This is a genomic window from Terribacillus jepli (genome assembly GCF_047228925.1).
GTDB lineage: Bacteria > Bacillota > Bacilli > Bacillales > Amphibacillaceae > Terribacillus.
In genome coordinates this window covers 225,564-283,234 of record NZ_JBFEGH010000003.1, presented here as the reverse complement: position 1 = coordinate 283,234, position 57,671 = coordinate 225,564, and the positions used below count along the sequence as shown (strand labels likewise).

Here is a 57,671-nt window from a genome sequence, read left to right as displayed (position 1 = left end):
ATTCGGTATGCGGTTTTAACAAATAAATCATTTCCTTTTCTATTTCAAGCCATGTATCCATCGAAGCTTCGTTATGCTGCAGCTGCGCTTCCAGCTTATCCAGGGCGTTCGCTATTTTTGCTTCGAATGTTTCTTTTGCTTCGAATTCGAGCCAAAGTGCCTGCAGTTCATTCCCCGGCCCCTCTGCCAGAATCGATTTGATATTATCCATTGCATTTTCCTCTGCCAGACGCTTCTGTTCTTTTCTTTTTGCGTCGTAAAGCGTATCGAATGCGGGGATGTCTTTTGCCTCTGCTTCGACAAGGTCGTGGATCATGATCATCTTCAGCAATTTTGCCATATCGAATTTTTCTTCTATGTATGGTTCCAATAGCACAGCCATCAAACCTACACGCCATGTATGCTCTGCAACACTCTCCTGTCTGCCATTGGACAGCCAGCTGTGCCTCATCTCAATTTTAAGCTTCTCGGCAAGCTTCAAAACTTGCATGATTCCTTTCAAATTTCCCATTGATATCGCCCCCTTCCTCCATATTACCATAATTTTCATGTGAAACATGTCGTTTTTTTCCTTAGGTAAATTTATTTTCCCAAATGATTATCTTTTGTAGATATGCACTTGACTTTCCCACGCACATACTATAATTTTGCACTAAGGAAAAACATATGCATATGACTAAAGATTTGAATTTACCGAAAAGGAGTGTCTTACGTGAAAAAGCTGTTTTCTTTCGTTTCTCCCTTGTTGGTCGTGTTTTTGCTTGCTGGGTGTGGTGCTTCCGATTCTGCTTCTGGTTCCGGTGCTGAGGAAGATAAATTACAAGTGACAACGACAATCGCTCAAATTGCGGATGCTGCGATGCAGATTGGCGGCGATCACGTGAAAGTTGAAAGTCTGATGGGGCCGGGAATCGATCCTCATTTGTACGAAGCAACACAGAGTGATATTAAAAAACTGCAGGACGCTGATGTGATCCTCTACAACGGGCTGCACTTGGAGGGGCAGATGCTTGAGGTCTTTGAAAATATGCAAAAAGAAACCCCTACGGTAGCAATCGGTGACGCTATTGATAGTGCGCTTCTTTTATCGGATGCTGAGGATGCCAGCCTTTCAGACCCTCATATTTGGTTTGATATTGCCATCTGGAAAGATGCAATCAGTAATATTACGGATACTTTCATAAAAGAGGATCCAGATAATAAAGCAGATTACGAAGCGAATGAAGCTGCTTATTTCGAGGAGCTGGATGAGTTGAAGAGCTATGCTGAGGAGCAAATGACTTCCATTCCAGAAGAACGGCGCGTCCTTGTGACAGCACATGATGCCTTTAACTACTTCGGCGAGGCTTATGATATGGAAGTAATGGGATTGCAAGGATTATCAACCGACTCTGAATTCGGTTTGGCAGACATTCAAAGATTGGTTGATACGTTGACGGAGCGAAAAATCGGTGCTGTGTTTGTAGAGTCGAGTGTATCCGAAAAATCGATCAATGCTGTGATTGATGGCGCCAAGGAAGCTGGCCATGATGTCAAAATCGGCGGCGAACTCTATTCTGATGCCATGGGAGAGGAAGGAACAGAAGAAGGTACCTATATCGGTATGTACCGACACAATGTCGACACCATTGTAGAAGCTTTGAAATAGGGGGATGACAAATGGATGCACTGGAAGTAAGGAATCTACATGTCGCTTATGATAGGAAAGCTGTACTGGAACAGGTTGAGATGGCCATTCCCAAGGAAAGCCTGACGGCCATTGTCGGTCCGAACGGTGCTGGTAAATCAACATTGATCAAAGCTGTACTCGGTATGCTGAAACGTTCTTCCGGAGAGATCTCTATACTCGGAAAGCCTTATAATCCGAAAAATCGGATTGTAGGCTATGTTCCACAGCGAGGATCGGTCGATTGGGACTTTCCCACGAATGCCCTGGATGTCATCTTGATGGGTCGGTATGGCCACATCGGCTGGTTCAGGCGGCCATCCAAGCAAGATATCGCCTTGGCAAAAGAAGCGCTGCAAAAGCTTGGCATGGAGGAATATGCGGACAGACAGATCCGGCAGCTTTCAGGTGGGCAGCAGCAGCGCGTATTCCTGGCGCGGGCTCTCGTCCAGGATGCGGAAGTTTATTTCATGGATGAACCATTCGTCGGAGTGGATGCCAAGACCGAAAAAGCAATTATTGATTTGCTGCGGGAATTGAAGAAAAAAGGCAAGACTGTCATTGTCGTCCACCACGATCTCCAAACCGTTCCGGAATACTTCGACCACACACTTCTTCTAAATCGGACCGTCATTGCGAACGGCCCGACCGAAGAAGTTTTTACCAAAGAATTGCTGCAAAAAACATATGGCGGTACGCTGGCATTCTTCACAGCACCCGGCGAACAGAGAAGCGGGTGATGACATGATACAGGAAATGTGGAATAGTCTGCTGCATCAGCCGAATACCCAGTGGGTCGTCCTCAGCACGATGTTGCTCGGGATTGCCAGCGGCGTCCTTGGAAGCTTTGCCCTGCTAAAAAAACAAAGCCTGATTGGTGACGCAGTAGCGCATGCAGCACTGCCTGGTATCTGTATCGCTTATCTTTTCATAGGCGAAAAGCAGCTGCTGTTCCTCTTGATAGGTGCTACGGCTACTGGTCTTTTGGCAACTTATTTGATTCAGTTGATCACCTCAACGACGCGGATAAAAAAAGATGCGGCCATTTGTATGGTACTGAGTGTTTTCTTCGGGATGGGCATTGTCCTGCTGACCCGGATCACTCGGCAGGCAGATGGCAATAAGAGCGGTCTGGATAATTTCATATTCGGTCAGGCAGCTGCCATGACAAGAAATGATGTCTATACGATGGCTGGTGTGGCGGGAGCCTTGATCCTTATTGCATTCCTTCTATTCAAAGAATGGAAGCTGCTGATTTTCGATCCCGACTTTGCTAAAAATAGCGGATTGCCAGTCGGTTTGCTCGAGACGCTCTTTTCCACCCTGCTTGTCATAACAGTCGTGATCGGCATCCAGGCAGTCGGTGTGATCCTCATGGCTGCTTTGCTCATCATTCCAGCGATCAGTGCCAGGTACTGGACAGATCGACTTAGCTTGATGGTGATCATTGCCGGTGGAATCGGAGCTTGCTCAGGCATTGCCGGGGCTCTGATCAGTACGATCAGCACAGGCTTGGCAACTGGTCCGCTTATCGTTGTAACCGCAGCCGGCTGTTTTGTCGTATCTTTCACTTTTGGCATGAAGCGCGGACTCATCCAAAAACTGACAGCACATCGCATTCGCACGGAACGCTTAAAGGAGGAAGGTGTATGACTTACGAAGGCTGGATTTTGCTGACTGCCTGTCTTGTCGGCATCAGCTGCGGCATGGTCGGCTGCTTCCTTATTGTCCGTCGGATGACGATGCTTGCCGATGCGATCAGTCATAGTGTACTGCTTGGAATAGTGCTCGCTTTCCTTATCGCCAACAGTCTCAACGGTATGTACATGCTGATTGGTGCAACAGTCATCGGTTTCGTCACAACATTCGCCGTCCAATCCCTCCATAACGCCGGGGTCCAGGAAGATGCCAGTATCGGGATCGTGTTCACGACCTTCTTTGCTATCGGCGTCATCCTTATATCATTATTTGCAAGGGATGTCCATTTGGATGTCGAGCATGCGCTCATGGGAGAGATTGCCTTCATTCCTTGGAATACACAAAACATACTAGGTTTCGAGATACCGAAAGCGACAGCAATGTTACTATGCATCACTATCTTTGCTTTGCTCATCATCCTGCTTTTCTATAAGGAATTGAAACTTACTTCCTTCGATGCAGCACTTGCATTGACGCTCGGCCTGCCGGTCACCTTGATTCATTACTTGTTGATGGGACTTGTTTCCATCACAGCCGTCGGTTCATTTGACGCTGTCGGCGCCATCCTTGTCGTCAGTATGCTCGTGGTGCCAGGCTCTTGCGCTTACTTGCTGACCGATCGCTTGTCGATGATGCTTCTTTACAGCTGCTTGTTCGGGATATCAAGTGCCATAATAGGTTATTATGGAGCGCTCTTGCTCGATGTTTCGATTGCCGGCTCCATGAGTACAGCAAGCGGTATACTGTTTTTGCTGACATGGATTTTTTCTCCGCGTTATGGTTTATTGCGTCGATTCCTTGTTACTCCCTCATAAGCAAATGGCTGCTGCCATTTGCTTTTTTTCTTCCGCTTCCTTCCATTCATGTTAAAATGACATCACAACCCTTTCAAAAAGCGAGGTTCAGCAGATGAAACGAAATGGTAAGATGGAAAGTGCCATGATCGACAGCATTTATTTGGATGAGAGCCTGGAATTGCGCTGGTATAAGCCAGAGTCCTTCTCTCCCCTGTATAAATACCAGTTATGCATCATGCAGGATGGAAACGACTATTTCCAAATGGGGCGGATAGCGACATTAAGTGATCAGCTGCATAGTGACGATCAGATAAAAAATACGGTTTTTGCTGGAATTCACTACCGCGATCGCTATGACCGGATTGATAAATATCATCCTGACGGAAAGAAACATGAAGCGTTTCTGCAGTTCTTATTGCATGAAGTACTGCCGGTGCTTGAGGATGATCTGCCGACATTACATATGGGTGCGACCAGGACATTGATGGGCGATTCTCTCGCCGGCACACTCTCTCTGGTTGCCGCCCTTCGTTTTCCCCATACTTTTGGCGGCGTTGTGATGCAGTCTCCATTGGTGGATGAAGCTGTCATGCGCGAAGTACGTAATGCCAAGCAGCTGGATAGCCTGTCCATTTATCACACGATTGGAACGAACGAGACTTCTGTTCCTACTTCCTTCGGCAAAGAGATGGACTTTGTGGAACCAAATCGCAGCTTACAGGAATACTTCCATTCAAAGACTGTGGACTATACGTACCGTGAATTGGAGGATGCGGACCATACGTGGAAGTATTGGCAGCGTGATATGAAACGGGTATTGACAGACGCTTTCGGCTGATATGTCGAGCGCATACAGATAGCGCTATCTCTGGTATAATAAGGGACAGAAAGCAAACGATACGCATGCTATTCATTCTTAATTGGAGGTACTGTAGATGAACTACACGATAGCAATTTTCCCATCTGATCAAGTTCAGCAAGAGGCCAATTCGTACCGCAAAAGATTCGATTCCGCATACGCACTCATCAAACCGCATATGAAGGTGAGACAGCCATTTACAATGCCTGAAGAAGATCTGATCGACGCAGTGAGTGAGCTGAAACGGATTGCACGTGAAACGGCTCCTTTCTCTTACAAAATAGAGAAAGTAAGTACGTTTGCACCTGCTCACAATACACTTTACTTCAAGGTGTCTCCTTCCGAGCAGCTTAAAACATTGCACGAGAAGTTATACCATGGGTTTTTCGATGGTGAAAAAGAATATGCATTCATACCCCATATTACGATTGCGCAGAATCTTTCAAATGGGGAATACGCTGACTTGTATGGAACGTTGAAGCTGAAGCAATTCCAATATGAAGAACAAGCTGCACAATTTCATTTGCTCGAGCAGCAAGAAGACGAGAAATGGATTGTGAAAGAAACTTTTACGTTAGGCGAGGAATGAAGATGGACATAATCGTAGCAGAAAACAGCATCCAACAACAGGATGCTTTCCAAGTAAGAACTCTAGTATTCGTTGACGAACAAAAAGTACCCGCAGACCTTGAAATTGATGAGCTGGAAAACGAGAGCATCCACTTCGTCGGATATGAAGGCGATATACCTGGAGCGGCAGCTAGAATGCGCCTGGTTGACGGTTACGCTAAAATGGAACGCATCTGTATCTTGAAGGAATTCCGCGGCAAGCATTACGGTAATAAGCTGATGTGGGGCATGGAAGAAGAAGCGAAAAAACGCGGCATTCAGAAGGCGAAACTGAACGCGCAGACACACGCTATTCCTTTCTACGAACGATTGGGTTATACAGTCGTTTCCGATGCGTTCATGGATGCCGGTATTCCGCATAAGACAATGATAAAACAACTATGAGGCTCCCTTGATGGGAGTCTTTTTCGTATAGGTCGCCCAACCTTGGGCATGCTTCTTTTGAAGGGGTGTGAACGAACGTGGGAGTTTATTTAGAGATAGTTTTAGAAGTGATTTTTGGTTTTGTTGGCCTTTTCGTATTGACGAAAATACTTGGAAAGACACAAATGAACCAAATTACGCCATTCGATTTCATCGCTGCAGTTGCAGCAGGTGAACTGTTCGGGAATGCATTGTTCGATCCTGAAGCCGGTATCCCTCACATTGCTGTTGCCATCATTACATGGGGAATCCTCATGCTGGTCATTGAAAAATTGACTCAAAGGTTCAAACGAACACGCGGACTTCTGGAAGGTAAGCCAACTGTCATCATTTCACAAGGTGAAATTCAATATAAGGACATGAAAGTGAATAAGATGGACTTTAACCAATTGATGCATCAGCTTCGAGCCAATAATGTCTTTTCCCTATCAGAAGTTGATTATGCCATCATCGAAGCGGACGGCAGTTTGAGCGTTTTGAAGAAAAGCGCCTATCAGACACCGACGCGGGATGATCTGAAGCTGCAGGACCAGTCCAATCCGCTTCCTGTATCCTTTATCCTTGATGGAGAAATCATTGAAGATAACGTCATCAATAGCGGGAAAACACTTGATTGGCTGAAACAGGAAATCCAAAAACAAGGATTCGATGCCACAGCAGATGTTGCATATGCAGAATGGACACCCTCAAAAGGATTGTTTACCAGAGCTTATCATTGAAAACTAACACAGAATATCTATATAACGCCCTTTTCCGGTCAGGAGACTGAATGTATGTCTATCAAAGGGCGTTCTTTCCCCTGCTTGTTTACTTTCCTGATCCGGCAACGAAGCTTGATAATCAATTCGGTCCTGGACTCGCTGCTCGAATGTATCTTGTTTCCTGTCCAACACTAGCGGATTTGTCTTCTCTACCGTGTATCTGTTCCTGTTCAATCCGGTGACTCTGTTTTGATAGTCCATATATTGATAAGCGGGTACAGGTGTTATCCAGCTCATGCTCTCTCCTCCTTTTATATCCTTATTCTTTCCTTCCCCTTTTTTATCCTTTTTTAACCATATAAAAAAGCAGCCGAAGCTGCTTTGATCAGAACCAGAAATTCCGGCGCCCTTGGCCCTTATCTCCATCATGTTTGTCATCATGTTTATCATCATCATGTTTGTCATCATGTTTGTCATCATGGTGTTTATCATCATGGTCATCATTTCTCTTGCGGCGAGGACCGAAGATCGGATCGAAATCAAAGTCACGATCTTTTTTTCTGCCATGATCATGCTTATCTTTTTCTATATCGTCAGTATCCAATATTACTTTGTCAGCTTTGATGATGAGGTTTTTAACATGGATAACCTTTTTTTCTTCTGACACAATATCACTCCTTTTTCATAAACTCAATTCTGAGATAGTTTATGTTCCATTAATGTTATGGTGTTCAGCTTTTGCCTATATTGAATTTTTTTCCTTCCACATACACCCACGAATTATTCTTTAAAGATGTAAATCGCCCACACACAACATAGGGCATCTCATATCTTATTAAAGACGATACGTCATCACTTTATCAATTCGAGAGGGGTTAAACATCATGAGCTGTGGATGTGAAAAAGGCACAGGCTGCGTCAAGGACATCCTTAAAGAAATTGCTAATGCGCAAAAGGATATCTACACGGAATGCTGTGCCACAAGCGCGGAACAATCCATCAATGATCTTCTTGGCAACTGGGGAGGATCCACTGGTTTCGATACAGTACCTTTCATTATCTATACCGAGAACGGTACACCTTTCAGAGGATTAGGAGTTGTACCGGGAGCTACTCCAGGAACTCTTGGACCGCTTGCAGCAAGCTTCTATTTCCGCGTAAAGACTGTATATGAAGACGATTGTGCGGTTCTGGAATTGCTACGTGATCCAGCGGATTTAAACTTGACACCAGATAGCATCGATGTTCAAGCTGTGGCAAACTTAACTGCAACCGGGCTTTGCTTCACTGTCGATTTACACTGCTTCTGCCATATCACAACGCTTCCTGCCATCTCTGCTTTTAACGGAACTACCGGCACACCAGGAGCTCCAACTATCTAAAAAAAGAAGTTCAATCTTGGAAAACAAGATTGAACTTTTTTTTTAGAATCCAAGTAACTTAATATCCTTAACACTGGATAACTTAATTTCCCGTTTAAATGGCCGTCTGATAGATTTGAACTGTATCACATCATCTTCTATCCCTGATATAGTTCCAATAAAGCTATTTTCCTCCGTAATTACCTCACATTTCATTCGAGGAATTTGAGATGGAAGATTTAACAAGTAACTAGTCTTTTCTGTAATGCTAAGATCCTTGAAATCCCCTTTTTTGGATTTCCTGATACCTTCTTCCACTACCATTTCTTCAACAGATACACCAGCCGGCTTTGGTTTAACATCACCTGTTTTTATCTCTTCCTTTTTATCCCTTGTCGTACGAAAAGCCTGTTGCATTTCTGCTTTTGGCAGATCAAGCTTCGGCTGGGCGATGAACAGCAGCGGCTGCTGGCGCCGTACCTTTTCTTTGGACATGCGACGTCCTCCTCTGCATAGGTTTCTTACCCAGTATATGCAGACAGCCGATGAGCGTGCCCAAGATGCATAAAGAAAAAAGACTGTCCGCAGACAGCCTTCATTCCAGCAACTCCCGTAAATCCCCGACATATTCCCCTGATCCGGTCACGATGAGTAGATCATCCATACGCAAAACTGTATCACCATGCGGGACAATGGAATCTTTGCCGCGGAAAATCCGTACGATGATCAAATCACCATGGAAGGGAAACTGTCGTAACGATACGCCTTCATATGCAGAATTCTGCATCGATACTTGATATAGGGCATTATCTTGATTCGTCAGGATATTCATCACACTCGGTGCTTCTATAAGAGCTTTCAGCAACGCATTGGTAGACAGGATAACAGAGAATGCTTCCACGCCTTTATCCTTTAATTCATCGCTTAAAGCAGGCTGTTCAATACGAGCGATGACACGCTCGACTCCCAATTCCTTCGCATAAAGAGCAATTTCTTTATTTTGGGCTTCATCGCCGGTGGATACGACGAGTATATCTACATCAAATACACCCAGCACTTCCAGCTGAGCAGGTTCATAATTATCCAGTTCCTGGATATCGAATTCCGAGTGCGAAAGACTTTCATCGATTTTGTCCTGCCTTGTATGATACAGATGCGTCCGATAATAGCGCCCGTCCAAGTTCCGCACGGCCGGCATCGTCAGCTGGTTTGCACCAATGAAGCCAACATCGTACTTCCGGTCTGTATCTGCATAACGTACATAGAACCGCTTAAAGAACCAAGGGGTAATGATACAGCTGATAACTGCGACAAGGATCAATGCTCCCTCCATTTTGGCATCGATGACACCGATGCGCTCCCCGATAGCAGCTGCTGCAATGACCAATGAAAGCGTAGATGTCAGGATGGTCCCTGCACTGATCACAGAACGCCAGTCATACCATCTGCGCAAGTAGAGAATTGGAACAAGCTTCGAAATAAGCAATGCAACCAAAAGTAACGGTATAAGGGTCAGAATTTGCGGATCTGTCAGCAATGAGCGCAAATCCATTTCCACCCCTACCATCACGAAGAAGATGGGAATGAGGAAACCATAGCCGAAGCTGTCCAGCTGATGAACAAGCTCCTGATTCGGTGACAGCAGTGAAACAAGTGTCCCAGCCAGGAACGCTCCCAGGATATTCTCCGCTCCGACAGACTCAGATACGGCGACAAGGACAATGATGAGCGTGAAGACTGCTCGCGTACCTATCTGGACTGTCCCTTTCGACATTGTTTCGATGAAGGAGCGCTTTTGGAATACCTTGCCGACGAAGTACAAAAGAACACCGACTCCAAATAGTATGAGCAAAAGCCACATATTGCCGCCTTCATCACCATAAATGGAAGCAAACACTGCCAAGAGAATCATCGTTGCCAAATCGGCAATGACTGCGATCATAAGGATGGTTTGTCCAAATGTCGACTTCATCATTTGTGCTTCCTTTAACGTCGGCACAACTACCCCCAATGAAATGGTAGAGATGATCAGCGTCATGAGGAAGACATTATCTATAAAGCCAGCCAGAACGAAGACATATGACAATCCAACCGATAAGACGAGGATCCCAAGGAATATAATAACCGAGATGATAAACGGAGATTGAGCTGGCTGTTTATCGCTTTTTCGTTTATCCTTCCCGGCAAAAATTGAAAAATCGATTTCAAGTCCACTTAAAAACATCAGGAAGATGAAACCGAGTGTGGACAATGTGTCGAGCCATGTGCTTTGATCAACTAGATCAAAACCACTTTGACCGATGATGAGACCGACGATTATTTCCGCTACAACTACAGGGAGCGCACGGAGCTTCAGACGGTTCATGAGAATTGGTGTAAGGAATGCTGCCAATATGACAACGACTAAGGATATGATGGATTCATGCTCCATGTCGGACCCCTCCTTTTTTCTATTATGTTATTAAGCCCATAAAGGCTGTTGCCAATCCGAAATAAATCAATATCGAAATGATGTCATTGATGGTTGTGATGAACGGTCCCGATGCAATGGCTGGGTCGATCTTCAGCTTATACATAAGGAGCGGAATGATCGCTCCTGCTATCGTAGCAATGACCAAGGTCGCAAAAATGGATAATCCGACAAGAAGACCAAGGAAGAAGTTTTTCTGCCAAATGGTCACGACCAAAGTGATGACAATACCACAGCTCATTCCGGTTATAACACCCGTCATGCCTTCCCGGATGACCATTCGCATCTTCCCGTGCTTGGCGACATCCCCTGTTGCCATGCCTCGGACTGCAACTGCCAGTGCCTGCGTGCCGGTATTCCCCCCCATTCCACCGATAAGCGGGATGAAGCTTGCAAGTATCGCCACCTGGCTGAGTGTGTTTTCAAAACGACTGATCAGGCTGGCGGTGACCATGCCTAGGAAGAGAAGGACAATAAGCCAAGGAAGCCGTTTGCGGGCAGATACGAAAGCACTGTCTTCCCCTCTTTCGGTGTCACTGACACCGGCTAAGCGACTGTAATCCTCATCTGCTTCTTCTTCCATGACATCCAGGATATCATCGACCGTGATGATGCCCAGAATATGGTTCTGGAAGTCAACGACCGGCAGTGCCAAGAAATCATAATCACGGATCATTTGGGCAACATGTTCCTGGTCATCGCCGACAGCGACACTGACGATCCTGTCACTCATCACTTCGGAAATGAGCCAGTCCTTCTCGGCTATAATCAAATTACGCAAGGAAATGACACCGACCAATTTTTTATCTTGATCGACGACATACGTATAGTAAATCGTTTCGGCATCTGGTGCTTCCGCTCGCAGATGCAGCATCGCTTCCCGCACTGTATCAGCCGCGCTGACACTGACGAATTCCGTCGTCATGATACTCCCGGCTGTCTTATCTTCATAGTGAAGCAAATGCTTGATTTCATCAGCTGCATCTTTTTCCATGATCGTAATGAAACTTGCAACTTTGTTTTTGTCCATTTCTTTCAAGATATCCACCGCGTCGTCGGCTGACATTTCAGCCAGTACTTGCGCTGCATAACGCGAGTACATCTCTGTGAAATAAATGTCCGCATTCTCCTGATCGACGTTTTCCATAATCTCTGCCGTTTCATCAGGTGAGAGATAGGAATAAATCTGTTTGCGGATCTCTTCGGGCTGTTCCTCGAAAACAGCTGCTTGATCGTATGGGTGCAGTTCTAGGTATTCTGCACGAAATTGATCGATTTGCTGGTTGGCTAGTGCTTCCCTGATTTTATTTTGGTATAGTAAAATCTCTTGGTTTTCTAAATGATCCATACGCCTGCCTCCTCGCTTGCAAGAAATTTCAATAGTAAGTAACGTGTGGCTGTTTGTCAACGGAAAAACGACCAATCCAAGAAAGGTTTAAGAAACTTTAATAGAGTTCACTTAAATTATTCTTCATTTTGTTGTAAACTGTAACAAGATTATATTCCACTCATTTGCAAAATCTAATCGCTTTTATAGCAGCTAGAGAGATGCGGAAGGAACGAAAGAAAGGTTTTGTGTATGAATTCTAACAAATTTCGGTTAGATCTAACAATTATATTAGTTTTGATACTGCTTGGTATCGTCTCTTCATTCACGCTATATGAGTTGCAGCCGACACTATCCGGTATTGCAGCCCAGACCCAATATATGCCGCGACAGATTATGTGGTACATTGTGGGAGCTGTTGTCATTACCGTCATGATGCTGATCGACTACGACCGGCTGCGCCAGCTCGTATGGATTTTTTATGGTATCGGCATGGTTATGCTCCTGATGCTTTTCTTCCGGTTCCCATCAGCCATCATCAACACAGCGAATGGAGCGACAAGCTGGTTCATCTTGCCTGGTATCGGTTCGATGCAGCCTTCTGAATTCGTTAAAGTATTTGTTGTTATTGCTTTGGCACATGTAATCATGTCTCACAATGAAAAAAACACGATACGTACGAATAAATCAGACTTGTTCCTGCTCGGGAAACTGCTTGCAGTCGCACTGCCTCCGATGCTGTTGGTTGCATCACAGCCTGACCTTGGTGGTTTCTTGGTCTTGGCTGCCATCCTCGGAGCAACTATTCTGGTCTCCGGAATTAGCTGGCGGCTCTTGTCGATCATACTTGGGATCATATTAGGTATCGCTGTATTTGTTGCCATTCTGTCATACATCTTTCCGAACCAAGTAGGTTCTTTTTTGCAGGAGACGATTTTTAAGCACGTTGAAAGTCGCTTCCTGGGCTGGCTTTACCCAGAGAAATATCCGGATTCCAGCTACCAGTATCGTTTGGGATTGATGGCGATCGGATCTGGAATACTATTCGGCAAAGGAGCGTCCAATTTCGAAGTATCCATTCCGGAGCGGCATACGGATTATATCTTCTCCGCTGTCGCTGAACAGTTTGGATTCATCGGATCGGCACTTGTCCTTTTCCTATTCTTCATCCTCATCTATCGGATGATTCAAGTAGGATTGGAAAGCAATGAACCGTTTGGAAGTTATCTTTCAGCAGGGTTCATCGGGATGTTCACATACCAAATATTCCAGAATATCGGGATGTCGGTGGGACTGGTTCCGATTACCGGTCTTCCGCTTCCATTCCTGAGTTACGGAGGAAGCTCGACGCTTGCCTATATGATCGCTATCGGCATTGTGCTCAATATTCATTCCAGGACGCGGACATTCATGTTCGAAACACAGAAATAAGCCTTACAAAAAAGGGAAAGCTACTTTAAGCTTTCCCTTTTTGTATATAGGAGTGATATAGATGAAAATTGATTTTATCGGAGATGTCCATGGCTGCTTGCCAGAGCTGCTTGAGCTTTTTGATGAACTGGGCTATGAGACGGAAAATGGACTTCCTGTCCATCCCGAAAAACGGCGGCCGTTTTTTATTGGTGACTTGACTGACCGCGGCCCCGACTCATTAGGTGTGATCGAACTCGTCTATCGATTGGTTGAAGAGGGAATCGGCTATTATGTACCAGGTAATCATTGTGATAAGCTTTACCGATATTTACTTGGCAACAATGTTCAAATCAAGCATGGCTTGGAAACTACGGTAGCTGAACTGCAGAACAGTTCGCCGAACCAACGACGGAAGCTGTCCAATATGTTTATGCAGCTCTATAAAAAGGCTCCGCTTTACAAGCGGATCCCCGAGCTTGGAGCTATTGCCGCGCATGCCGGAATCAAAGAATCCCTTATCGGCAAGGAAGGGAAAAAAGTGAAAAGCTTTGTTCTTTACGGGGATACGACTGGAGAGATGGACGAGCTGGGCCGTCCAGTCAGATTGGATTGGGCCAAGCATTACCACGGAGAAGACTGGATCATCTATGGTCATACACCAGTTTTGAACGCCCGCATCATCCATCATACAATCAATATCGATACCGGCTGTGTATTCGGCAACAAGCTCACTGCCTGCCGCTTTCCGGAACGCAGTCTGCATAGTGTTCCCTCTCAACAGCCATTCATCGAAGAGAAGTTCCGTTCATTCGAGTAGGAAATCAGCCGGAACCGGGGAATGGAACGTCAGCATGCGCTTGGTGAATGGATGGACAAAGCGCAGCTGCTGAGAATGCAGCGCCTGCCTTTTGATGACATCTTTCTTCCCACCGTATAGTGTATCGCCTGCAAGCGGGTGACCAATGAATGCCATATGGACCCGGATTTGATGTGTCCTCCCGGTGGCAAGCTTCACTTCCACCAGTGAGTGACCAGCGAAGGATGTCTGCCGGCGGAAGTAGGTGACTGCCCTTTGTCCATCGGATCTTACTTCCCGTTCGATAATCGAGCCTTCCTTCCTGCCGATCGGATAATCAATTGTCCCGCACGATTCTTTCATGGTGCCTTCCACCAGTGCAGCATAGGACCGCTGGATTTTCCCTTGCTTCTGATCAGCAGCCAAGAGAGTATGGGCATAGCGATGTTTAGCCACCAGCATCAATCCCGATGTATCACGATCGAGTCTTGTCAGGATATGGACTGTATATGGCAGTCCTTGTTCTTTGTAGTGCCACAGCAAGCCATTGGCAATCGTACCTGTAGGCTGGTTCATCGATGGAATCACCGCAACATGAGGCTGCTTATCCAATACAAGTACATGATCATCTTCATAGACAATCGGCAATCCAAGCGGTTCTGCCTCCATATAAGCTCCTGCTTCCTCTTCCGGCAGCTCCACTTCCAAGCTATCGCCTGCTTTACCAACATGCCAAAGAGGCGCCGACTGCTGATTGAGCGTCACCAGCTTTGGCTCCTCCTTGAATGTTTTGAATAATCTTCTTGAAACTCCTTGCGTCTTCAGGAAATCCTTGATGATGATCTCCTCTTGCAAGGTCCAGCTTAATTTCATATTTTCTACCTCTTATCTGCAATGAATGAGTCATGCACCCGCTTCCAGAATGGAAACGGCCGGAAGCGGGCAAATCGGACACGCTGCTTCGCGACTGAACAGGTAATGGACTCGATATCCGAATGGTTTTCGGTCATATGATCGATGGCAATCAAGAAACTTTTATCCAAGGTCGGCCGGAGCGTGCAAGGATGATGGCTCGGCAAAATAAGCGGTGAACCGATTGTCCGGAACACCCGGTTGTTGATGGAAGCAAGCTCCGTAACTTGGATCGATGCCAAAGAAGGATGGATGATGGCTCCATTAAGCGCTTTATTGTACGCCGTACTTCCAGAAGGTGTCGAAATGACAAGTCCATCTCCCCGGAAGGTTTCAAAGTGCTCCCCTTTGATCGATACATCAAGGACAACCGAACCGTCTGGTGTCTTGACGGAACATTCATTCAGTGCCAAATGCTCGTCCACTCTGCCATCTTTGTGGGTAATGGAAATATCGAGCAACGGATATTCCACGATATGATACGGCTTATTGGCAATCTGCAGAAGCAATTTCTCCAATTCTTCCGGTACCCAATCGGCATAAAACCCCAAATGCCCCGTATGGATACCGATGAATGCCGTGCTGTCCAGCCGATGGACATATGTATGGAAATTCTCAAGGAAAGTGCCGTCTCCACCGACGGATATCGCGAGATCGGGCTCCTTTTCATCGTACTCGAAATTGAAATGAGCCAAATGTTCGACGATTGTTTCTTTGATGCGGTCCGACTTCTCATCTCCCCGTGAAAGAACCGTATATTTCATCCCTGCTAACACCCCTATTTATGCTTTTTGATTTGCTGCTGATCATGATAAATCCGCTGTGCTTCCTGCACTTCATCCCGTATTTTAGACATTTCCTCATCCAGCCGGAATGCAGCTTCAGCGGCTCTTTTCAATCGTGTCTTCAATTCTGACGGTATCTGGCCATCGTATTTATAATTAAGGGAATGCTCATTCGTAGCCCAGAAATTCATTGCTAGTGTACGGATTTGAATTTCGGCAAGCACTTTCTTTTCTCCATGGATCGTTTCAACTGGGTATTCAATGATCATATGATACGAGCGATATCCACTTTCCTTCGTTTCCACGATATAGTCGATTTCATTGACAATTTTGAAATCATTCCGTACTTTTAGCATGCCCACAACCGTATAAATGTCATCGACGAACTGTGTCACGATCCGCAGACCAGCAATATCCTGAATTTCTTTATGCAGCTCATCGACAGTGACTTGCTTATTTGCTGCTTTTTGGAGAATACTTCGTATCGGCTTCACCCGTCCGGTGATGAACTCGATGGGAGAATGACGTGATTCATTTTCGAATTGAGCACGCATCCCCTTCAGCTTCACTTTCAGTTCTTCTACTACCTGTACATATGGTGCTAAAAATACTTCCCAGTTCATGCTCTACATGCCCCTTTTCTTCCCAGCAGCGTCTAGTTGTTCCAGATGCATTCTATCTGCTTTCAGTGTATCATAAAAGCAGCTTGGCATAACAATCGAAAACACAGATGTTCGCACAGGGGGTATCAGCATGCCGCAAGAAATCGAAATCGAATTCAAGAATCTGCTTACGGAAGCAGAATTCGAGAAATTATATCATGCATTCGAAATGAACGGCTCACCGGCTATCCAGCAGGTGAACCACTACTTTGAAACAAAGGACTTTCAGCTGAAACAACTTGGATCTGCCCTGCGGATCAGAGAAAAAAACGGGAAGTTTCAGTCCACTTTGAAACAGCCGCAAGGTGATGGGCTGTTGGAAACGCATGATGCTTTGACGGAGCAGCAAGCCAAAGCTTGGCTGCAAGGGAAAATTACGCTTGGCCCTGAAATCAGCAAACAGCTCAAAGAGTTAGGCATCTCAGCAGCAGAGTTGATTTATGGAGGTTCATTGGAGACTATCCGACGGGAGAAATCATATAATGATACAACGATTGTCCTGGATAAGAGCATCTATGGAGAAACTATCGATTACGAATTGGAGCTGGAAGCCCGAAGCTATAAGCATGGGGAGAATGTTTTCTTATCCCTTCTTTCCGATCACGACATAATGAAGCGCAGGACTCCGAACAAGATCCAACGCTTCTATGACAGCCTCCAAAACAGATAAGTTGCCCAACCCAATGGCAGCCTGCTAAAATAAATTACAGTCGACCCCATAGGGCAGATGTTATGTTGATTGCTCTTTGCATAAGAAAGGAAGAATCATGAATCAAGCTGAAACATTGTACGATGGTATTGGCGGACAGGCCACATTGGAACGGCTGGTGGATGCCTTCTACCGACGAGTGGCGGAGCATCCCGATTTAAAGCCGATTTTTCCGGAAGATTTGACGGAGACTCGCCGCAAACAACAGCAGTTCTTGACACAATTCTTCGGCGGACCGCCGCTCTATACAGAAGAGAATGGTCACCCGAAGCTAAGATATCGGCACCTCCCTTTCAAAATCACACCAACGCGTAAGGATGCATGGCTTTCCTGCATGGCAGCTGCCCTCGCGGAAACTGACATAGAGGAACCTTATAAAAGCATAATATTTGAACGACTTGCGCTTACCGCACATCATATGATGAACACACCAGACGAAGAGAAAGGAGAATCGATATGAGCTGGGAATCTTCAAATTCAAAACAGCAAAGGCTTGAGGATGACTGTGGCGGATTTTGCGGGCTGTTTCCTTCCTCAAGGAAACCCGTGGAGATTTACGTTTTTATCGATCCGCTTTGCGAAGATTGCTGGTCACTCGAGCCTTTTCTCAAGAAATTAACAATGGAATATGGACAATACTTCACTTTGCGTCCAATTTTGACTGGGGATTATCAGCCGCTTGTACGAGAACGCAGCGAATGCACGTACCCGAAAGCCATCCTTCAGCCTGATAATATTTTGTTGAACAACGCCGTCTCTTTTCCATGGCGGACTTCCCTTGCGATCAAAGCAGCGGAACTGCAAGGAAGAAAAGCCGGAACCCGCTTCCTGCGAACAATCCAGGAGGCATTGTTCTTGAATAAACAAGATATCACAGCGGATGAAATTCTCATCGAATGTGCTAAAATCGCCAATCTCGATTTAGAAGAGTTTCGTGAGGATATGTACTCCGCTTCAGCGAAAAAAGCATTCCAATGCGATGTGAAACTCGCAAAAGAATTGGAAATCGACGAATCCCCTTCCATCGTCTTCTTCAATGAATCCGAGGAAGATTCCGGTATCAGGATTTCCGGTTTGTATGGCTACGATGTGTATGTCAATGTCCTGCACCAGATGCTGCAAAGAGACCCGATGCCAGCAGAGAAACCTCCTGTGGAAGAGTTCCTCTCCAGCTATAAATTTGTGGGCAGCAGGGAAATTTCATTGATATATGACTGGACGAATGCACAGACGGAAAAAGAAATGAAAAAGCTTCAACTGAAACAGATGGTAGAACGCATTCCTATCAAACATGATACTTTCTGGAGATATAATATCACTTCGAAAGCTGAATAACATTTTGCTGCACTTATCCCTGACAGCCGCACTTCCTGTGTGGCTGTTTTTCATTGGCTGGAATCGGGAATCGAAGAAAATGTACGGAGGAGATTGAAATAGTCGAAACAGCATCATTTCGATTCAAACGGTTTACAGTTTGCTTATTGGGACAATGGTGTCAGGTCCAATCACTTTTTGTTGCTAATGATGGTTTATTCGCACGTGCGACTCTCCATAACCATTTATGAACCAAACAATCGTATGGCAGATCATTGCTCCTGATTTGAGAGGTAATGGCCAAAGTGCACATGCTGCAGTTACAGCAGCCGGCAAAGACGATTGCAACACCATCGAACAAGTTCAAGCTGAAAACCACTACCCATACTACTCCTAAGAGGCCTATGAAGCCGAAGAAGGCTGACGGCTGCTCTTTGGCCCACGGTATCAAAGCATCCTAAGATTACCTGAATGGCGATATATGGATACGTACCATAAGGTAACTTGTCCGACATTGATCATGCGCAGATCCCACTCCCCTACCTTGTCCGGGGAAGTATGGGAAGAAATGAAGCAGCTTCGACCTGAAGCGGAAGCAGAACGGTTCGCTGACTGCGGGCCTTCATCCATTTTGAGGGTTTGGACAGCTTCACGACTTCCATTCACCGATTCCTGCAATATTGGAATCCATAACAAAAAGGCCTGCCTAACGGCAGACCTTTTTGCATGTATAACTTCTACTGAGGGGATGGGAGAACAATAATCCAAACAAAGGGGACTTGTTTGTGATGTTTCTCACAAATATAATGTACCAAATATAAGACAGAATAGCAACTACTATGTGCACATTTTCACAAAAAAGTCACAAGCTTGCTTAGTCTAGTCTTTTACATGTCCGCATAAAGTGTTGATAGTCGGAGGTGTTATCATGAAAGGAATCGGCATCCTATTGATCGCCTGGGTCATATTCGCTTTATGTTTTAACATTCTTGGCATGCTTCACCTCGTTTCCATGGTGATTACATTGCCTGTGTTATTCTTGTCGTTGTTTGCCACTGTCTATTTCTTTACCAGAAAAAAAACATATAAAGGCATGAAAAAACCGACGCGATAGCGTCGGTTTCCCTTAATTTTGCAAGAGCTTTTCCATTTCATCCAATTTTGCTTCGAATACATCGAGTGCGGATAGGATGGTCTGTTTATCCGTCATATCCACCCCTGCTGATTTCAATACCTCGATTGGATAGTCACTGCTTCCGGCTTTCAAAAAGCCGACGTATTTCTCGACAGCAGGCTCCCCTTCCTCCAGGATTTTAGCGGATAATGCAGTCGCAGCCGCATAGCCCGTAGCGTATTGATAAACATAATAATTGTAATAGAAGTGAGGAATACGTGCCCATTCCAAACCGATTTCTTCGTCGATTGTCAAACCATCGCCAAAGTATTTCTTATTCAAATCATAATACATGGATGTCAGCTTCTCTGCTGTAAGCACCTCTCCATCCTGCTGATGTTTATGGATCATATGCTCGAATTCAGCAAACATCGTCTGACGGAAGACTGTACCACGGAACCCTTCCAGGAAGTGATTCAGCAAATACAGCTTCTCTTGCTCATCATCCACATTATTGATCATATATTCATTCAGCAAGGCTTCATTACAAGTAGATGCAACCTCGGCAACAAAAATGGAATAGTTGCCGTAGCGATATGGCTGATTATTCCGAGTGTAGTAACTATGCACCGAATGACCGAATTCATGTGCCAATGTGAAAAGATTATTCACGTTATCCTGCCAGTTCATCAGGATATATGGATTCGTTCCATATGCTCCAGAAGAATAAGCACCACTGCGTTTACCTTTGTTTTCTTCCACGTCGACCCAACGGTTGTCAAAGCCTTCTTTCAGGATGGACTGATAATCTTCACCTAAAGGCTCGAGTCCCTTAAGGACGAGCTCCTTTGCCTCTTCATAGGACACTTTCATATCCACGTCTTTAACGAGCGGTGTATAAAGATCATACATATGCAAATCATCAAGGCCGAGGACTTTCTTGCGCAGTGCCACATAGCGATGCAATAAAGGCAGACGCTCATTCACGGCTTCCACGAGGTTATCGTATACTTGCTCTGGGATATTATTATTATCCAAGGCCGACTGCCGAGCCGACTCGTAATTCCTTACCTTTGCATAGAAGTTATTCTTCTTCACTGTACCCGAAAGAGTGGAAGCGAATGTATTCCGGAACTGACCGAATGTATCATACATGGACTTGAAGGCATCCCGGCGCACGCGCTGGTCCTTCGATTCCAGGAATGTGACGTAGCGGCCATGTGTGACGTCCACTTCTTCTCCTTCTTCATTCTTGATACTCGGGAACGTCAAATCCGCGTTATTGAGCATTCCAAAAGTAGCGGAGCCATTATCGGTCACTTCGGATGCCTGTGCAAGGAGTGTCTCTTCCTTTTCGGATAGCACATGCGCCCGCTGACGGCTGATTTCGTTCAATGTATGCTCGTACAACTTGAGATCATCGTTTTCTGCCAGGAATGCCTGAATGCGATTTTCATCAATTGCTAGCAATTCGGGAACGATATAGCTCATTTTACTTGAGATCTGTGTGATCAATAGTTCTGCTTTTGATTGCAATGCTTGATAATGCCCGTTCGTCGTATCCTGGTCATAACGCATATGTGCGTATGTATAAAGTTTTCCGATACGCTCAGATAGCTCATCCTGCAGCTTGAACATCCGATACAAAGTGTCTGCAGATTCGCCAAGCTTGCCTTGGAACGCTGAGATTTTATCTCCATCCGCGGCCAGCGCTTTGCGCTCTTCCTCCCATAGTTCGTCAGTAGCGAATATATCCTCCAGGTTCCAGGTTCTTTCTACTGGTACCTCGCTTCGTTTCGGTAAAGACTTAGCTGATTTTGACACAAACATCCTCCTCCATTGCTGCTTCCCTTTTTCTGTCTTACAAGACTACTTCGTATAATGACAGGGAAAATCCTTCAATTATAAGCATTTTCTCTCTTATATTATATATAAAAGCAGCAGATTCATGCGAAGAAAACGATTATATCATTCCTAAAAATGGAGAATTCCTTTTCTTCACGTAAGCATCCGTTCCCACTTGTTCAAACCATCCATGCAGACACAGATGGTTCATATATGATTCGACCGGATGGATATCGCCGGAAATGGCAAAAGGCTTATTCAGGACTTCCCATCTCTTGCTTACATGCTTCAACCGCTCAAGAGAAACGCTATTCATAACCGGCAAAGGAATCAGCTGTTCCAGCCATAAGTCGGTCTGCCAAATATATGGAGGAACGGACATATGGTACTGGGCCTCAACGGGATATAAAATAGTCAGAGGAATTTCCTGGAGCGTCAGACCACGCTCATATAACTGCAGGACCCAACGTTTCATGTTTCCAGAAGCATACGTCAGTGGCTTTGCTGCCATTCTCGATTGAAAATCAATCCACGTTTGCTTGATTTTTTGATGGTTTTTCGGAAGAGGATGAAAAAGCTGAGGGAATTGTATTTGCTGAAGAGGAAGGAAATAAAACTGACCGACCGTTTGTTTTTTACCTGTTAGAAGAATATGCTGGACATTGCAAAAAGCTTCACTATCCGAACAATAATACAGCAACTGTAAAGGCCTGTCCCGCTTATATTTCATGAGGAAACGCTGATCCCTTTTTGAAAGATCGAGCATAAATGTGGATGTACGCTTCAGTCGATTACCGCCCAGTATCCATATCGGCCGGATTCCATCATGCTCATACGCTTCATTTCGTCTGAACAATTCTTCATCCGATATAGATGCACATTGATATTCAATCGCCAGCCTCCTTCCGCCAGCGGTATGGAGCAGTAAATCGGGTCGTCTAGTCGACTTCTCGATCCGTTCCTCCAATCTGACGGCAAGCCCTTGCCGTTTTAACCAATGAAAGAGCTGCAGCTTGCCACGCATATGATAGAGACTTTCTCCGGTTCGGTTCAATTCGCAATCATGGATTTGTTCATGGGCAAAATGAGGAATCACTTTCTTACCCGCACGAATGAAGACAGCCTTTTTGCAAGCAGGACAGAGAAAGCGATGTTTCCTTAATTCATGGATTGTCTCTGTTCGATATGCAGCGAGCAGCACTAGCCTGCCATCCTCCAATTCCGCCTGCAACATACCTTCCACCTCCTTGAGCCCAGTATATCGCATCAAACAGGTGATAAGGAAAAACAGTGTTAAAATTGCATTTTTGGACATAAAAAATAGACATTCTTTAAGCGAATGTCTATCTAAGAGGGAAGTATTGCTTCACGTTTGTAAGTGCGTCATTGGCGAAAATCACCTTACCATACTCTTCCAATCGGTAAATCGTTATTTGGGAATCATAACCAAACTCTAAAATTTGGCTCAGGATATCCTCCTGTTCATCATCTCCAAGCACTGTATCGTCGAATTCCACATACAACATATATTTGTCCTTATAATGGAATAGTCTGTTTTCGATGCCGTGAGTCTCTTCGAAGTAATGACTGAGCTGAATCACGTCTTCGAAATCCCGGAATTGAACAATGAAGGACAGTTCCTCTTCGTCCTCATCTTCTCCATCTTGATGATGGGAGCCGAATTTCTCTTCAAGGACAGAATCGACTTTCTCCTCTACGGATGATTGAATGGCTTTATCATCGACATTAAGCTCCAAGCTTTCCCCATCCTTGGAAAGCTGTGCTTTTGTCACGACGATTTCCAAACCTTTATCCATCGCCTGGACTTGGATCCAAAGCGGCCCATCGACATTGAAGTCTTCTTTGTAATTGACTTCATCCATCATCTGCCAGAACAATTGCTCGCTTCTCTCGCGGTTATACCAAATATCTTCTTTATCGAAGCCGCGGTCTTCAATATCTATATAAGATATATAAAATTTGATTGTATTTTCATTAATTCTTTCTATTTCCATGGTTTTCTCTCCCTCCAGTACAGTGGCAGGTGAAAAACGCCCTCTTGCCTTTACACTTCCCGTATTCCCTTACCCTCAATCTAACTTTTTCTGTGTCTATTTCTATTTTATGATAAATCCTCCCGTATGGAAAACAGAAAGGCTTGTACTTGCCGAAAAAAGGCGAATGACCTCATCGGATTCTGTCCATTGTAGCGCATTTCAGATAATTTGTCACCCGGATTGCAGAAAGAAAAAAGACGTGGATCCTCTTGGATCCACGCCCTTGATCTGTAAATGGTTAGTTGACCATGCGCTGTGCTTCACGAAGCTGGAAAGTACGCACAGTTCTTGGCAAGAAGCGGCGAATTTCGTCTTCATTATAACCGACCTGCAAGCGTTTCTCATCAAGAATGATCGGACGTCGCAGCAAGCCAGGATTTTCTTGAATCAAGCTATATAACTTCTTCAACGGTAATTGATCTAAGTTCATATTTAGGCTTTGGAAAACCTTGGAGCGTGTAGAGATGATCTCGTCTGTACCATCCTCTGTCATACGAAGGATTTCCTTGATTTCTTCAAGTGATAATGTCTCGGAGAAGATGTTCCTCTCTGTGAACGGAATATCGTGCTCTTCTAACCAAGCTTTAGCTTTGCGGCAAGATGTACAACTTGGTGAGGTATAAAGTGTTACCATTTAACTTCACTCCTCAATACAGAATATGTTTCTATTTTCTTTGCCCATGGAAAGATTTTATTTAAAATAATTTTAATTTAATCTCCCTATGTACAAGTATACTACAGTGGTCAAGTTATTAAAAGGCTTCCTGAAAGATACCACAGTTTTTACACAAATATACGTTTGTATCGTTGTTATGGTTCCTGTTTACCCTGTGATCAGGGTTTGAAACCTATTTTAGCAAATTATTTTTGTTTTTCTTCCAATGCATCAAAAATGCTATCCTTCGCCGTTTCCTTTGAGAATGTCAATACTTCATCCGAATTCTGATAAGCTTCCCCATACAGCTGCTTGTCTTTGTACGTATGAATCTGTTCGTACATATCCCGCATGGCTTCGAATATCTCTTGTTCCGACTCTTCATTTGGTGCCCAGTATAAGATTTCCATCGGATTTTCCTTATCCGTCGCCAAGGAGCGGCGTTTATACCCAATCATTTGGGCATGTTGAAATCCTTGCCTTTCATAGAAACGAAGTCGCTTCTTCGAATCGGAATCCTCATATTGAAGAGGTTCGACTTCCAAAAGAATCGGCTTCCCCTTCTTCTTCATCCTATCAATAAGCTTACCGCCGATACCTTGTCCTCTTGTCTTAGCAGAAACATATAAATAATCGATAAACAGGAAATGGTCGAATTCTGCGTACATCAGGACATGGTTCTCGCTCTCATCCTTAAAATAAACATCAGCTTTCTCCTTCAGCAGCAATTCCATATGTTCTCTCGACTTCATTTCCTCTATCGGGAAGTACTTACTAAGCTTCTCATACCAATTCATAAAGCAGCTCCTTCAGTGATCGTTATAGCATAGTTATACCCGCAGGCACCTACAATAAACAAAACAGCCTCCTTGATCGGGGGCTGTTTTTGTATCATGGTGTATAATCCACACCGTCTGTATAGCTGTTCGCTGCATTCCAAATGAGAAATTCATCGATGCCATTCTCATTTAGCGCACGGATTTGATCCTCCACTTCCTGTTTATCGTACTGTTTGGAAGATACCCATGGCGCTTCGAAGTCTTGGATCCATGGTCTGGATTTCGGTTTGTTCGCAAGCTTGCCCAAGACCTCGTTCTCTACTTTTGCATACTCAGCTGTAAGCTCATACGGATGATCATTCGGCACGTCCAATCCGAAATAAGAAGTCCAGTGGCTCGGATAGATCATCGAAGAAATGACATCGACATTCGAAGATATCTTGGAGAAATTCTGTCCGATTCCAGGTGCTTCATCGAGCGTCGCTGCATAACCAAAGATGTCAACGGATGTTTGGACATCATAATTGGCCAATTGCTCTTTTGCGTAGGCAACAAAATCCGTCACAGCATTCACTCGCTTTTGTACATTGTCCGTATCCTCATCTGTATAGTCCCCTAGATCATATTGGAGTTCATCATCTTTTGTTTCAAAACCTTCCGGGAAGCGCACATAATCGAATTGAATCTCCTGGAAGCCCATCATGGCTGCTTCCTTTGCCAGCTCGACATTGTATTCCCATACTTCATGCTGGAACGGACTCACGAAAGCTTCTCCACGTCCATTCTTCCAGACACTTCCGTCCGAATTGGTAAAGGAGAGTTCCGGCTTCTTCTCGGCTAATAATGTATCTTTGAATACGACAATCCGTGCAATCGGATAAATCTTATGTTTTTCCAACTCCTTTAGCATTGCTTGCGGGTCATCTATATAGTTTTGGGCTATGTCATAATATGGTGATTTTTTATCAGGCGTGTATGTAATGTTTCCATGATCATCCTTGATATCAATAACCATTGCATTAAGATCCGTATCATCCACCAGCTTCACTAAGCTGTCGAACTTGGCTCCTCCAGCACTAGGTCCAGTTACATAAATTCCCCTGACGGCATCAGGATAACTAAAGGACAGATCCGATGAATATGTAAATCGTTTCATGACTTGCGGCACTTCGTAAGCCTGAACAGTAGCGGCTCGGGCGCTCAGCTGCTTTCCTTCCAGTTGTTCCTCTTCACTTGCAGCGATTGCGGCAGTTGGCAGCAGAGCTGTAACGGAAAAAGCGGATGTCATCATCATCATTTTGAATTTTCCCATTCTATCAATCTCCTATGTGGTATTAGTTTCATTATAAGGGAGATATTTGGCAGATGAAACCGGTTAAAGACGAATCAACCAATTTATTGTCAGCTTATTCCCCTATCTTCTATTAACCTATTCCCAAATCCAGCAAACCTGTTTAAAATACAAAAAACCGCAAGCCGGAAGCTTGCGGTTCTCCAATTCAGTTAGTAACTGTATTTTGCTGGTCTTTCTTATACGCCTCGAATTCTTTTGATGTGCAAAGCACCCAATGTTTCGGGCTGATTTCACGGAATTCCGGCTCTTCACTCGTATCATGCTGGCTTGGATCATAGACGATACGTTTGCGATTACGCTCGTAAATTGGATCCGGAAGCGGTATCGCCGAGAGAAGGGAACGTGTATAAGGATGCAATGGGTTTTTATACAACTCATCAGCATCCGCAAGTTCCACCAACTTGCCGAAATACATAACGCCAATCCGATCACTGATGTATTTTACCATGGAAAGGTCATGGGCGATGAACAGGTAAGTAAGTCCTTTTTCCTTTTGAAGCTGCTTCATCAAGTTCACTACCTGTGCCTGAATGGAAACATCAAGTGCAGAAATCGGCTCATCGGCAATGATGAACTCTGGATCTACAGCCAATGCCCGTGCGATACCAAGACGCTGACGCTGACCACCAGAGAATTCATGCGGGTAACGGTTGGCATGCTCCTTGTTCAAGCCGACTGTTTCCAGCAATTCATATACTTTTGCTTTCCGTTCTTCTGGATTTTTCGCCAAGCCGTGAATATCGATTCCTTCTGCAATGATATCCATGACTGTCATACGCGGGTTCAAGGAAGAATACGGATCCTGGAAGATCATTTGCATCTGACGGTTGAATTTCTTCAACTCGGATTTATTCTTCTTGCCTTGTACGTTTTCCCCTTTGAAAAGTACTTCACCATCTGTGGAGTTATACAGACGGATGATGGAACGGCCAGTTGTGGACTTACCACAACCCGACTCGCCTACCAGTCCGAATGTTTCCCCTTTATAAATATCAAACGTCAATCCATCCACCGCTTTGACGACGTTATTTCTTCCAAGTTTGAAATGTTGCTTCAGATTCTTTATTTCAACTAATTTTTCCTGACTCATTATCGCGTCGCCTCCTCAGAATGGTCCATTGACTCAATCCGCTTCTTCACTGACTCAGGTGGCTCGATCTTCGGTGCATCTTCATGCAGCAGCCATGTAGCCGCATAATGCGTGTCAGATACTTTGAACATCGGCGGCTCCTCGACAAAGTCGATCTCAAGCGCGAATTTATTACGCGCTGCAAAGGCATCCCCTTTCGGAGGTGCAATCAAATCAGGTGGCGTACCCGGAATCGCGAATAGTTCCTCCTCGTCACTTTCAAGTGTCGGCATGGAACCAAGCAACCCCCATGTGTACGGATGTTTCGGATTGTAAAACACTTCATCAACTGTCCCGATTTCGACAATCTTACCAGCGTACATGACCGCTACCCGGTCTGCCACGTTGGCAACAACACCAAGGTCATGGGTAATGAAGATGATGGAAGTTTCCACTTTCTTTTGAATATCTTTCATCAGCTCTAAAATCTGCGCTTGAATCGTAACGTCCAAGGCAGTAGTCGGTTCATCCGCAATCAAGATACGCGGATTACAAGCAAGTGCCATGGCAATCACGACACGCTGGCGCATACCGCCCGAGAATTGGTGCGGATATTGCTTCATACGAGCTTCCGGATTCGGTATTTGAACTAAGTTCATCAATTCAATCGCTTTTTTCTTAGCTTCTTCCTTGCCTAACTTTTGATGCTTAAGCAAGCCCTCCATGATTTGTTTCCCAACCTTCATCGTCGGATTAAGAGATGTCATTGGATCCTGGAAGATCATTGCTAATTCTTTGCCGCGGATTGCTTGCATATTTTTATCTTTCAATTTCGTAATATCTTTATCATCAAACATGATGGAACCTTCTTTAACATAGCCATGCGGTTCCGGAAGCAGCCCCATCAACGCTTTCGTCGTAACGGATTTACCCGATCCTGATTCCCCTACGATTGCAAGTGTCTCCCCTTTTTTCAGATCAAAGGAAACGCCCCTTACTGCCTGTACTTCACCGCTGTGGGTTTTAAATGAAACTTTGAGATTATCAACCTCAAGAATATTGTCTTTTTTCAAGGTAGTCGCCTCCTTTATTTATTTCCTCATCTTAGGATCGAATGCGTCACGTAGTCCATCACCAAGGATGTTGAATACAATCATGATGATTGAAATAAGGACTGCCGGGAATACTAGCATGGAAGGTGTAGTTTGCAATGTTTTAAAACCATCATTAATCAACGTTCCAAGCGATGCAGCCGGCGATGGCAATCCAAGACCGATAAAGCTTAGGAAAGCCTCGAAGAAAATTGCAGACGGAATGGAGAACATTGTGTTAACAATGATCAGTCCCATTACGTTTGGAATTAAGTGCCTGCCGATAATTTTTCTATTCGGAGCACCCAAAGTACGGGAAGCCAGAACAAACTCATGCCCTTTAAGCTTCAATACTTCCCCTCGCACAATTCTAGCCATACTTGTCCATCCTGTTATGGTCAGTGCTATTATGATCGCCCAAATGCCGGGATCCAGCACTAAAATCATCAAAATAACAACCACTAAGTTAGGAATCCCAATGATAACTTCCAAGAATCTCATCATGTAGTTATCCACTCGTCCTCCATAATACGCGGCTATACCACCATATGCTACACCGATAACCAAGTCAATTAAGGCAGCAGCTACAGCAATTAGCAATGATACTCTTGTACCATCCCAAACACGGGTCCAAATATCCCTGCCTAATCTATCCGTACCAAAATAGAAGTATTCATCTTCAAACCCTTTTGCAGCATATTTATCATATGTTGCTTTCACTTCAGCGGAATTCGGAGTGCCATCCCCTTCATTGACTACTTCGAAGGATATGAATTGCTTTTGTTCTTCCGTTTGAGTCTTAAATTGTGTATTTGCCTTCATTTCAGCTGTCTGAACATTATTTCCATAAAAGGTCTTTGTTTCTTTTCCATCAAGGCCAAGAAAGGAAATATTCTCAAGCCCTGGGATTCTTGGGGCCATCAAAGAACGGTTCAAATCTTGTTCTTTATAAGTGTAATCACTTACTACAGGAGCAAATATACTCATTAATACGATAACAAGCAAGATGAAAAGCGAAATCATAAAGAAAACGTTTTTTCGCAAGCTTCTCAACGCATCTTGCATTAGAGTACTGCTTTTACGAGCAATGACGTCACTTTGCTCTTGCGTGCGATCTGCCGGACGGAAGAGGTTTTTATCCAATTGTCGTTTTTGATTTTCCATGATCTCAGTCCTTTCCAGCAAGCCTTATTCTAGGATCAATCAATCCGTACAGGATATCGATGATTAAAATCATGACGATAAACACTACGGCGAAGAACAAAGTTGTTCCCATGATGATAGGGAAATCATTTGTATTTACGGAAGTTACAAATTGCTGTCCAATTCCAGGAATTGCAAAGATTTGTTCGATAACCAGTGTACCTGTTAACAGACCAACAGCTAAAGGTCCAAGAATTGTTATCAACGGAATCAACGCATTCCGGATACCATGCTTGAAGATAATGGAAGCTCCGGAAAGACCCTTCGCTTTTGCGGTAGTAATATAGTCTTCATTCAATACTTCTATCATTTCTGTTCGCATGAACCGGGCACATGTCGCCATAGGGAAAATGGCTAATGCAATTGTTGGTAAGATGGTATATTCAAATCCATTCCATGTCGCTACAGGAAGGATACCCCATTTAACAGCTACAAAGAACTGGAGTATACCAGCAAAAACAAAAGATGGAATTGAAGTACCAAGTACTGCAACAATGGTTGAAACATAGTCTGTAATACCATTATGATAGATTGCAGATAACAGTCCCAGCAGAATACCTAAGACGCTACCAATAATAAGAGCCTGTGCTCCAAGCTGAGCAGAAGTTTCTGCTCTTCCTTCACCAAACAGAATGCTTGTAACTGAACGGTTGTCATATTTGAATGAAATTCCAAGATCACCTTGTACCAAGCCGCCTAGATATTTTACATACTGAACTGGTATCGGGTCGTTCAGCCCATATTTTTCATAGATAACTTCTTGCTGTTCTTCTGTCAATTTGTTTGCGTTTGCTAAAGGCGAACCTGGCAGAAGCTTCATTAGCATAAATGAGATTGTCGCAATAAGGAATAGCGTGATGATCATATAAATGACCCGCTGCCCTATATACCGTGCCATAAAAAGCACCTCCTGTTTATTGTCGCAAAATTCAACATAATTAGATAATAATCATCAATGGAAAAGAGAGTATATGCCATATGGATATACTCTCTTTTCCTTGATTCATCTAGTATAAGTCTAATGTTATATAAACTTATTCTTGAACGGCAGCATTATCAGCATAAGCCCATTTGTACTCGAAATCATTTCCAGCAGGGTTAGAGAATACGCCTTTCATTTTCGGACTTACTAAGTAAGAGTAACCTGCTTGATACAGTGGTGCAATTGCCGCATCGTCAAGCAATACTTTTTCTGCATCAAGGAAATCCTGCCATCGAGCTTCAGGGTTAGTAGCATCATCGTTTGCTGCTTTCTCAACTAAAGAATCATATTCTTCGCTTGAATATGCCATACGGTTATTCTCGCCGTCTGTTACGAACAAGTTCATGAATGTGTTCGGGTCGATATAGTCAGGACCCCAACCGGATACTTGGATGTCAAAATCACCAGCAGTATCCAAATCCAATCTTTGCTGGAACGGAACTTGCATAATTTCAATAGTCAAACCATCTAGATTTGTTTCTAATTGCTCTTTCAAATAGTCAACCATTTGTGTGGAAAGATCAGTGTCACCAGTAAGGATTTCCAGCGTGATCTCATCTTGACCCAACTCTTCTTTCGCAGTCGCCCAAGCTTCTTTCGCTGCATCCACGTTGTAAGTTAAGAAATCACCGTTTGCTTCACGGAAATCAGTACCATCTGGACCTTTAACAAATTCTTTCGGCATCAAACCATTGGATACAGTAGAACCGTTGTTAAGAACTACGTTGACTAGTCCTTCTTTATCAACAGCTTGTGCAATCGCTTTACGTGCATTGATGTTTGCAAGAGGTGTTTCCTCTCCAGTACGGTTCTGGTTAAGTTTCAGGTACCATGATGCCATATCTGGTACAGCAAGGTAGTCTTCATCATTAATACGTTGGTCTACAAACTCTGCTGTCAAGTTTGTACGGTCAATCTCACCAGTGTCATAAAGGTTGACTCCTGTAGCTGTATCTTTTACAACTTGAAGATTGATTTCTTCTAACTGAACAGTATCAGCATCCCAGTACGTATCGTTCTTTTCAAATTTCATTGTACTTCCATGGTTCCATTCCGTCATCTTGAATGGTCCGTTGGAAAGCAGATTATCTGCTTCAAGAGCATAGTTTTCGCCTTGTTCTTCAACGAATTTTTGATTCAAAGGCATGAAAGTAGGGAATGTAGTTAGTGACTCAAAGTATGGAACTGGCTTTTCAAGCTGTACTTCCAAAGTATGGTCGTCAACTGCTTTAACACCTAGTTCTTCAAGATCCATTTCGCCTTGGTTGATAGCAGTAGCATTTTTAATAACGCCGCCCATCATATATGGACCGTACTCGGAACCCGTATCAGGGTTGATTGCACGCTGCCAAGCGTAAACGAAGTCGTTAGCTGTAACAGGATCTCCATTTTCCCATTCCGCATTGTCGCGAAGCGTGAACGTCCAAGTAAGACCATCTTCACTCACTTCCGGGTCGCCAGTGGCAATACCTTCTACAGGCGTGCCATCTTCACCTAGACGGTAAAGACCCTCTTGAATTTCTGAAGTCCACTGGATACCATATTGGTCATCCGCAAGGGAAGAGTCCATAGATGGAATCTCGTCTCCAATTGTTAGGTTGAATACCTGTTCGCCGTTAGCAGAGCCTTCCGCACTGTCTCCGCTGCCACCATCTCCGCCGCTTCCGCCTGAGCCACTAGAGCCGCCGGAACATGCAGCAAGGAATGAACTAAGTACTAAAACAAGTGCAAGTAATAACCAGTTCGTCTTTCTCATGTAATACATGACCTCCCCAAAGATTCTGAAATTTTATAACTTTCTTACGAACGACTTGTTCGCAATTAGAATTATACAAGTTTTCTCACAATTTGTGCACCCCTAAATTTATAGCAATTTTACAAAAGTGCGAAAACATTGCATCTTCATGACAAAAAATAGGACTATATAACTAGTTTGTTTTGCTGATATTACAATTTATTTTATGCTATTTACACAATTCCAAGTATAATGACCCCTGTGAGCATCTCTCTGTCATAGGAATAAATGTTCCCTATCTTTTTATGCTATAATTATTCATAATCTTTAGAAGGCGGTAATATATGTTGTTTGGTAAATGGAACTGGATTCTACTATTAATTAATTTAGCGATTACAGGTGTGCTTTTCTTCCTTTCAGATCAGCAAAATCTCTTATCGCTGATAAACTCTATCTTTTATGTAGCTTTCTTCTACTTCATCGTAGCTATGCTATTGTTCGTTATCAAAGGACGGGTCCTTGATGGAATTACGAGAAGCTTCCGGAAATTCGGTAAAATGATGAGCAAGGGGATGCTCGACTTTGAAGAAAATGGTGACCCTTCCGAGTGGGTGAATCGTTCATTCCTAAGTTATATGCAATTCCAAGCAGCAGTCCTGATCGGGCTGATGCTTATCCTCCTGGCACTCTTTTATCTGATCTGACCGGCTTGCAAACCGGTCGCAACATGCATATAATGAATAATTAACAGGAATAAAAAGCGACGAAGAAAATGTAGTACGGTACTCCTCTGGTTGAAGAGAGCTTGTGGCTGGTGAGAACAAGCACCATGAGTAGCGGAAATTGGGTTTTTGGAGCTGCGGGATTGTTTCCCGCCGTTTAAGCAGGCGTTAACTGCATCAAGTGATCCTTCGTATTGGAAGGATAATTAGGGTGGCACCGCGGTCTATTCGTCCCTGCAGCAATAGCAGGCAAGCGAATGGATTTTTTTGTGCCTTTTTGGGAGGAAGAGTAAGATGAAAACTATTTTTTCTGGTATTCAGCCGAGCGGCAGCTTAACGCTTGGCAACTACATTGGCGCCTTGAGCCAATTCCCTGCTTTGCAGGAAGACAATCAATGCTACTTCTGTATCGTGGATGAGCATGCGATAACCGTACCGCAGGACAGACTGAATCTGAAACAGCAAATCCGTTCACTTGCTGCCCTTTATCTGGCTGCTGGGATCGATCCGGAAAAATCTGTTCTTTTCATTCAGTCAGAAGTACCGGCGCATACACAGCTTGGCTGGATGATTCAATCCATCAGCTACATCGGTGAATTGGAACGAATGACGCAGTTCAAGGATAAATCTGATGGAAAAGATGGCGTTTCCGCTGCTTTACTGACATATCCGCCGCTCATGGCTGCCGACATTCTTCTATACAATACCGATATCGTCCCTGTCGGTGATGACCAGAAGCAGCATTTGGAGTTGACGCGCAATGTAGCAGAACGTTTCAATAACCGCTACAATGACATTTTCACAGTTCCGGACATCCAGATCACGAAGGTCGGCGCCCGGATCATGTCCTTGCAGGAACCAACGAAGAAGATGAGTAAATCCGATGCAAATCTGAAGGCTTCCATTTTCATTTTGGATGAGCCGAAGCAGATCGTGAAGAAAATCAAGAGTGCTGTTACGGATTCCGAAGGTGTCGTACGCTATGATAAAGAAAACAAACCAGGCGTCAGCAACCTGCTCACCATTTATTCGGTAGCGACGAATAAGACGATTGCAGAAAGCGAGCAGGAATTCGCTGACAGCGGTTATGGTGATTTCAAACAAGCAGTAGCAGATGCGGTAGTCGCGATGCTTGCTCCAATCCAGAAGCGTTATTACGAATGGATGGAAAGCGATGCTTTGGATGAAGTACTTGATAAGGGCGCAGAACGCGCACAAGCGGTTGCCAACAAGACTTTGCGCAAAGCGAAAAAGGCGATGGGATTAGGTCGCGGAAAATAAAAAATAACCGGCAGATTAAAACTGCCGGTTATTTTTTATGAGGTTTTGGCCTGGTCATTTTGCTCAAGTTCCCAAAGCTTTTCATAAAATGGCTGGCCTTTCACCATTTTTTCGCATAGTTCCTCTTGCTTCTTGCTCCAGCCGATCGAGACGCCGTCATATAGCTTCTGCCATGCTTGCTTGAATTCAAGTGAGCGGTTCACGTGATACTCTTCAGGCTTCCATTCGGTAAGCCAATATCTGACTTGCTCCAGATTCTCACTCGTTTCAAGCTGATCCATCGTCATCATCAGGATCTGCTTCAGCTGTCTCTCCTTCCTTGTCAGTCCAACCATCAAGTCCGGCTTCAGGGATAGGATATGGTATTCCTTCTCCTCCCCTTCTGCTTTCCATTCGAATGTTTCAGGCTGGATGTCTTCGATCATTTGATAGACAAGCCTTTCTTGTCGTGGAATCAGCCGGCTTTTCCTTACCGGAGTGATATATCCCATCGTATCGATTGCAAGGATCGCTTTTCCGTTTGTTACAATGCATGCATAATCGATGGCAATCCGTTCTTGGTTCTTACGAAGGAAAGCTTTCCGATGAATCATATCCAGCATCGCCTTCGGGAGCTCACGCAAGTCATTTTCGATGTATGCGAATAGCGCATCTTCTATGTAGAGCAATGGTACCTGATCGAGCAGTTCGATGCCGTCTTCTTTTCGCCATTCATGAAAGGAACATACATTGTAACCATTTTCTTCGCCTTCAAACCAATTCACCCAAATATCATGCATAAATAACATAGATAACCCTCACTTTGCTTTTCGATTCTGCTATTCCGACGACGGCACACGCTTGCATGCAGCTTTATTCATTGGGTGTAAGAGCGTGGTCCGTGTGGGTTGTAGTAGGATACATTATGACCAACCAGCAAAGATTTATTCTTGTATTATATGATTTGAGGCAGAAAAAAACCTCCTATATAATAGGAGGTTTTCGGACTTACTGATATTGTTTGAATACGAGGGCCGCGTTATGGCCGCCGAATCCAAGTGAATTACTCAAAGCGGCGCGAACTTTCTTTTCACGCTTTACATTCGGTACATAATCCAGATCGCAAAGGGGGTCTTTCTCCGTTTGATTGATCGTTGGAGGAATGATGCCGTCTTGGATCGCTTTGACACAAATGATTGCTTCCACTGCTCCAGCAGCACCAAGCATATGGCCTGTCATTGACTTCGTGGAAGAGATGGCTGTCTGATAAGCATGATCTCCCAAAAGCTGTTTCAAAGCTGCTGTTTCGAATTTATCGTTAAGCTCAGTGCTTGTCCCATGTGCATTGACATAGTCGATATCCTCGGCTTGCAGCCCTGCATCTTCCATTGCCTGACGCATCGCGCGTACAGCACCTTCACCTTCTGGTGCTGGTGCTGTGATATGATAGGCATCACCAGATGCTCCGTAGCCGACGATCTCCGCATAAATCGTTGCACCGCGTTCCAAAGCGGATTCAAGTGATTCTAAAATTAAGATACCTGCTCCTTCTCCCATTACGAAACCATCTCGATTGGCATCGAATGGACGGCTGGCTGTTTTCGGATCATCATTGAAGGATAATGCTTTGGCAGCTGAGAAGCCTGCGAAAGCCATTTTTGTCAAAGGAGCTTCCGATCCGCCTGTGATCATTGCATCTGCGTCACCGCGTTCGATAACCTTGAAGGCATCTCCGATTGAGTTCGCTCCGGATGCACACGCTGTAACGGAGCAAGAGTTGATTCCTTTTGCACCAAGCTGGATGGATACTTGGCCGGAAGCCATATCCGGAATCATCATCGGTACAAAGAATGGGCTCACTCGGCGTGGACCTTTCGTCATCAGTTTCTCGAATTGTTCCTCATATGTCCCCATACCGCCAATACCGGAACCGATCCATACGCCAATACGATTTGCATTTTCTTCAGTGATTTCCAGTTTTGCATCTTCAACAGCCATCTTACTCGCTGCTACCGCATATTGCGTGAAAAGATCCATGCGTTTTGCATCTTTCTTTTCCATATAGGCTTCAGGATTGAAGTCTTTTACTTCTGCTGCCACTTTGGCAGGGTAATCATCTTTATTTACTCGGGTCAAAACATCAATGCCCGATTTACCTTCCAAGAGATTCTGCCACATTGCAGCGGCGTCATTTCCAACTGGTGTCACCGCGCCTAGACCTGTGACAACAACTCTTTTCTTTTCCATACAATTGTTCCTCCTTCTTCAGCAATCATTCGCGCTGAAGCTGTTCTGACTGGTCGAAAAATAATTAATGACCATATTAAGAGCATAATCTGAAGTATATTGTAACTTATTTTTCTTGTTCTGTAAGCTCTTAAGTTAAACAAAATATCTTCGCTGCCAAATTCCCGGGGTAAACACATAGACAAGATACATTTACTGCACATACTATATCCCATGGAGGTGTGCGAAGTTGAGAAGAGACGATTCCCGAATGGATGAATTTCTTTTTGGTAAAAGAAGAAATTCACGACAGGAACCCGAAGAACTGAAAAAAGAAGCCTCGAACAAAGAATTCAATTTAATGGAGACCGCCGGCACCATCATGGAAACCTACGAGCAGCTTTCTCCATATGTAAAACACCTGAAAAACCATGCCGTCAAATTCATTTCAAAGAAATAATATGATCGGGGCAGGATCAATTGTAAAAGCGGCTGTATTGTGCATAGTGTCTGTGTAAAACAGCTAAATCATCCGCTATATTACGTGCGAGGGCAATGACCGTGCGATCTTCCTGCTCCGGGCATACCTCTTTTGTATAAAATTGATATCTTTCTATTTCTCTGTTTCCTGATAAGAGCTTGCTGATCGTTTGCATCACAGGTTTAATAGGGAGCGCATGACGGCAAAAATACGCATCCTCAAACGGTATTCGTTTTCCATTCCATCTCAATGCATGCTCATCCCTGGGCATCCATTCACCATATAATATAGGAAGCAAAATTTGATTCCCTATTTTGGAGGCGTCTCCTGCTTCATAACTGATATCCACGTGGTGATGCGCTGCGATATCCTTTTCCGCTGAACCGAAAAAACTGATATACGCTTTATAATCCGTCTTCTGTATACCTTCGCTGAACATGGCATGGCGACCGAGATACATACTCAGATGCACTTCTCTATCTGATAAGGATGCCCCATGCAAACCTGACACTTCGTGACCATCTTCCAACAGTGCCTGGACCAGATGATATCCCTCCCAGGAATAACATTGACTTACGAGAAAATGCATAAAACTCACCCCTCCTATTCATGTGAGGATTTGCACAAGAATCGTTTTCTTTTTAGCCGGAACCTGCTATGATAGATGTATATGTGTGAATGATAGAGGTGATACTAATGCGGTTTATCGTAACCATTATTTGGGCGTTTGTCCTTAGTGCTGTCGTAGCATTCGTTCTGACAAGCATGTCCGGTGATTCATACGATATGTCACTCGTTTACGTTATGACTATTGTCTTCAGTCTAGGTGTCTGGACTGTATCAGCTGTTCTTCCCAAAGGAGAAAAGCATGAATAAAACCTTGCCAGTCGGCAAGGTTTTTTCTTTTACCATGGAATCAAGCTGAGGGCCGCCAAACCGACAAGCGGTAAAACAAGCCGACGGAAACGGCCGCCTGGATATCCATATCCATATCCGAATCCGTAGCCTGGGTATCCATACGGATTACGATAATCGTCGTCATCCTCTACAAAATCATACTGTTCATCTGCTGGTATTGCGAGATGGACATATTCATCATCCACATCCAAGATGATGCCATCCAGCTGGTACCCATCCATCAACTGGACGAGAACATACTGATTTTTATGCCTTTTGCACATATCCATCATGTGATGAGATTGCGGATACGTTTGTTCATATGAATTTGTCACGATGAACCTTCCCCCTTTACAACATCAGCCTATGCCAGGGAAGTGCCGAGCGTGCAAAAAAGCCCTCCTGCTTCAGCAGGAGGGCAAGATATCAATCTGGAATCCCGAGTGCAATTTTAGCATAGCGGGACATACGGTCCTTGGACCATGGCGGACTCCAAACGATATTCACTTTCGTTTCCTTTATTTCCGGAATATCCATAAGGACACGTTTTACATCCTGTTCGATATGACCAGCCAGCGGACAGCCCATCGCAGTCAATGTCATGGTAACAATTCCAGTACCATCTTCATCTATGTCTACCCCGTATACAAGGCCTAGATTGACGATATCAATTCCCAGCTCAGGATCAATTACATTCTCCAGTGCTCCAAGCATATTTTCTTCCAACGCCTGATCCATTCCTGCTCCTCCTTCATACCAGTTAAAAACTGTTTATCTGCATCTATTTAAACATATTTTCACCAAAATAGAAATAAACTGCTACAGTACCTTCTCCAGCCAAGCCGTCCCGGCAAGCATCGCTTTTCTGGAGACTTTGTGACCAGCCCCTTCTTCTGTCATATATGTGAACTGTTCGTTTTTTTCTGCTTTGTTCTCTAATGTTTCATAAAAACTGCGCGAATGCACGTATGGAACGACCGGATCCTTGTCGCCGTGCCAGAAGAACATCGGGCGATTGCCGATCGTCTCCGGATGCAGGGAAAGATCGATTTTCTCAAGGGAAGTATACATCTGCTCCAATTCTTCTTCCGATACGTTCATTTCAATGCCGGATTGTTTGACAGCCTCCACCATCCCGCGAGCGAATGCGGCAATTTTAGGCGATCCCATCATCACCATGCCAGCCTGGACCCAATCGAATTGTGTCAATGCTGCGCATGTTGTAATACCGCCCATGCTCGTACCACCGATAGCAAATCGATCATCCTGAATCAAACCTTTATCAGAAGCGTATTGATGGATCTGCTGCAGATCATGCAGATTTTCTTTTACGATGGCAAAGAACTCCATCTGACGTTTGCCGCTGCTTATGTTATCTTCCCGAATACCATGGTGAAGCGCCTCCGGTAATAACACACGATAGCCCTTGGCTGCCAGCATATACGCGATTGGCAAATTATGCTCCCTGGCACTGGTGAAACCATGGAAATATGTAAATACAGGAAGTTCTTTATCCTCGGCACCTGCCTGCTCCACACATAGCACCGGCACCTCGTTCCAGACTTCTTCTTTAATGACGATCATTTGCTTCATCCTCTTCAACGTATTCCACTGCTTACTGCTTCATCTTAGTATGTCCAGCCTGCTTTTGTAAATCGATACTCCTTCGTCTTGACGATTTCTTTACAGATGAGAAAGAGAAGGATACACTATAATGACAATATAGAGGTGATAATGAATGGAAAAACATTTGATAGCACTTGATTTGGATGGAACACTTTTGACGGATGACAAGCATATTTCCGAAAAGAATAAACAAGCTATTGCGGCAGCTATTCGAGCTGGTCATGTTATCGTCATCGCGACAGGAAGACCGCACCGCGCTTCTTTGGCTTATTATCGTGAACTCGGTCTTACCACTCCGATGGTCAATTTCAACGGAGCACTCATCCATCATCCTGATGATAAGAAATGGGACGCTGTCCACTCCCCGATGCCAATTCGCACTGCAAGGAAAATCGTGGACACATGCCATAAACTCAATGTAAAAAATATCATCGCTGAAGTAATGGACGATGTGTATATCGACCGCTTTGACCAGTATTTATTGGATTTATTCCATTTAGAGGAAGAAGATGACCCGATCAAAGTCGGCAGCTTGACGCAGTTGCTCCAGGATGATCCGACATCCTTACTCATTTACCCGCACGAAGACCAAGTTGCTTCCATACGGGAGACACTGGAGAAGGAGCATGCGGAAGTAATTGAGCATCGCCGCTGGGGAGCACCGTACCATATCATTGAAATCATCCGAAAAGGCCTGAGCAAAGCAGTCGGCCTGCAAAAGATTTCCCATTACTACGATATCCCGCAAAAAAATATCATTGCCTTTGGAGACGAAGACAATGACTTGGAAATGATCGAGTATGCCGGAGCCGGGGTTGCCATGGGCAATGCAATCGGTCCATTGAAAGCGATCGCCGACTATACAACAGGATCGAATATGGAAGATGGTATCGCTACCTTCCTGCATACTTATCTGAAGTTGGAAGTACCGGCAAATTAACAGTTTTTACATCTCATATTTGCTCCTGCCAAGGAGCAAAATAAAAGCGTAATCGGGTAAAGCCGGTTATGCTTTTTACTTCTTTAGACGTTCGGAGGGGTAACGAATGAGCAAGAGAAGTAAATCCAAACGGTTCACAAGTCAAGGAGCGCAATCGGTCAGGCAGCATGACGATGTTTTCGTCTATCGTGAGCGCTTCAGCGACACTGTGAAGAAGCAGCAATCAGAAAGCCATAATGGAGGGTTTTAGGATGGAAAACTTCTTCGAAAGAGCCAAGCAAAAAGTGCAGGGCTTGACAAATAAGCCGAGCCAGGATGACTCTGCAGCAACGCAGGATGCCATCCAATCTGCATATAACGATGCGACTGCTGAAGAAAAGCAGCACTTGCAGGACTTGCAGCAGAAACTCGATCAGTAACAAAAAAGGAGCAGATCCCAAGTGGATCTGCTTCTTTATGCTTGCTCATATATGCCATTTAGCAGGATCGCTTGCAAAATGATCGACTTTGACCAAAAGAGAGCGCCGCGTTTTTAACAATGTTTTAAAAAGCCGCCATACTAACCATTGTCGCCAGCATGGCGAAAAAGATGTAAAGAAACTGCCATTTGATTGATTGGCGAAAGTGATCAGGCATCGGGAATACCCTCAACAAGCAATATCAGTTGTGCCGGACGAAACGGTTTGGCCATATAAAAGAAATGCCCGCTTTTTCGTTTCCTCGATATCGGACTGCTGCGTTTTTTCTGTAAGCATGATAATCGAGCATGCTGCTTCCACTCTGGCCGACAGCCACTGCGCTACCTCGATGTATCCTTACCATTTTTTCCACCTCTTAGGTGCGGAGCGTCAGCCGCTTGATTCTGGCTGCAACTTCTTCAACGTGAAACGGTTTGGTCATATAATCATCCGCTCCGAGCTCCAGTGCTTTTACTACGTCCTGATTATCCTGTCTGCCCGTCAGCATCATCACAAACAGATTCTTTTCATTCGTGAATTGGCGTAATGCTGTCAATACTTCCAACCCATCCATATCCGGTATGACACCATCAAGGAGAACGATATGCTTGCCTGCTTGCTTGATCCACTCAGAGTCAAGGAGTGAGCCTCCGTCTGCAAAAGTTCTTAGTTTAGTCGTGTATCCATCCATCTGCAGCTCTTCCAGACTTTCTTGGAGCAGGGAACGAATGATTCCATCATCATCAACCACTGATAGATAAAGAGATTTGTAGGGTTCCTCTTCCAGGTTATGGCGGCTGGAATCATACATATTCACTTGCTGCTTTCCGTTTCGCTTGCCGTAATACAATGCCTGATCTGCTTGTTCAATCAACCGATCCATCACAAAGGGTTCATCATTTACTATCGATGCCACCCCTGCAGTAAAGGATGTGTAAATGGCGGTCTGCTTCAGCTCCTGCGGTCGATGCATGTATCCATCCAGTATCTCCCGCAAACGGCTCGCAGCAATCTCTCCTGAAAGACCCGGCATTAGCAGAAGGAATTCTTCTCCTCCATACCTGATCACATAATCCTCCTCGCGTACGGCACCTTTTAGATAAGCAGCAAAATTCCGCAGGACAATATCCCCGCTGGCATGACCATATGTATCATTCACTTGCTTAAAATTATCAATATCCAGCACTGCACAAGCTAATTCCGACACACGACCAGTCGGGAAGCCTGCTAAGAAAGATCGATTATAAACTTGTGTCAAAGGATCTACAACCACTCGCTGTTCCATTGTATCCAGTAGCCTAAGACGATTGAAGATAAGCTCGATCACCAAATCATCCACTTCGGGATCATCAATGATATCTGCAATCCCGCTGCGCAAGTAACGCCGCTTTTCTTCAGTATTCAGTCCACCGCCAATGAACATAACAAAGGAGAACATCTTTTGCTGCACGTAAGCTGTATCTTCCTTGGAAATATGATTCCTCCAGTTGCCATTTATCAGCGTGATGAGCGGGTGAGCGTCATAAAGATGCGCTATCGCGCGTTCCTTATCTGCTGCTACAATTACTTGAAGCCCTTCCTTCTCGATACGTTCCCTCGCTCGCATCAGCCAATCATTGTTACTCGAAATTAGGAGAACCGGTTCCTGCCTGATCAGTTCCCTGGGAAGAGGTGGAAGTTCAGCCTGCTGCTGCAGCGCTGCCTCGATTGTTTCTATAATAGGCATCCATATATGTTTGGAAAGTCGCTCTCCTTCTATATCAGTCATGTGGAGCAGCTGTGTTTCTGCAACTTCAGACAAGATATCCAGCCCGATGGATGCTCCTGTGCCTTTGATTTGGTGCACAAGCTGATACAGATCTCCTTTGCGAATCGTCTCCTGCTGCTTGAACATCGCAAAACTTTCATTTATTTTTGTTTTGAAAATTTCCTGGTATTTCTTCAATCTCCACACCTCTATCTTTATTGCACTTAACATGGTGTAATAGCTAAGATTGCAGGTTGATTATATCATAACGCTACATGGCATCTGCCTCTCCCTCAGAATTTGTTATGATAAAATAAATCAATAAGCTACTATAAATGTCCAGCATACCAGATTATGCATGCACGCCAATCATCCTCAGCAGGCACAGACTGCTGAGCGAATACAGGATAAAGGAAATAAACAGAGGCCGTATCCTCATCCCAAAAGCGATCAGCCTTTTGTTCCAGATAAACAAGGACAATTGCCCAGGAAATAATCATGTGAAAAAGATAGAGCATGGACCCACTCCAATCAACCTCCATGATCCACGGGACGTAAAAAACTTATTGCCGGTCATAAGCTGCCAAAGATACATCCAACCTGACAGCACCATCCCCGCCAATGACCCCTACAGGGAATACCATCCACTTCTCTCCTTCTTTACCGCTGCCCAAGTCATTTCACGCTTTTTTATTTTCCTGCTATCTGCTATGATAGGGATAAGTATGGACGCTAGGAGGTCAATAGCATGAGTGTAAGAGTTGAGAATACCCCGAATCCGAATGCGAAGAAATTCACTACTGATAAAATTATCTTTGAAGGCAATGGCAGCGTATCCGTCATGCCTGGACAAACAAGCGAATATGACATCATGAATCAGCTGATGACAGTTGAAGGTGTCGATAATGTATTCGGCTTCCAAAACTTCATTACCATCAACAAACTGCCGAACGCAGATTGGGACGAGCTTTCCGCAAAAGTCGTCGCCGTCATGGAAGAAGCAGGCTATTAAAAAAAGCTGAGGAGCATACTGGCTCCTCAGCTTTTACTTATCTTTACGGAAGAATCCGTAGATGCCTGCTGTTTCGACAACATTCATGAAAGCGGATGGATCCACTTCCTTGATGATGTGTTCCAAATCATATAATTCATAACGGGTAATGACGAGCATGAGCATATTTTTGTCTTGTTGTGTGTATCCGCCTTTGACGGGAATGATCGTAATTCCGCGCACCATCTTTTTATAGATGGCTTTGGACAGCTCGTCCGCTTTGGTAGTGACAATCATGGCCGTTACTTTTTCATAGCGCGTATGAATCGCATCGATCACCCGAGTGGAGACATACAGGGTGACTAAAGTATACAGAGCATTCGCTGGTTCATTAAGGACACCAGCAAGAATTATGATGATCCCATTCAATAGCAAGAAGTATGTGCCGACTGGTCTATCTTTGAGACGGGATAAAATCATGACGACAATATCCATCCCTCCGGTGGAAGCTCCCCATTTCAATGTCAAACCGACACCGACTCCGGCAATGACGCCCCCGAAGACTGCATTCAGGATGATATCATCCGATAAAGCATGAATCGGAAGCAGCTCCAGCAAGACGGTCATACAAGCTACCGAAAATAGACTATATATCGTAAATCCTTTGCCCACCTTCATCCAGCCTAAGATTGCTACCGGAACATTCAAAAGGAACAGCCATATTCCTGTGCCAATCGAGGTGATGCCTAGGACTTGTGCAAAAAAATCGAATAAAAGCTGTGCAGCTCCAGTAAATCCGCTGCCATACACACTTGCTGGTATCAGGAAGAAGTTCAGCGCAACTGCATTGAGTAAAGCACCGAATATGACGACCACGAAACGTTTTACTTCAAAATAGAACAATTATGTACCTCCTTATAAGTCCCATCCATTAAAAAGCTTGCGCAGAACGCCCGAAAGCTATTCCCGCGCAAAAGCCTGCGAATCATTATAGCCGAAATCCGACCGAAAGAAAATAGTTTACTATGTAAGGAGCCGAAATAGCTCCCAGAGTCAGACACGTATCTTCACATCATGATGCCGCAGCCAGAAATCGATTTGGCCCAAATGCGCGAGCAGCTGCGGCCCTGTCATCAATTGACCGAACCAAGGTGCCGTTACATCCTGCCCTTTACTTTTGACTAATGCTGTGATTGCTTGACGATCGAATAAGTCAAATAACCTTGCTTCATCATCTTGGAGGATCCCTTCCATCCACTGGACGACTGCTGCAGTATAGACTGGGTTATGCGTTTTAGGGTATGGACTCTTCTTCCGGTAGAGCACTTCATCCGGCAGGATACCTTCGAGTGCTTTCCGGAGTATACCTTTTTCCTTGTTGCCATATGTCTTTACTTCCCATGGGATATTCCATACGTATTCCACCAAACGGTGATCACTAAACGGTACACGAGCCTCAAAGCTTGCACCCATGCTCATCCGGTCCTTTCTGTCCAGCAAAGTCGGCATGAACCAGTGCATGTTCAAGTAAAACATTTGCCGCCGTTTTGCTGCCTCTGCTTCCTCTCCCGGCAGCAATGGCGTTTCATCGATTGTTTCCTGATACCTATCCAGCATATAGCCATGCAAATCCAGTGTCTGCTGCCATTCTTTCTTCAGCAGACCGTTACGTACTTCAGCGGAACGAATCCAAGGAAAGCCTTCCCTGTTCAAGTCATCCTCCCGATAAAACCACGGGTACCCGCCGAATATTTCATCTGCGCATTCTCCTGACAAAGCTACTGTAACATTTTCTTTGATGCGTTCACAGAACCAGAACAGGGAGGCATCCACATCCGCCATACCGGGCAAATCCCGGAGAATGGCCGCTTCTTTGAGCGACTGAGCAAGGAGAAGATTATCCATCACATATGTTTTATGATTCGTGCCAAAGGCTTTTTGCATCTTCTCGACAAACGTCTGGTCACTCGCCGGCTGAAAATCGCTTTTCTTGAAAAATGTATCGTTCCCATCGAAGTCAATCGAAAATGTCGAAAGCGGGCCTTTGCCTGTTTCTTTATAGTGATTCGCAGCAATTGCCGTTATCGCGCTGGAGTCGACTCCGCCTGATAAAAAGGTGCCAAGCGGCACATCTGAAACGAGCTGTCGGATAACTGCATCTGTCAGCAGTTCCCTCACTTTTGCAGCAGTTTCTTCTATATTATCTGTATGCTCTTTACTTTCTACATTCCAATAACGAGTCAGTTTCAAGCCATTTCTATCGAATTTCCCAATATGAGCCGCCCGTAATTCCTTGATACCTTTGAAAACGCCATGACCGGGTGTCCGCGATGGCCCCAACGATAATACCTCTGAAACTCCTTCTTCATCAAGGACTGCTTCCACTTCCGGATGAGCCAGTATTGCTTTCAATTCTGAACCGATCAGCAGTCCGCCATCCTGTTCCATATAGAAAAGCGGTTTTACACCCAATCTGTCTCTTGCGAAAAAGAGTGTTTCTGTTTTATCATGCCAAATGGCGAATGCAAAGATGCCATTGAATTTTTCAACGCACGCTTCTTTCCATTCGATATAGCTCTTCAGCAGCACTTCCGTGTCGGAATGTCCGTGAAAGGACCACCCCCGCTGCTTCAATTCCTTCCGGATATCTTCTGTGTTGTACAGTTCCCCATTGTAAACCAATGTATAAGTACCGCGTTCATCGCTATGCTGCATCGGCTGTTTGCCTCCAGCAGCATCCACTACAATCAGACGTCGGTGACCGAACAGGACATGTGATGCGCCCCAATCGTTATACTCATCCGGCCCCCGTTTCGATAATGTCTGAGCCATTCTTTGGATGACAGGTTGCTCCTGCACCAAATTCCGTTTGAAATTAACCCACCCGGTAATACCGCACATATGCCCGCTCTACTCCTTTTCTCGCCTATGTCATATATTAAGCCGTTACTTCTACAACATATGAAAAGTTGCGCTAAACGTGAGCAAAAGAAAAAACCTGCCTTAGTAGGCAGGCTTATGGAAGGAATCCCATCGGAAGGATACCGAAGCCAAGAAGTAATGTGATGACCAGTGCAATGAAGAAGATGATCCACCAAGCTTTTGCAGACTTCTCTTTCTTTAATTTCACAAGGATCATCTCCATGCAAACGATGACGATAAGGCCAGCAATGCCCTTGATGATCGCTTGAACGGTAAAGGAAGAACCATCCTCGTCGAAATATCTCCATAATAAAACAAATCCGGTATACAGGATAAGCAGATAATCCAGCCGAAGGATCATATGCGGGATTGTTGCTTGTTTCTTCTTTTTCTCACTGTATAGAACAAGTGCGATAAAGAAAAGCAAGAGTCCCAGCCCCCAGCCGATTATATGTGTAAGTATCATTCCGTCCATTGGGTGTGCCTCCTTTTGATAAGTACTCGTCCATCATACCATGATTCCCTTTATTTCGGCATCAAGACACACGTTGCATATTTTTCTTCCGCAGCGGCTGAATCTTACCATATGTCAGTATGCGCCACAGCCATTCGATTGGACCGAAAGTAAAGAATCGGAGCCAAATGCGGCTTATGGTCACTTGGATTACAAATACACCGACAACAAAGCCAACAAAACCAAGCAAAGAAAATTGTCCATATAAACCAAAACCAACTCCATAGAACAATACGAACATCAAAACAGATTGGAATAGATAATTAGACAAAGACATGCGGCCGACGTAGCTCAACTGCCTAGCAATCCAGCTGAATACCGGAAGATTTGCAACAAGTGTTATGACAGAAAGATAAAACAACGCACACGCTGGTCCGCCAATCGAATCCTGGATAATGGTCAGCCAATACGGCGTACCGATCAAATAAGGGCCTGCTTTGAATACAAGGAAAAGAAATCCAGTAATCACCGTCATCCAAATCAGCTTGCGACGATTCGCCACTGGATCATGGAACAGCTTCACACGGGCAAGATAGGCACCTAGCATCATTAATGGCAGCAGCATGAATACACTGCTTATGATTCCGCCAACCCAATTAGCTGTCCGCCAGTCAACCATGTTCTGCTGCAAAACTTCTGTATACGTACCATTCCCGTACACAGCAAGTTTATTTTCGATGTCCATCATAACCAACATCATTTCTTCCACATCAATTCCAAGCAAAGGAGCACTCCAAACGGACAAAGTGCTTAATAGGATTGAAGGAATAAGCAAGATTGGTATCATCATCAGCAATACCCATCTCGGTGTGTAAAGAAAAGGAATCAGCAATAATCCAAGAATCGCATATGTAAAAAGAATATCTCCATGCCAAATCAAGAATGCATGAATCGCCCCAAGCACAAGCAGTACAAGCATCCTTCTGCTAAGAAACCAGCCTGGCTTGATGCCGTCGCGTTTCCGGCTGTCGAATATAAGCTGCATCCCGAAACCAAACAGGATGGAGAATAACGTATAAAAGCTCGCTTGGAAGAAAATATCGATGCCGCCCAATAAAAAGCTATCCAGCTGTGAATCCCATTCAGGTGAATCAAAGCCTGGCATATAATACGGGGATCCGAATGAGGGAGCATTCACCATGAAAATCCCCAAAATCGCTGCACCTCTTGCAGCATCAATCCAGTGGAGCCGTTTTGTCTGCGGCATAGGTCTTATTTTATCTTTCATTTCATTCCGCCTTTCGTTAGTACAGATGGATCATTTACCAAAACAATATGGATGACCTCTGTCAGAATTGCTAAAATTAGTATATCACACGCTACATAGCAGAAAGGGTTAATTTATGTTTAAGAAACTGGCTTCCGATGCTTTAGGTCTTTCCGACATTGGTACGATCATTTCCCCACGTGACTATGATAAGACAGATGCCGATGATTATGTGATGAACGAAGATAATGAAAAGATATACTTCCTGATCAAAACGAAACAGGACGAATACTGCTTCACGAACCTTGCCATCATTCATGTCGACGGCGAAAGTGCAGTATCATCCAAGCGCACACTCCGCCGGTATCCGTATTTGCAGCATCGCATCAGCAATGTTTACTTGGAAACGGCCGGAAAAGTTGATCTCGATATAGAGATTAAGTTCTCCATCGATAACCAGGTGATCAGCATCGATGTGAAGAAGGATCAAATCGATCAGCTGAAGGATCTTTATAAAGCGCTGTTGCGCATTGCGGAAATCAATTATGAAAACAATTTATATACGGACATGGCCCATACGAGCTTGGATAAAGCAGCCGCCATCCTGCAGCAGTCCCGGTACACGGACGGCACATTGGATGACACATACCGCAAACTGACAGAATTCGGCTTTGAATGGTTATCCTCGACAAAAGCTAAATATCATGCACATGATTTCGGTGCCGTTTACGAAAAATATATCAATAATTAAAAAAAGAGTGACTCGTATGCTGCGAGTCACTCTTTCTTATAATGGTCCTTCCCATACCCCATCATATTTCTTATCCGAGCTCAAAACTTCTTGTGCAAAAGTACAAACCGGAACAATTTGCTTTCCTTTTCCCTTCGCATATGCCACTACATGATCGATCAAGTCCGTTCCGATACCTGAACCTTGTTTACCTTCGACTACCATCGTATGTTCAATGACAATATCATCTGTTTCCCTGAATGTCACCTCTGCATCGGGCAGTTCGCTATCGCCAAGATAAAATCTCCCTTTTTCCTGTTTGATATCAGCCATCGTCCCCCTCCTTCCTGCTCTTACTCTACCCGCTCAAAGAGCCAGGTATTCATTCGACCGGCAAGGGTTTGCCGTTTTGGAATGTAGGGTACAATCTTATGATCAAACCCAAAAGAGAGGCGTCCTTTATGTTTATCAAACTATTCCCTCGACCTATCAGAAAATATCTGCATATGACAAGCAGGCAGCGCAAACACGAAGTGCAGCTCAATCTCTGGATGATGCCGGCTCTCTATATAACGGGGACACTTGCTCTCGTAGCAATTCCATTATTATTGGATCTGTATTTCGATCTGCCTACCAAAACTACTGGTTTCTTTAATGCTTCTGCTTCCAATACCGGTACCCTCGTAAGCGCGCTCGTCAGCGGTACATTGCTGCTGGCTGCCTATACATTGAACTCTATATTGGTCGCTTTGACTAGCTTCAGTTCCGAGTATTCGCCACGCATGCTCTTCAACTTCATTTCGGATCGGACGACACAGCATATTCTTGGTCTCTTTTACGGGAGCTTTGTCTTTATGCTAATCTCTTTCTTATTCGTAACGAACAGCTCCAGAGATTATTTCACCGCCGTACCGATTTCTTGTACACTTGTCACCTTGGCAGCTGTCATCGCCTTTGCTATTTTTGTCAACCATACGACGACTTGGATGCAAATCCATAATGTTGTGGATGCAATGAAAAGCGAGTCGGAAAGGATCATTCAATCCACTTTGATAGATGAATTGGAGCCATACCGCTGCGATGAGCCCGGTTATACTTTTGAAGATTATTCAGGCTATACCTATAAAGCTTCCGATTCAGGTTATGTCCAGCTAATCAATTTTGTCGACATGATCAAGCAAGCCAAAGAAGACGATGTTGTCGTAAGGCTGGATGCAAAGGCCGGCGATTACGTCTTGAAGGGCAACCGTTTGTTCAGTTATCGCGGACCAGGTGCCCAAGATCTGAAAATCGAAAAATATAATAGCTTGATCCAAATCGGACATAAACGTTCAGAAATCCAGGACGTGGATATGAGCATGAACAAGTTAAGTGAGATTGCCATCAAATCCATCGGAAATGATGATCCTACTTCCGCTATCAATACTTTTCATCAAATGGCCGATTTGATGATCAATATGGATGCATCGACCACATTGCATCCTTATTTGCAGGATGAAGATAAGCAGACACGCGTCGTTTATAATGCGGTGACTTTTTCCACTTATCTGCATGAAGGTTTTGGCCGCATTCGGCATTACACGCAAAAGGACTATCTCTTGATTGTGGAAATGATTCAAATTTTCATCCGGATGGCTGATTCCATTTCCGAAAAAAACTATTCCACCATCTGGGAATTTGCCCAGGATACTATCCTGCACATTCCGCAAACTGCATTCTACCGTGCTGACCGGATTCAGTTACTCGATTATTTGAAGCACCTGGCGGATGTCACTGGGCACGGAATGGATTATTATGAACTGGAAAGGCATCTGCGACCAAATTAACAAGAGACTGGGACATACCTAAAATGCTGGTGTTTAAAAGCGAACAATACTCTTAAGCACCGCTCCGGCAGAACACTCCGCTCTCCACGGGCACGGACTCAGCCTCCTGGAAAGATCGCCACTGCGTGGTCTCCATCTCGCGCTGTTCCCGTTGGACAAAGAGGGCTTCGGCAGCTTAACATCGTGCTTGGTATTTTATTCTGCCTACGCTAATGTAGATTCTAGTTAAAAACCCGAACTTACGTAAATCTTTATGTGAAGATTTACGTTTTAGTTCGGGTTTTCATTTGGCTAAAACGCTTCTTAGCCTCATCTTATACTTGCCGCAAAAATCCTTTGTCAAAGAAATAGAGATACTTTTCCTTGACTGGCTTCTTCCAGATCCGTTCGATTGCTAGAGCATACAATTCGATCTGCACCCGGTATTTCTCTGTCAGGATCTCAGCTCTCCTGGTCGGATCATCTCCATATAGAGTATCTGTCTTGTAATCCAGCAGCACAAGTCCATCTTCCTCTACAATGATCTGATCGACTACCCCTTGCACGACAACCTTGTCAGAAGCTGCGCCGGTCCAGTCATTGTACAGTTCATTTGCCGGGAGTGCCAGTGTGAATGGCGTCTCCCGATAAAAGTGCTCAGCATGACGCAGACGATCCGCTATTGGAGAATCGAGGAAATCAAGGATTCGCTCCACATCGATTGATGCGACTGCCTCTTGCTGCAAGAATTCCTTTTCCACCAGTTCTTGCAGGTACTCTTCGAGCTTCTGCTTATCCCATTCCTTCCGGATATCCAGCTGCTGCATGACAGCATGAACTGCACTGCCTCGTTCAGCTGGCGTGAGTTCTTTTGCTTCCTGCAGGAAACGGGGCCTGCTTGCTATCGGAGCTCTTTTCTGAATCCGGTTCACCATTCGAATATCACTGTAGCTGTCCCGTATTTCCCGCTGCCGCTTGATTTCCGTCACTGTCTGTTTCGCTCGGAATCTTGTTGCCTCGGAATGCGCATATTGATAAGCCAGACGGTTCTCTACTTCTGTTTTCCAATCTGCATCCTCATTACCAGATTTCCAATCCGTGATACGCTGAAGCAGCTCTTGATTGGCTTCTTCCGCTTGCGCTTGTGGGATGAGATAATCTTTGCTTTCTTGGAGACGGATCCTCCATTTCGAACGGTCAGCTGTAATTTCAGCCGGCAGCTGCAAAGAAAGTTCCGCTGCCCTGAGCTCCATCGCTTGTTCATGCCGCAGCAGGGCCGGTGCGACCCAATCCATATAGGAGGTTGCTTCCAATCGGTAATGCGAAGGCAATACCCAGGATGGATGATCGGCAACCTGCCGCCATTTCTGAAGCTTCTTCTCCAAAGATGCAACATTGCCGACCATGACCAGTTTTTCCTTGGCACGAGTCAACGCAACATAAAGGACCCGCATCTCTTCGGCTAGTGATTCCCTTTGTTTCTCTGCCTTCAATGCGTGATAAATCAAGGTCGGATACATGAGCCGCTTCACTGGATCGATGTATTTACTGCCAAACCCTAGATCTTTATGCAGTAAATAGCGTTCCCTCAGATCTTGCTGATTGAATGTTTTATCCATTGCACCAGTGATGACGACAGGAAACTCAAGTCCTTTACTTTTATGGATGGTCATGATCCGGACAACATCTTCCTGTTCACCCAATGCCTTCGCAGCTCCCAGATCATCTCCGCGTTCTTCCATGCGCTCAATAAACTTCACGAAGCGGAAAAGTCCGCGGAATGATGTGTTTTCGTAATTACGCGCCCGATCATAAAGGGCACGCAGATTCGCTTGACGCTGCCTTCCGCCTGGTATGCCGCCTACAAAATCATAGTATCCCGTCTCGCGCATGATGGACCAAATCAACGCTGACAATGCTCCTTGTCTTGCTTCCATCCTCCAGGAGCGCAGCCACTCCATGAGCCGTTCAATTTTGACGGATATTGCGTCATTGGCAATCTTGGCATACGACCTGGCTGCTTCATAATAGCTGCTCCGCTGATCTGCCAATCTGATTTTGGCCAGATCATCTTCTTTCAGACCGATGATGGGTGAACGCAAAACAGCAGCGAATGGTATATCCTGCAGCGGATTATCGATAATCTTAAGCACACTCATCATTACTTTGATTTCGATAGCGTCAAGATAACCTGTCGAAAGCTCCGCATAAACCGGAATGCCTTGCTGCTTGAGTTCTTCCATGATGCTTGGCGCCCAAGTCATGGAACGCAGGAGGATGACAATATCCCGATATTGGATATCGCGCTGCTGCTGCGTGGCTTTATCGACAACTTGCATCGCCCCGTGGCCTTCATGACCGATCCATTGCTGAATCATACTGGCATATGCGCGACCTTCCAGCTGAGCTTTCTCCAAATCCTCCACCGTTTCCGTGTCGGTGTCGGCTTCTTCTGTTTCTTCCGTACCATCACGATCGATGATCACCAGCTCCACATCGGTATCATCATGCTTCAGTTCATCATACATTTTGTTCGCGTAGATTAACTCGGCTTCCTTCTCATACTGCATCTCTCCGACATCTTCGGAAAACAGCTGGCGAAAGATATAGTTCGCTCCATCCAGCACTTGCTGGCGGCTGCGGAAGTTGCTGGCCAAATCGATGCGCATGCCAGCATTTTCCGGATCGGAAAATGCCTTGTATTTATTCAGGAACAATGTCGGTTCAGCATGACGAAAGCGGTAGATACTTTGTTTGACATCCCCGACCATGAACATATTCCCGCTTCCCTTGCGATCGGAAATCAGTGTGACAAGCGTTTCCTGTACAAGGTTCGTATCCTGGTATTCGTCCAAAAGCAATTCTTTGAACCGGCTTTGATAACTTTCAGCAATGCTTGACGGAACGATTTTATCTGGTGTGCTGTCATCATCGATCAACACCTCCAAACAAAAATGCTCCAAATCAGAGAAATCGACCAATGCCCGTTCCCGTTTTTCCAATTGATAACGGCTGCGGAATTGCTTGACGAGCAAAGCCAGCTGCTGAATCGACGGATAAAGCTCGAGCATATCTGCCAAATAGACCTCCAGCTTCCGGGCAAACCAGTCCCCGGCAAGCTTCCCCCATCTCTTTTTATAGGAATCTCGCAGTGCCTTCGCCTGTGCTTTTTTCGTATCGTCACATTCGATCTTTTTACCCGGAAGTCTGCCGAATGATTGCTCTTTGATGAAATTCACAGCCTCATTCCAGCTGCCTCCGACAAGACTCTGCGCTTCAGCAATGAAATTCCTTTCCGCTTCGAAAGTTTCTGCATAATGATACGGGCCATCCGGCTCGCGTGTCAGTGCGAGTGCCTGATCGGCTTCCTGCAGCATGGCCTGCAGCTGATCATTCGCCTCCCGCTTCAATACTTGCAGCCAAGGAAGATCGTTTTCATCCTCCACCGCTGAAACATTATACAGCTCCGCCATTTCATCCAGCCATGCCTCCGGATACGGATTTTGGGTAGCAAAATCATATAATTTCAGAATCAGATCTTCTACTTCCAAGTCATTGCGGTCATTGCTGAAGCGATCGACTACGCCAAAGAAAGCCGCTTGCTCATCGCCTTCCTTGCCATACCATTCCTCGAGCAACTCGCCTATGACTTCCTGGCGAATCAAATCTGCTTCCAGATCATCTGCGATTCGGAAACCAGGATCCAAATCCAGTAAATACGCATATTTGCGCACGACATCCAGGCAGAACGAGTGCAGCGTGGAAATGGATGCGTGCTGCAACAAGGACAGCTGCTTGCGAAGGTGCTGGGAAGACGGATTTTCCTCCAGTGCTTTTTCAAGAGCCGACCCGATCCTGCTGCGCATCTCTTGTGCTGCTGCATTCGTAAACGTCACGACAAGCAGCTGATCGATGTCCACCGGATCCTCTTGATTGACAAGCTTCTGGATGATCCGTTCGACGAGGACAGCCGTCTTACCCGAACCCGCTGCTGCTGCTACCAAAATATCATGTCCTTTGGCATCGATGGCCAGCTGCTGTTCCTTAGTCCATTTCACCATGTCGTTCCACCTCCTTCTTGATGCTGTTCAATACTTCTTCATCCTTCATATCTTTAATTGTGCGGTATTTATTGCCGGCAAGCGAGGCATCGAATTGACAAACTGCCTTGAAATCGCAGAACGTGCACGCACTTTGATCATGGTGCCGATATGGATTCAAATGCACACCGCCATTGGTGATATCCAGTCCTGCCTGCTCCATCAAAAATCTAGTATGCTGCTGCAAGGCGCGGAAGGTATCTTGATCCGCTGTCTGGGAACCTGCTCGGAAGCCTCCGTCTTTTTTCAAACCTGCCGGGATGATTTTGCTCATACCTGATTCAAGCGATGTATCCATCATCCGGGCAACCGATTCCTGCTCCAGAAGCATGCCTTGCATTTTGAATTTCTTGAAAATCTCTTCTTCGATATCAACCTGTGATCTGCTTGATTGAGAGATCAGCGGATTATGCACATGGAAATACAGCACACCTGCAGGAGTAGCCTTGAGACCTAACCACTCTTCCGAATGTGACAGGACAACGTCCAGATAGGCGAGCATCTGAAGAGCCAGGCCATAGTAAACCTCCGTCAAATTCAGCGCTTTGCTGCTGGATTTATAGTCGATTATACGAAGGAACAGCTCTTCCTGATCGATCGCCTTGTCAACCCGGTCGATCCTCCCTCTCAATTGCACATCGTAGCCATTCGGCAATGTGATCTCAATCGGAGGCAGTGTTTTTTCCTCACCGAAATCGAGTTCAAGCCCTACAGGGGAGAACTTGCTCTGCCTTGCTTGCTCACTCAGTGTATAGGCAGCACGGGCAATGATCTCCTGGAGCTTCTGCTGGATATACTTGAACCGATTGGAGCTATGAAGGATTTGGTTCTGCAGCACAGGCGCAAGGTTCCCCATGGCCCGTTTCGCGTAACCTGCCGCATCATCCCGATTAAGCTGGGCATAATTCCTTCCTTCCAGCTGCACCCAATCGGTGATCTGCTTCAACGCCTCATGGAAAAGCTGCCCGATATCCGGGGCGTCCAGTTTATAAGTCCGCCTGTTTTCCAAACCGAGACTGTATTTGGCAAAATGCTGATACGAACACCGGTAGTATGTTTCCAAGCGTGAGACACTTGCTTTCACCTTTTTCGGGAAAAGCTGTTCCTTTGTCTCTTCTGCCAAGTCTTCTGTCTCATTTCGATAAAAGAGGCTTTGCAGAATCCTTCCTGTCAGTTCCTCCTCGCTTTCATGGCGAATGAACCAATTCAGCACGCTATCCCAGATCGGATGGACCGGATAGCTGCGCATTTTACGCGCAAGCTGTGTCGTAAGCGCCGATCGGCTCTGATCGATCGTCGCCACAAAACGTGCAGTTTCCAGACTATCTTCCGGATCCTGGAGCATACGTTCGTCACAACACCAAACGAATAGATCCTTCATGCGCTGCACGAGGTTAGACGCCATTTTTGCCTTTCCTTCCTGATCACTGATCGGATAGCTTACCCACAGCCGCTCACTTGCCGCTGTGAAAGCAAGGTACATATAAAAGCTTTCATCCAGCAGCTGACGTTTACCCCCAGCTGCAAGCTGCAAGCCGTACACTGCCAGCATTTCCCTATCCTCTTCACTGATGAGTCCGTCAGGCTTTGGCTTCATCGGCCACACACCTTCATTGACTCCTAGCAGGAACGCACATTTCAACCCGCTCACCTTGCTGTGATCGATCGTTCCGACAATCACCTGATCCAGACTGGGCGGGATATGGGCAAATTCCAGCGATTCGAATCCGGTCTCCATCGTGTGACGGAAAACTTGCAGGGAAACACGCTCCTGTCCGACTATCTCCACGGCTTCATCCAACAGCTGAAGCACTGCGTCCCAGACCTGATCTTGTTCCCTTGCTCTCTCCAATTCACCGCGCTCGTCGAAAATGACTTGCATCTCCTCAAGGCGCTGCGGAACTTTCAGCTGCTCCAGCCAATCATAGACTGCAATCGAGCGTTCACGGAATGTCTTGCCTTCCCGCAGCTTCCGATCGAATCTCTTCATCGCATCCGCCACTTGACGGCGATAATGATTGATCCGTTTTTGCGTTTCCCGTTCCTTATCAGTCTGCCGCGTCGCTTCAAAGCCGCGGAAGCGCTGGAAGATCCAATCTTCTTTTTGCAGCCAGCGATCCCTGGAGCGGATGCCGTATTCCAGGCAATAATTCTCCAATTCATCTATCGCTTCTTCTGTCAGCGGATAAGCTTCATCACTCGATGGGATGAAGCCGGTTTTCAAGACGCGGAACACAGCTTCATAACGCCAATTCCCATCGACGACTTCCATTCCGGAACGGATCAGTTCCAGCAGCGGATGGTGGATCATCGGCTTTTTCTGGTCGATGAATACCGGGATATGATAATCCGCAAACACGGTTTCGATCAGCTCATGGTATACATCAGCCTGTCTTAAAAGCAGCGCGATGTCCTGATAACGGTAGCCTTTCTCCCGTACAAGCGTGACGATTTCCTGCGCCACACCTTCGACCTCCGCCCTCGGGTGGACTGCCTGCGCCAGCGTGATCGGCACTTCTCCTTTCAATGATGGTGCCGGGCGTGTTTCCAAATGCTCCTCCAAATGCAAGAAGGCAGGATTATGACCGAAACGTCCATCCTCGGGACTCAGCTGCTCGATAGAGGTAATCGGCACATT

General features: G+C 45.1%; 61 protein-coding genes and 1 other annotated feature (2 of these 62 cut by a window edge). Of the genes, 25 read left to right on the top strand and 36 right to left on the bottom strand.

Annotated elements, in window-relative coordinates; all coding sequences use genetic code 11:
- Positions 1-511: the 5' portion of an HD domain-containing protein gene (locus AB1K91_RS05720; RefSeq protein WP_413088819.1), read on the bottom strand. Its footprint begins 101 nt before the window's first position; only the first 511 of its 612 coding nucleotides appear in the window; it begins with the start codon at positions 509-511; the stop codon falls past the left edge of the window.
- A gap of 201 nt (positions 512-712) precedes the next feature.
- Here AB1K91_RS05720 and AB1K91_RS05715 point away from each other — a divergent pair, with 201 nt between their 5' ends.
- The 8 genes from AB1K91_RS05715 to AB1K91_RS05680 all read left to right on the top strand — a co-directional run bounded on the left by AB1K91_RS05715 (position 713) and on the right by AB1K91_RS05680 (position 6,792).
- Positions 713-1,648 carry a metal ABC transporter solute-binding protein, Zn/Mn family gene (locus AB1K91_RS05715; RefSeq protein ID WP_413088818.1) on the top strand — a complete coding sequence of 312 codons (936 nt, stop codon included), beginning with the start codon at positions 713-715 and terminating at the stop codon, positions 1,646-1,648.
- A gap of 11 nt (positions 1,649-1,659) precedes the next feature.
- A complete protein-coding gene (locus AB1K91_RS05710; protein ID WP_413088817.1) occupies positions 1,660-2,406 on the top strand; it encodes a metal ABC transporter ATP-binding protein in 747 nt (248 codons plus the stop codon).
- A 4-nt stretch (positions 2,407-2,410) separates the two neighbouring features.
- Positions 2,411-3,319: a metal ABC transporter permease gene (locus tag AB1K91_RS05705; RefSeq protein ID WP_413088816.1), complete on the top strand. Its 909-nt coding sequence runs from the start codon at positions 2,411-2,413 to the stop codon at positions 3,317-3,319.
- Positions 3,316-4,179, top strand: a complete 864-nt coding sequence (locus tag AB1K91_RS05700) for a metal ABC transporter permease (protein WP_413088815.1) — start codon at positions 3,316-3,318, stop codon at positions 4,177-4,179. The genes AB1K91_RS05705 and AB1K91_RS05700 overlap by 4 nt, the downstream gene beginning before the upstream one ends.
- 94 nt (positions 4,180-4,273) lie before the next feature.
- Entirely contained in the window at positions 4,274-4,999 is a 726-nt protein-coding gene (locus AB1K91_RS05695) for an alpha/beta hydrolase (RefSeq protein WP_413088814.1), read from the top strand.
- 97 nt (positions 5,000-5,096) lie between these two features.
- Complete coding sequence (locus AB1K91_RS05690) at positions 5,097-5,609, top strand: 2'-5' RNA ligase family protein (RefSeq protein ID WP_413088813.1); 513 nt, start codon at positions 5,097-5,099, stop codon at positions 5,607-5,609.
- 2 nt (positions 5,610-5,611) lie between these two features.
- Positions 5,612-6,034 carry a GNAT family N-acetyltransferase gene (locus AB1K91_RS05685; RefSeq protein WP_413088812.1) on the top strand — a complete coding sequence of 141 codons (423 nt, stop codon included), beginning with the start codon at positions 5,612-5,614 and terminating at the stop codon, positions 6,032-6,034.
- Positions 6,035-6,111: 77 nt separating this feature from the next.
- A complete protein-coding gene (locus tag AB1K91_RS05680; protein ID WP_413088811.1) occupies positions 6,112-6,792 on the top strand; it encodes a DUF421 domain-containing protein in 681 nt (226 codons plus the stop codon).
- Between the two features lie 3 nt (positions 6,793-6,795).
- Here the strand turns inward: AB1K91_RS05680 and AB1K91_RS05675 are convergent, their stop codons facing one another.
- Together AB1K91_RS05675 and AB1K91_RS05670 are read right to left on the bottom strand one after the other, a co-directional pair.
- Positions 6,796-7,071: a hypothetical protein gene (locus AB1K91_RS05675; protein WP_413088810.1), complete on the bottom strand. Its 276-nt coding sequence runs from the start codon at positions 7,069-7,071 to the stop codon at positions 6,796-6,798.
- Positions 7,072-7,159: 88 nt separating this feature from the next.
- On the bottom strand, positions 7,160-7,441 hold the full coding sequence (locus AB1K91_RS05670; RefSeq protein WP_413088809.1) for a hypothetical protein: 282 nt from the start codon (positions 7,439-7,441) through the stop codon (positions 7,160-7,162).
- Between the two features lie 217 nt (positions 7,442-7,658).
- Between AB1K91_RS05670 and AB1K91_RS05665 the strand changes: the two genes are divergently transcribed.
- Complete coding sequence (locus tag AB1K91_RS05665; RefSeq protein WP_413088808.1) at positions 7,659-8,156, top strand: CotY/CotZ family spore coat protein; 498 nt, start codon at positions 7,659-7,661, stop codon at positions 8,154-8,156.
- Positions 8,157-8,198: 42 nt separating this feature from the next.
- Here AB1K91_RS05665 and AB1K91_RS05660 read toward each other — a convergent pair whose 3' ends face one another.
- The 3 genes from AB1K91_RS05660 to mgtE form a co-directional block, all read right to left on the bottom strand.
- Positions 8,199-8,630 carry a CotO family spore coat protein gene (locus AB1K91_RS05660; RefSeq protein ID WP_413088807.1) on the bottom strand — a complete coding sequence of 144 codons (432 nt, stop codon included), beginning with the start codon at positions 8,628-8,630 and terminating at the stop codon, positions 8,199-8,201.
- Between the two features lie 100 nt (positions 8,631-8,730).
- Positions 8,731-10,566 carry a monovalent cation:proton antiporter family protein gene (locus AB1K91_RS05655; protein ID WP_413088806.1) on the bottom strand — a complete coding sequence of 612 codons (1,836 nt, stop codon included), beginning with the start codon at positions 10,564-10,566 and terminating at the stop codon, positions 8,731-8,733.
- A gap of 22 nt (positions 10,567-10,588) precedes the next feature.
- Positions 10,589-11,953 (bottom strand): magnesium transporter, encoded by a 1,365-nt coding sequence (mgtE, locus tag AB1K91_RS05650; protein WP_413088805.1) that lies wholly within the window; start codon positions 11,951-11,953, stop codon positions 10,589-10,591.
- 231 nt (positions 11,954-12,184) lie between these two features.
- Between mgtE and AB1K91_RS05645 the strand changes: the two genes are divergently transcribed.
- Together AB1K91_RS05645 and prpE are read left to right on the top strand one after the other, a co-directional pair.
- A complete protein-coding gene (locus AB1K91_RS05645) occupies positions 12,185-13,363 on the top strand; it encodes an FtsW/RodA/SpoVE family cell cycle protein (RefSeq protein WP_413088804.1) in 1,179 nt (392 codons plus the stop codon).
- 61 nt (positions 13,364-13,424) lie between these two features.
- On the top strand, positions 13,425-14,162 hold the full coding sequence (gene prpE / locus AB1K91_RS05640; RefSeq protein WP_413088803.1) for a bis(5'-nucleosyl)-tetraphosphatase PrpE: 738 nt from the start codon (positions 13,425-13,427) through the stop codon (positions 14,160-14,162).
- On the opposite strand, the gene AB1K91_RS05635 is transcribed toward prpE, so the two are convergent.
- From AB1K91_RS05635 to yjbM, 3 genes are read right to left on the bottom strand one after another with little or no spacing between them, the layout of a single operon-like run.
- Positions 14,151-15,014 carry an RluA family pseudouridine synthase gene (locus tag AB1K91_RS05635; protein ID WP_413088802.1) on the bottom strand — a complete coding sequence of 288 codons (864 nt, stop codon included), beginning with the start codon at positions 15,012-15,014 and terminating at the stop codon, positions 14,151-14,153. The two genes, prpE and AB1K91_RS05635, sit on opposite strands and share 12 nt — an antisense overlap.
- A 5-nt stretch (positions 15,015-15,019) precedes the next feature.
- A complete protein-coding gene (locus tag AB1K91_RS05630) occupies positions 15,020-15,817 on the bottom strand; it encodes an NAD kinase (RefSeq protein WP_095216401.1) in 798 nt (265 codons plus the stop codon).
- Positions 15,818-15,831: 14 nt separating this feature from the next.
- On the bottom strand, positions 15,832-16,461 hold the full coding sequence (gene yjbM, locus AB1K91_RS05625) for a GTP diphosphokinase (RefSeq protein WP_413088801.1): 630 nt from the start codon (positions 16,459-16,461) through the stop codon (positions 15,832-15,834).
- A 130-nt stretch (positions 16,462-16,591) separates the two neighbouring features.
- Here yjbM and AB1K91_RS05620 point away from each other — a divergent pair, with 130 nt between their 5' ends.
- The 3 genes from AB1K91_RS05620 (at position 16,592) to AB1K91_RS05610 (ending at position 18,544) form a co-directional block, all read left to right on the top strand.
- Positions 16,592-17,170, top strand: a complete 579-nt coding sequence (locus AB1K91_RS05620) for a CYTH domain-containing protein (protein ID WP_413088800.1) — start codon at positions 16,592-16,594, stop codon at positions 17,168-17,170.
- A gap of 97 nt (positions 17,171-17,267) precedes the next feature.
- Positions 17,268-17,669 (top strand): globin domain-containing protein, encoded by a 402-nt coding sequence (locus tag AB1K91_RS05615; protein ID WP_413088799.1) that lies wholly within the window; start codon positions 17,268-17,270, stop codon positions 17,667-17,669.
- Complete coding sequence (locus tag AB1K91_RS05610) at positions 17,666-18,544, top strand: ClpXP adapter SpxH family protein (RefSeq protein ID WP_413088798.1); 879 nt, start codon at positions 17,666-17,668, stop codon at positions 18,542-18,544. The genes AB1K91_RS05615 and AB1K91_RS05610 overlap by 4 nt, the downstream gene beginning before the upstream one ends.
- Before the next feature lie 426 nt (positions 18,545-18,970).
- Here the strand turns inward: AB1K91_RS05610 and AB1K91_RS05605 are convergent, their stop codons facing one another.
- Positions 18,971-19,219, bottom strand: coding sequence for a hypothetical protein (locus AB1K91_RS05605; protein WP_413088797.1), 249 nt, complete (start codon positions 19,217-19,219; stop codon positions 18,971-18,973).
- A 232-nt stretch (positions 19,220-19,451) separates the two neighbouring features.
- Here AB1K91_RS05605 and AB1K91_RS05600 point away from each other — a divergent pair, with 232 nt between their 5' ends.
- Positions 19,452-19,637, top strand: a complete 186-nt coding sequence (locus AB1K91_RS05600) for a hypothetical protein (protein WP_413088796.1) — start codon at positions 19,452-19,454, stop codon at positions 19,635-19,637.
- A 12-nt stretch (positions 19,638-19,649) separates the two neighbouring features.
- On the opposite strand, the gene pepF is transcribed toward AB1K91_RS05600, so the two are convergent.
- The 11 genes from pepF to AB1K91_RS05545 all read right to left on the bottom strand — a co-directional run bounded on the left by pepF (position 19,650) and on the right by AB1K91_RS05545 (position 32,428).
- The gene (gene pepF / locus AB1K91_RS05595) at positions 19,650-21,467 is read right to left on the bottom strand and encodes an oligoendopeptidase F (protein ID WP_413088795.1); all 1,818 of its coding nucleotides are present in this window, start codon (positions 21,465-21,467) and stop codon (positions 19,650-19,652) included.
- Between the two features lie 133 nt (positions 21,468-21,600).
- A complete protein-coding gene (locus AB1K91_RS05590) occupies positions 21,601-22,716 on the bottom strand; it encodes a competence protein CoiA (protein ID WP_413088794.1) in 1,116 nt (371 codons plus the stop codon).
- A 109-nt stretch (positions 22,717-22,825) separates the two neighbouring features.
- A complete protein-coding gene (gene mecA, locus AB1K91_RS05585; protein WP_413088793.1) occupies positions 22,826-23,497 on the bottom strand; it encodes an adaptor protein MecA in 672 nt (223 codons plus the stop codon).
- A gap of 280 nt (positions 23,498-23,777) precedes the next feature.
- Complete coding sequence (gene spxA, locus AB1K91_RS05580; protein WP_093726917.1) at positions 23,778-24,173, bottom strand: transcriptional regulator SpxA; 396 nt, start codon at positions 24,171-24,173, stop codon at positions 23,778-23,780.
- 227 nt (positions 24,174-24,400) lie between these two features.
- On the bottom strand, positions 24,401-24,991 hold the full coding sequence (locus AB1K91_RS05575) for a GNAT family N-acetyltransferase (RefSeq protein ID WP_413088792.1): 591 nt from the start codon (positions 24,989-24,991) through the stop codon (positions 24,401-24,403).
- Between the two features lie 94 nt (positions 24,992-25,085).
- Positions 25,086-26,285 carry a putative glycoside hydrolase gene (locus tag AB1K91_RS05570; protein WP_413088791.1) on the bottom strand — a complete coding sequence of 400 codons (1,200 nt, stop codon included), beginning with the start codon at positions 26,283-26,285 and terminating at the stop codon, positions 25,086-25,088.
- 187 nt (positions 26,286-26,472) lie between these two features.
- Entirely contained in the window at positions 26,473-27,417 is a 945-nt protein-coding gene (locus tag AB1K91_RS05565) for an ABC transporter ATP-binding protein (RefSeq protein ID WP_413088790.1), read from the bottom strand.
- Positions 27,417-28,469: an ABC transporter ATP-binding protein gene (locus tag AB1K91_RS05560; protein WP_413088789.1), complete on the bottom strand. Its 1,053-nt coding sequence runs from the start codon at positions 28,467-28,469 to the stop codon at positions 27,417-27,419. The genes AB1K91_RS05565 and AB1K91_RS05560 overlap by 1 nt, the downstream gene beginning before the upstream one ends.
- Positions 28,470-28,487: 18 nt before the next feature.
- On the bottom strand, positions 28,488-29,651 hold the full coding sequence (gene opp3C / locus AB1K91_RS05555) for an oligopeptide ABC transporter permease (RefSeq protein WP_413088788.1): 1,164 nt from the start codon (positions 29,649-29,651) through the stop codon (positions 28,488-28,490).
- 4 nt (positions 29,652-29,655) lie between these two features.
- Positions 29,656-30,588 (bottom strand): oligopeptide ABC transporter permease, encoded by a 933-nt coding sequence (gene opp3b / locus AB1K91_RS05550; protein WP_413088787.1) that lies wholly within the window; start codon positions 30,586-30,588, stop codon positions 29,656-29,658.
- Between the two features lie 136 nt (positions 30,589-30,724).
- Positions 30,725-32,428, bottom strand: a complete 1,704-nt coding sequence (locus AB1K91_RS05545; RefSeq protein WP_413088786.1) for a peptide ABC transporter substrate-binding protein — start codon at positions 32,426-32,428, stop codon at positions 30,725-30,727.
- A 323-nt stretch (positions 32,429-32,751) separates the two neighbouring features.
- On the opposite strand from AB1K91_RS05545, the gene AB1K91_RS05540 reads away from it, so the two are divergent.
- On the top strand, positions 32,752-33,111 hold the full coding sequence (locus AB1K91_RS05540; protein ID WP_413088785.1) for a DUF3899 domain-containing protein: 360 nt from the start codon (positions 32,752-32,754) through the stop codon (positions 33,109-33,111).
- A gap of 50 nt (positions 33,112-33,161) precedes the next feature.
- Positions 33,162-33,368: a binding site (T-box leader), on the top strand.
- A gap of 55 nt (positions 33,369-33,423) precedes the next feature.
- Positions 33,424-34,410: a tryptophan--tRNA ligase gene (gene trpS, locus AB1K91_RS05535; protein ID WP_413088784.1), complete on the top strand. Its 987-nt coding sequence runs from the start codon at positions 33,424-33,426 to the stop codon at positions 34,408-34,410.
- A 35-nt stretch (positions 34,411-34,445) separates the two neighbouring features.
- Here the strand turns inward: trpS and AB1K91_RS05530 are convergent, their stop codons facing one another.
- Complete coding sequence (locus AB1K91_RS05530; protein WP_413088783.1) at positions 34,446-35,198, bottom strand: YjbA family protein; 753 nt, start codon at positions 35,196-35,198, stop codon at positions 34,446-34,448.
- A 199-nt stretch (positions 35,199-35,397) separates the two neighbouring features.
- Positions 35,398-36,636 carry a beta-ketoacyl-ACP synthase II gene (fabF, locus tag AB1K91_RS05525; protein ID WP_413088782.1) on the bottom strand — a complete coding sequence of 413 codons (1,239 nt, stop codon included), beginning with the start codon at positions 36,634-36,636 and terminating at the stop codon, positions 35,398-35,400.
- Between the two features lie 229 nt (positions 36,637-36,865).
- Here fabF and AB1K91_RS05520 point away from each other — a divergent pair, with 229 nt between their 5' ends.
- Positions 36,866-37,075 (top strand): hypothetical protein, encoded by a 210-nt coding sequence (locus AB1K91_RS05520; protein ID WP_413088781.1) that lies wholly within the window; start codon positions 36,866-36,868, stop codon positions 37,073-37,075.
- 16 nt (positions 37,076-37,091) lie between these two features.
- Here AB1K91_RS05520 and AB1K91_RS05515 read toward each other — a convergent pair whose 3' ends face one another.
- Positions 37,092-37,685, bottom strand: coding sequence for a hypothetical protein (locus AB1K91_RS05515; protein WP_413088780.1), 594 nt, complete (start codon positions 37,683-37,685; stop codon positions 37,092-37,094).
- 107 nt (positions 37,686-37,792) lie between these two features.
- On the opposite strand from AB1K91_RS05515, the gene AB1K91_RS05510 reads away from it, so the two are divergent.
- On the top strand, positions 37,793-37,972 hold the full coding sequence (locus AB1K91_RS05510) for a DUF2929 family protein (protein WP_413088779.1): 180 nt from the start codon (positions 37,793-37,795) through the stop codon (positions 37,970-37,972).
- Between the two features lie 29 nt (positions 37,973-38,001).
- Here the strand turns inward: AB1K91_RS05510 and AB1K91_RS05505 are convergent, their stop codons facing one another.
- The 3 genes from AB1K91_RS05505 to AB1K91_RS05495 form a co-directional block, all read right to left on the bottom strand.
- Positions 38,002-38,328 carry a hypothetical protein gene (locus tag AB1K91_RS05505; protein ID WP_413088778.1) on the bottom strand — a complete coding sequence of 109 codons (327 nt, stop codon included), beginning with the start codon at positions 38,326-38,328 and terminating at the stop codon, positions 38,002-38,004.
- 91 nt (positions 38,329-38,419) lie between these two features.
- Positions 38,420-38,731: a metal-sulfur cluster assembly factor gene (locus AB1K91_RS05500; protein ID WP_093726902.1), complete on the bottom strand. Its 312-nt coding sequence runs from the start codon at positions 38,729-38,731 to the stop codon at positions 38,420-38,422.
- A gap of 81 nt (positions 38,732-38,812) precedes the next feature.
- Entirely contained in the window at positions 38,813-39,577 is a 765-nt protein-coding gene (locus tag AB1K91_RS05495) for a prolyl oligopeptidase family serine peptidase (RefSeq protein WP_413088777.1), read from the bottom strand.
- A gap of 154 nt (positions 39,578-39,731) precedes the next feature.
- Here AB1K91_RS05495 and AB1K91_RS05490 point away from each other — a divergent pair, with 154 nt between their 5' ends.
- The 3 genes from AB1K91_RS05490 (at position 39,732) to AB1K91_RS05480 (ending at position 40,978) form a co-directional block, all read left to right on the top strand.
- Positions 39,732-40,559: a Cof-type HAD-IIB family hydrolase gene (locus AB1K91_RS05490; RefSeq protein WP_413088776.1), complete on the top strand. Its 828-nt coding sequence runs from the start codon at positions 39,732-39,734 to the stop codon at positions 40,557-40,559.
- A gap of 106 nt (positions 40,560-40,665) precedes the next feature.
- Positions 40,666-40,809, top strand: a complete 144-nt coding sequence (locus tag AB1K91_RS05485; RefSeq protein WP_413088775.1) for a hypothetical protein — start codon at positions 40,666-40,668, stop codon at positions 40,807-40,809.
- Position 40,810: 1 nt separating this feature from the next.
- Positions 40,811-40,978, top strand: a complete 168-nt coding sequence (locus AB1K91_RS05480) for a DUF3813 family protein (RefSeq protein ID WP_413088774.1) — start codon at positions 40,811-40,813, stop codon at positions 40,976-40,978.
- 415 nt (positions 40,979-41,393) lie between these two features.
- Here the strand turns inward: AB1K91_RS05480 and AB1K91_RS05475 are convergent, their stop codons facing one another.
- A complete protein-coding gene (locus AB1K91_RS05475; RefSeq protein WP_413088773.1) occupies positions 41,394-42,962 on the bottom strand; it encodes a GGDEF domain-containing response regulator in 1,569 nt (522 codons plus the stop codon).
- Between the two features lie 131 nt (positions 42,963-43,093).
- On the bottom strand, positions 43,094-43,282 hold the full coding sequence (locus AB1K91_RS05470; RefSeq protein WP_413088772.1) for a hypothetical protein: 189 nt from the start codon (positions 43,280-43,282) through the stop codon (positions 43,094-43,096).
- A 230-nt stretch (positions 43,283-43,512) separates the two neighbouring features.
- Here AB1K91_RS05470 and AB1K91_RS05465 point away from each other — a divergent pair, with 230 nt between their 5' ends.
- A complete protein-coding gene (locus tag AB1K91_RS05465; RefSeq protein ID WP_093726897.1) occupies positions 43,513-43,776 on the top strand; it encodes a NifU N-terminal domain-containing protein in 264 nt (87 codons plus the stop codon).
- A gap of 33 nt (positions 43,777-43,809) precedes the next feature.
- On the opposite strand, the gene AB1K91_RS05460 is transcribed toward AB1K91_RS05465, so the two are convergent.
- The 4 genes from AB1K91_RS05460 to AB1K91_RS05445 form a co-directional block, all read right to left on the bottom strand.
- The gene (locus tag AB1K91_RS05460) at positions 43,810-44,658 is read right to left on the bottom strand and encodes a YitT family protein (RefSeq protein WP_413088771.1); all 849 of its coding nucleotides are present in this window, start codon (positions 44,656-44,658) and stop codon (positions 43,810-43,812) included.
- 150 nt (positions 44,659-44,808) lie between these two features.
- Entirely contained in the window at positions 44,809-46,656 is a 1,848-nt protein-coding gene (asnB, locus tag AB1K91_RS05455; RefSeq protein ID WP_413088770.1) for an asparagine synthase (glutamine-hydrolyzing), read from the bottom strand.
- Between the two features lie 115 nt (positions 46,657-46,771).
- Positions 46,772-47,152: a YisL family protein gene (locus AB1K91_RS05450; protein ID WP_413088769.1), complete on the bottom strand. Its 381-nt coding sequence runs from the start codon at positions 47,150-47,152 to the stop codon at positions 46,772-46,774.
- A 61-nt stretch (positions 47,153-47,213) separates the two neighbouring features.
- Positions 47,214-48,419: a DUF418 domain-containing protein gene (locus AB1K91_RS05445; RefSeq protein ID WP_413088768.1), complete on the bottom strand. Its 1,206-nt coding sequence runs from the start codon at positions 48,417-48,419 to the stop codon at positions 47,214-47,216.
- Between the two features lie 115 nt (positions 48,420-48,534).
- Here AB1K91_RS05445 and AB1K91_RS05440 point away from each other — a divergent pair, with 115 nt between their 5' ends.
- Positions 48,535-49,149, top strand: a complete 615-nt coding sequence (locus tag AB1K91_RS05440; protein ID WP_413088767.1) for a PH domain-containing protein — start codon at positions 48,535-48,537, stop codon at positions 49,147-49,149.
- A 36-nt stretch (positions 49,150-49,185) separates the two neighbouring features.
- Here the strand turns inward: AB1K91_RS05440 and AB1K91_RS05435 are convergent, their stop codons facing one another.
- On the bottom strand, positions 49,186-49,461 hold the full coding sequence (locus tag AB1K91_RS05435) for a GNAT family N-acetyltransferase (RefSeq protein WP_413088766.1): 276 nt from the start codon (positions 49,459-49,461) through the stop codon (positions 49,186-49,188).
- 128 nt (positions 49,462-49,589) lie between these two features.
- Between AB1K91_RS05435 and AB1K91_RS05430 the strand changes: the two genes are divergently transcribed.
- On the top strand, positions 49,590-50,954 hold the full coding sequence (locus AB1K91_RS05430; RefSeq protein WP_413088765.1) for a DUF2254 domain-containing protein: 1,365 nt from the start codon (positions 49,590-49,592) through the stop codon (positions 50,952-50,954).
- Between the two features lie 314 nt (positions 50,955-51,268).
- Here the strand turns inward: AB1K91_RS05430 and addA are convergent, their stop codons facing one another.
- Positions 51,269-54,994 carry a helicase-exonuclease AddAB subunit AddA gene (gene addA, locus AB1K91_RS05425; protein ID WP_413088764.1) on the bottom strand — a complete coding sequence of 1,242 codons (3,726 nt, stop codon included), beginning with the start codon at positions 54,992-54,994 and terminating at the stop codon, positions 51,269-51,271.
- Positions 54,978-57,671 carry the 3' portion of a helicase-exonuclease AddAB subunit AddB gene (gene addB, locus AB1K91_RS05420; RefSeq protein WP_413088763.1) on the bottom strand. The gene runs 810 nt beyond the window's last position, so the window shows 2,694 of its 3,504 coding nt (coding positions 811-3,504); its start codon lies off the right edge, out of view; it ends in the stop codon at positions 54,978-54,980. Before addB ends, addA begins: the two co-directional genes overlap by 17 nt.

Coding starts and splice junctions, on each gene's coding strand:
- AB1K91_RS05500 (WP_093726902.1), bottom strand. CDS start 38,731: ATGGATCAGGCGTTGGAAGAAAATATGCTTGGAGCACTGGAGAATGTA.
- AB1K91_RS05620 (WP_413088800.1), top strand. CDS start 16,592: ATGCCGCAAGAAATCGAAATCGAATTCAAGAATCTGCTTACGGAAGCA.
- mgtE (WP_413088805.1), bottom strand. CDS start 11,953: ATGGATCATTTAGAAAACCAAGAGATTTTACTATACCAAAATAAAATC.
- yjbM (WP_413088801.1), bottom strand. CDS start 16,461: ATGAACTGGGAAGTATTTTTAGCACCATATGTACAGGTAGTAGAAGAA.
- AB1K91_RS05645 (WP_413088804.1), top strand. CDS start 12,185: ATGAATTCTAACAAATTTCGGTTAGATCTAACAATTATATTAGTTTTG.
- AB1K91_RS05495 (WP_413088777.1), bottom strand. CDS start 39,577: ATGATCGTCATTAAAGAAGAAGTCTGGAACGAGGTGCCGGTGCTATGT.
- opp3b (WP_413088787.1), bottom strand. CDS start 30,588: ATGGCACGGTATATAGGGCAGCGGGTCATTTATATGATCATCACGCTA.
- AB1K91_RS05660 (WP_413088807.1), bottom strand. CDS start 8,630: ATGTCCAAAGAAAAGGTACGGCGCCAGCAGCCGCTGCTGTTCATCGCC.
- AB1K91_RS05435 (WP_413088766.1), bottom strand. CDS start 49,461: ATGGCTGATATCAAACAGGAAAAAGGGAGATTTTATCTTGGCGATAGC.
- AB1K91_RS05705 (WP_413088816.1), top strand. CDS start 2,411: ATGATACAGGAAATGTGGAATAGTCTGCTGCATCAGCCGAATACCCAG.
- AB1K91_RS05575 (WP_413088792.1), bottom strand. CDS start 24,991: ATGAATTGGTATGAGAAGCTTAGTAAGTACTTCCCGATAGAGGAAATG.
- pepF (WP_413088795.1), bottom strand. CDS start 21,467: ATGTTTGTGTCAAAATCAGCTAAGTCTTTACCGAAACGAAGCGAGGTA.
- AB1K91_RS05565 (WP_413088790.1), bottom strand. CDS start 27,417: ATGAGTCAGGAAAAATTAGTTGAAATAAAGAATCTGAAGCAACATTTC.
- AB1K91_RS05610 (WP_413088798.1), top strand. CDS start 17,666: ATGAGCTGGGAATCTTCAAATTCAAAACAGCAAAGGCTTGAGGATGAC.
- AB1K91_RS05615 (WP_413088799.1), top strand. CDS start 17,268: ATGAATCAAGCTGAAACATTGTACGATGGTATTGGCGGACAGGCCACA.
- AB1K91_RS05600 (WP_413088796.1), top strand. CDS start 19,452: ATGAAAGGAATCGGCATCCTATTGATCGCCTGGGTCATATTCGCTTTA.
- AB1K91_RS05590 (WP_413088794.1), bottom strand. CDS start 22,716: ATGTTGCAGGCGGAATTGGAGGATGGCAGGCTAGTGCTGCTCGCTGCA.
- AB1K91_RS05485 (WP_413088775.1), top strand. CDS start 40,666: ATGAGCAAGAGAAGTAAATCCAAACGGTTCACAAGTCAAGGAGCGCAA.
- spxA (WP_093726917.1), bottom strand. CDS start 24,173: ATGGTAACACTTTATACCTCACCAAGTTGTACATCTTGCCGCAAAGCT.
- opp3C (WP_413088788.1), bottom strand. CDS start 29,651: ATGGAAAATCAAAAACGACAATTGGATAAAAACCTCTTCCGTCCGGCA.
- AB1K91_RS05445 (WP_413088768.1), bottom strand. CDS start 48,419: ATGAAAGATAAAATAAGACCTATGCCGCAGACAAAACGGCTCCACTGG.
- fabF (WP_413088782.1), bottom strand. CDS start 36,636: ATGGAAAAGAAAAGAGTTGTTGTCACAGGTCTAGGCGCGGTGACACCA.
- AB1K91_RS05510 (WP_413088779.1), top strand. CDS start 37,793: ATGCGGTTTATCGTAACCATTATTTGGGCGTTTGTCCTTAGTGCTGTC.
- AB1K91_RS05570 (WP_413088791.1), bottom strand. CDS start 26,285: ATGGGAAAATTCAAAATGATGATGATGACATCCGCTTTTTCCGTTACA.
- AB1K91_RS05545 (WP_413088786.1), bottom strand. CDS start 32,428: ATGAGAAAGACGAACTGGTTATTACTTGCACTTGTTTTAGTACTTAGT.
- AB1K91_RS05465 (WP_093726897.1), top strand. CDS start 43,513: ATGAGTGTAAGAGTTGAGAATACCCCGAATCCGAATGCGAAGAAATTC.
- trpS (WP_413088784.1), top strand. CDS start 33,424: ATGAAAACTATTTTTTCTGGTATTCAGCCGAGCGGCAGCTTAACGCTT.
- addA (WP_413088764.1), bottom strand. CDS start 54,994: ATGGTGAAATGGACTAAGGAACAGCAGCTGGCCATCGATGCCAAAGGA.
- AB1K91_RS05530 (WP_413088783.1), bottom strand. CDS start 35,198: ATGTTATTTATGCATGATATTTGGGTGAATTGGTTTGAAGGCGAAGAA.
- AB1K91_RS05540 (WP_413088785.1), top strand. CDS start 32,752: ATGTTGTTTGGTAAATGGAACTGGATTCTACTATTAATTAATTTAGCG.
- AB1K91_RS05630 (WP_095216401.1), bottom strand. CDS start 15,817: ATGAAATATACGGTTCTTTCACGGGGAGATGAGAAGTCGGACCGCATC.
- AB1K91_RS05695 (WP_413088814.1), top strand. CDS start 4,274: ATGAAACGAAATGGTAAGATGGAAAGTGCCATGATCGACAGCATTTAT.
- AB1K91_RS05700 (WP_413088815.1), top strand. CDS start 3,316: ATGACTTACGAAGGCTGGATTTTGCTGACTGCCTGTCTTGTCGGCATC.
- AB1K91_RS05675 (WP_413088810.1), bottom strand. CDS start 7,071: ATGAGCTGGATAACACCTGTACCCGCTTATCAATATATGGACTATCAA.
- AB1K91_RS05430 (WP_413088765.1), top strand. CDS start 49,590: ATGTTTATCAAACTATTCCCTCGACCTATCAGAAAATATCTGCATATG.
- asnB (WP_413088770.1), bottom strand. CDS start 46,656: ATGTGCGGTATTACCGGGTGGGTTAATTTCAAACGGAATTTGGTGCAG.
- AB1K91_RS05490 (WP_413088776.1), top strand. CDS start 39,732: ATGGAAAAACATTTGATAGCACTTGATTTGGATGGAACACTTTTGACG.
- AB1K91_RS05690 (WP_413088813.1), top strand. CDS start 5,097: ATGAACTACACGATAGCAATTTTCCCATCTGATCAAGTTCAGCAAGAG.
- mecA (WP_413088793.1), bottom strand. CDS start 23,497: ATGGAAATAGAAAGAATTAATGAAAATACAATCAAATTTTATATATCT.
- AB1K91_RS05635 (WP_413088802.1), bottom strand. CDS start 15,014: ATGAAATTAAGCTGGACCTTGCAAGAGGAGATCATCATCAAGGATTTC.
- AB1K91_RS05450 (WP_413088769.1), bottom strand. CDS start 47,152: ATGGACGGAATGATACTTACACATATAATCGGCTGGGGGCTGGGACTC.
- AB1K91_RS05710 (WP_413088817.1), top strand. CDS start 1,660: ATGGATGCACTGGAAGTAAGGAATCTACATGTCGCTTATGATAGGAAA.
- prpE (WP_413088803.1), top strand. CDS start 13,425: ATGAAAATTGATTTTATCGGAGATGTCCATGGCTGCTTGCCAGAGCTG.
- AB1K91_RS05665 (WP_413088808.1), top strand. CDS start 7,659: ATGAGCTGTGGATGTGAAAAAGGCACAGGCTGCGTCAAGGACATCCTT.
- AB1K91_RS05440 (WP_413088767.1), top strand. CDS start 48,535: ATGTTTAAGAAACTGGCTTCCGATGCTTTAGGTCTTTCCGACATTGGT.
- AB1K91_RS05655 (WP_413088806.1), bottom strand. CDS start 10,566: ATGGAGCATGAATCCATCATATCCTTAGTCGTTGTCATATTGGCAGCA.
- AB1K91_RS05470 (WP_413088772.1), bottom strand. CDS start 43,282: ATGCTCTATCTTTTTCACATGATTATTTCCTGGGCAATTGTCCTTGTT.
- AB1K91_RS05515 (WP_413088780.1), bottom strand. CDS start 37,685: ATGCATTTTCTCGTAAGTCAATGTTATTCCTGGGAGGGATATCATCTG.
- AB1K91_RS05480 (WP_413088774.1), top strand. CDS start 40,811: ATGGAAAACTTCTTCGAAAGAGCCAAGCAAAAAGTGCAGGGCTTGACA.
- AB1K91_RS05685 (WP_413088812.1), top strand. CDS start 5,612: ATGGACATAATCGTAGCAGAAAACAGCATCCAACAACAGGATGCTTTC.